We start from the raw sequence: 57671 nt of genomic DNA on the forward strand, positions 1-57671 counted from the left end.
CTCGGCGTCCTGATGTCGCTGCTGATCGTCGGCGTGGTCGTCGCCGGGGCGGTCGGTACGGCCACCCGGCGCATCGGCATCCTCAAGGCCGTCGGTTTCACCCCGGCCCAGGTGGTGCGCTCCTACGTCGGCCAGGCGCTGATCCCGGCGGCGGCCGGCACCGCGCTGGGCGTCGTCGCGGGCAACGCCCTGGCCGTCCCGGTGCTCTCCGCCACCGCACAGGTCTACGGCACCACCGGCACGGTCGTGGCGCCGTGGGTCGATCTCGCCGCCGTGACGGGCGCGCTCGGCCTGGCGGCCCTCACCGCGTGGGCCGTCGCACTGCGGGCCGGCCGGCTGCGCACCGTCGACGCACTCGCCGTCGGCCGGACCACGCACGGCGGACACGGGAGGCGCGTCACCCGGCTGACCGCCCGGCTCCCGCTCCCCCGCCCGCTCGCCCTCGGCCTCGCGCTCCCGTTCGCCCGCCCCGCGCGGGCGGCCGGGATGCTCGCGGCGATCGTGTTCGGCACCGCCGCCACCACCTTCGCCGTCGGCATCACCGCCACGACCACCTGGGTGCAGGCCGCCAAGAACCACGACTCCGCCGACGTCGCCGTACACCTCCTTCCCCGCCCGGGCGCGGCCTCGGCCACCCCCGATCCCGCCACTCTGGCCACCTCGGTCGAACGGGCGGTCAACGGCCGGGCGGAGACGGGTTCGTACTACAGCGTCGGGCAGGCGGAGCTGACCGTCGCGGGCGTGGCCGGCACCACCAGGGTCTTCGCGTTCAACGGTGACGCCTCCAGGGCCGGCTACCGGATGGTCTCCGGACGCTGGTTCCAGGGCCCCGGCGAGGCCGTCGCCCCGTCCACCTTCCTGACCGCGGCCGGCGCGCGGGTCGGGGACACCGTCCGGCTGGAGGACCACGGTCGGACGGTCCCCGTCCGGATCGTCGGCGAGGTCTTCGACCCGCACGCACAGACCAACGAAGTCCTCGCCCACGGCGCGACGTTCACCGACGTGGCACCCCGCAGCTACTACGTCACCGTGCGGCAGGGCAGCAACGTCACCCGCTACCTCGACGGGCTGGGCGCGGAGCTCACACCGCTGGGCGCCACCGTCGAGACCGGCCGGGCCACGGGGTCGAGCGACGTGATCGCCGCCCTCGACACGCTGACCGCCCTGCTCACCCTGATGCTCGTCACGGTGGCGGGCCTGGGAGTGCTCAACACCGTCGTTCTCGACACGCACGAGCGTGCCCGTGAGATCGGCATCGCCAAGGCACTCGGCATGACGCCCGGTCAGACCCTCGCGATGGTCATGGCATCGGTGACCCCCGGCGGACTGGCCGGCGGCGCCATCGGGCTGCTCGCGGGCGTCGCGCTGCACACGGTCACCGCGCCGGCCATGGGACACCACGCCGGGCTGCGCCTCCCCGGCGCGGCCGTTCACGTCTTCCCGGCGGCGGAGCTCGTCGTGCTCGGCGCCGGCGGCCTGGTGATCGCCGCCGTCGGCGCGCTGCTGCCCGCCGTCCGGACCGCGCGCGCCCGTACGGTCACGGCGCTGCGCACCGAGTGACGTCCGAGGTCGGCGAGCGACCGCGATCCGGGCCTGCGTGGTTCACAGCGTGCGAGCGCTCACTCGCTCGCAGGGCCCTCCGGCAGGCCACCAGGCGGTGTCCCCCGTCGTGAGCCGGAACACCTCCGCGGCACCCTGCGCAACGGCTCCCCTCCCGTCCATCGGGCGCCGGCGTACGCGGACGTACCGACGCCCTGTCCGGAGCCGGCCCCGAACAGCACGCTGCCCCGCCCCGGACGGGCATCCCGGCCGCTCGGCGGGCCGCCGTCGCCGCCGCGTCGACACCGCTGGTCCCGTCGGCCGGGCTCCTGCCATCAGGTACCGGTCGAGCCGGGCCCGCCGGGGCCCGATCCCGCCCTCAGCCGGGCTGCTGCGCCCGCGGCTGGGCGTGCTCCGCCCAGTCCACGATCTGCATCGCCGCTCCGGCGGCCTCCCTGCCCAGGCAGCGCGAGTGGTGGCGGAGGGCGATGTCGTCCAGGGCGAGGTGGCGGCCGAAGGCGGGGTGGCCGGCCAGTCGGCGGGCGTAGGCCCACACCCGGGTGTGTTCGGCGATGCGGTGCACGGCGGCGGCGTCGAGGTGCCAGCGGTGCACGGTGTCCAGCTGGACCAGGGTCACCCAGAGCCGTACGTCCGCGAGGGTCGGCTCCTCGCCCAGCAGGTGGTCCCGGTCGTCCAGGCGGCGCTCGATCAGGGCCAGCCCGTCCATCAGGACGTCCAGGGCCGTCGCGCGCGCGGCCGTGTCGGTGTCGGTCCGGCCCGCACGCTGAGCCGGGCCGTTGATGCTCCGCTCGCACAGCAGTCCGACCGTCTCGATCGCGGTCTCGGCGCCACGCGGGGACAGGTCGGGTCCGGCGAACCGCCGGGCCAGGTCGGTGAGGATCCCGGCGGGGTCGGTGCTGACGATCCGTCCGCTCCAGCCGTCGCTGAGCACCGGTGGGGTCGCCGGACCGGGGTGGCGGTGGGAGCTCGCCTCGTACAGCGGTCGCAGCGCGAGGTAGCCGTCGTCACCCGCGTCCGGCAGTGCCGGCAGCAGCGTCACCGGAAGGGTGCCGTCGAGGCCGAGCAGGCTGTGGGTGACGGCGATCCGCAGACCGTCCGGACAGGAGAGCGCGAGGTGGAGGCGGTAGCGGTGGGGCACGGGGTAGTACCCGCTTCGGGCATCGTGACCGATGCGCCCACGGAGGGAGGGCTCGACGGAGGGGAACGAGGAGGACATGGGTCTCCCGGGCGTCGGAGGTACGCGGACGCGCGTACGACTGATCGGACTGATCGGGCGGGGTGAAGGGTGGGCTCAGGAGAGGCGAGGGCCCCGCGGGCTCGGACGGCGGTGGCCGCCGGACGGCGGTGGCCGCCGGACGGGAGTGGTCGCCGGACGGCGGGGAGCAGGCACTCAGGCCATGCTGCTGCACACCCGCTGCAGATCGATGTGGCGACGGTGCGTCAGCACGGGGAGCAGCCGGACGGCGTGGGCCACGCCGTCGGTCACCGGCTCCACTCGCCTCACGGCTCTCCCGCCCACGCTTGAGGATCTGCGTCTCGGAGTCTCTTCCCGCTTCGACGCCCCGTCAAGGGTTCCGGCAGCAGGGAACGGCCGCGTCCCACATCGTGGGACGCCGCGTCCCGCTCACCTGGACGATCAGTCCGGGCCGTACTCACCGATCGGCAGGTACGGCCCGCTGGACCGACTCTTCTCCTACGTCGGTTGCCTCCGGCTCGGGCGGAGATGCCGAGGCGGGGGCGTCGTCGGCCTCAGTCCTCGGTGGGGCCCAGATCGGGAGTGCCCCGCAGTTCCACGGTGCGGGTGGTGGAGCCGTGCAGTTCGAGCACCGTAATCTCGTTCCGGCCGGCCTTCAGGACCGGCGCGGGGACGTAGAGCGTGGTCTGCGGGCCTCGGGACCAGTACCGGCCGAGTGCGAAGCCGTTGATCCACACCTGGCCCTTGGTCCAGCCGTCCAGGGCGATGAAGCCGTCGGCCGGCCGCTCCAGGTCGAGGTGTCCGCGGTGGAAGGCCGGGCCGACCGGCGGAACGGCCGGCCCGGACGCGGCGAAGGAGAGCCCGCGCAGATCGTCGAGGGGCAGCGGTCGGCTGGACCAGCCGTCCGGGGCCTGGCCGTTGACGGTGACCTCACCGCGCAGCCCCTTGCGGTCGTGCATGCCCTGCCCGTAGTTGACCCTGCCCTGGTTCTCCACCAGCACGGCCAGGTGCGCGCCGCCGCGGGGCACGTGGAAGGCGAGGGCGTGCTCGTGGCTCTCGCGTTCCAGGACGCCGACCGGCTGGCCGTCGACGAAGACCTGGGCGCGGTCGCGCACCTCGGCGATGCTCAGGACCGCCGGCCCGGCCGCCGGGAGCACCGTCTCGTACAGGACGAATCCGAAGGACTGGCCCAGCTCCTCCATCAGCTGGGGGCGGTCGGCGTGCACCGCACTGCCGAGACCCTCGCGGTGGTCCAGGAGGCTTGCGCAGGCGGTGAGTTCGACGACGACCGGGGAAAGTTTGGGTGCGGGGGCGGGTACCGGCTGCTCGGGGACGGGCGCGTACCTGGCGATGACCTCACGGAAGGCGGCGTACTTGGGACCGGGGTCGCCGGCCTCGTCCAGCGGCGCGTCGTAGTCGTACGAGGTGACGGTGGGGCGGTACCTGCCCTTGTCGTTGGCGCCGTTGGTGAGGCCGAAGTTGGTGCCGCCGTGGAACATGTAGATGTTGACCGAGGCACCGGCCGCGAGCAGCCGGTCGAGGTCCGCCGCGGCGTCGGCCGCGCTGCGGGTGACATGGGTGCCGCCCCAGCGGTCGAACCAGCCGATCCAGAACTCGCTGCACATCAGCGGCCCGGACGGCTGTTGCGTGCGCAGTTCGGCGAGCCCGGCGTCCACCCGGCTGCCGAGGTTGACGGTGCGCAGGACGCCGTCGAGGCCGCCGCGTGCCAGGTCGAAGGGCTGGTCGCAGGTGAACAGCGGCACGTCCACTCCGTGCCGGTCCAGCATCTGCGCCAGCTCCTCCAGGTAGCCGGAGTCCTCGCCGTACGCGCCGTACTCGTTCTCCAACTGGACGGCGAGGACCGGGCCGCCGCGGGTGGAGAGGTGGGGGAGGACGGACGGCATCAGGGCGCCGAGGTAGTCGTCCACCGCCTTCAGGTAGCGCGGGTCGCGGCTGCGCAGTTCGACGTCCTCGTCGGCGAGCAGCCAGGAGGGCAGGCCCCCGCCCTCCCACTCGGCGCAGATGTACGGGCCCGGGCGCAGCAGCACGTACAGGCCTTCGGCGGCGGCCAGGTCGAGGAACCGGGGCAGGTCGAGACCTGCGTCCAGCCGGAACTCCCCGCGCCGGGGCGCGTGGAGGTTCCACGGGACGTAGGTCTCGACCGTGTTCAGCCCCATCAGGCGTGCCTTGCGGAGCCGGTCGGCCCACTGCTCCGGGTGGACGCGGAAGTAGTGCAGCCCGCCGGAGATGATCCGCAGCGGTCGGTCGTCGAGGCGGAAGCCGTCTGCGGCGATCTCCAGTCGTGGCATTGCCGTGGTGCTCCTTGCGGTCGAGGCGGTCGTCGGGTCAGTTCAGGGGGCGGCAGAGCAGGGCGTCGGGGACTCCGCCGTGGTTCCACTTCCAGGTGTAGGCGACGCCGGCGAGGTACTCGTTGTCGGCGCACTGGCCCTTGTAGTAGCCGGGTGCCCAGTCGCTGGCGGTGGAGCCGCCCGTGGCGGGGCGGTTGTCGCCGTGGTCGAACCAGGCGTTGCGCCCGGTGGTCGGCAGCGGGGCTGCGGCAGGCGCGCAGAGCAGGGCGGACATCGCGTTGCCGTGGACGCTGTAGCCGACGGCGTAGGTGTTGTCGGGGCACTGGAGCTTGTTGTAGCCCGAGGCCCAGTCGCCGTGGGTGACGTAGCGCTCGTCGGTGACGGTCACCCAGGCGCCGGCTCCGGCGGCGGGCCGGCCCGCGTCGGTGCACAGGCCGCGGCTGTCGCTGCGGCCGAGGCCGACCAGGCGCTCGGTGTCGGGGCAGTTGCCCTTGCGGTTGCCGTTGGACCAGTCGCCCTGGGCGAGCATGCGGCCGGAGACGTTCTGGTCGCCGAAGTCGAGGTCGAGCATGTTCCAGCGGTTGACCGGTGCCACCGGGCCGGTGAGGCCGGGCGCGTTGACCAGCTTGTTCCAGTCGGCGGCCCGCCAGTCGCCGGGGTCGCCCAGGCCGAGCCGCTTGCCGGTGGCGTCGTAGGAGAGCAGGGCCCAGTTGTCCTGCGGGTTGCCGTTGGCGTCGCTCCAGCCGACGACCGGCCACTGGGCGAAGTCGGCGTCGTTCTTCACCAGGATGTCGGTGAAGTTGTGGAACCAGGCCTGCTCCTTGGCGTTGGCCGAGCCGCGGCCCGCCGCGCCGAACTCGCTGATCCACACCGGCGCCGTGAAGTGCTGACCGGACTGGGTGACGAACAGCGCCTCGTCGTTGACGACCTGGGCGAGCTGTTCGGGGGTGAAGTCCTGGTAGCGGGGGTCGCCGGTGGAGCCCGGGCCGCTGTCCGCCCCGGTGTTGGCGGGCCCGGTGTAGGCGTAGAAGTGGGCCGCGTAGACGAGCTTGTCCGACCGGACCAGCGTGTTCGAGAGGTTGCGCACCGGGGTGAGCATCGGTCGTTCGTGCCAGGTGATCGCGGTCGGGATCCCGGACCAGTTGATGCCCTCCATGACGACCAGCATGTCGGGGTCGGCCTGGAGGATCCGGTTGCCGGCCTCCTCGAACGCGGCGTACTCGTCGTGGGAGTCGCCCCAGCCCCAGTTGGGGTTGTCCCAGGTGTCGCGGCGGACCTCGTTGCGCAGGTCCGCACCCACGACGCGCTTGTTCGCCTGGTACCGCTGCACCATGAACAGCCAGTCCGCCTCCCACTGCTGGGTGGACTGGCCGCTGTTCCAGCGCTCGTTGCCGTCCAGGCCGCAGCAGAAGCGGTAGGTGGTGGTGTGGTTGTTGAGGATGACCGCGAAGCCCTCGGCGGTCAGTGCGGCGACCACCGCGTCGAAGACCTGCAGCGGGGTCTTGCCCTTCAGCTGCGGGTTGGCGGCCACCGCCGCGTCCGGCACGGTGCCGGTGTCGTGGATCAGCGCGTTGGCGAACGGCAGTCGCACGCTGTTGAGGCCCAGGCCGTGGAAGTCGGCCAGGATCTGCGTCATCGGTGTCCGGTCCAGGCCCAGCGGGATGTTGTGCGACACCTGTCCCGCCTGGTTGTGGGCGGGGTCGTTGGCGTCCCCGCTGCCCTCCCAGGTGCCCTGCGCGCCGGCCCAGTTGCCGGCCTTCAGCTTGAAGCGGTCGCCGTTGGCGTCGACGATGTACCGGCCCCGGGTGCTCAGCGGGCCCGTCCACGACGCCGCGAGCTGCGTCCCCGTCATGGCGGACGCGGTGGTCGGGGCGGTGGTGGGGGGCGCTGCGGCGGCAGCGGGTGTTCCCCCGAGGGCGAGGGCCGCCGCGACGGCCGCGGCGGGCAGGATTCGGGCGAAGGAGCGTCGGGCGGTGGGAGGCGGGCTGTCTGACCTCATGGTTTCCCCTCCAGGGTGGGGTGGGGCCTCGGATCTTCGGATGGTGCGGCCCGGACCGGCGGTCCGGAGTCAGGGGGGCGGACCGGGGGCGGCTCAGCCCTTGAGTCCGCTGGTGGCGATGCCTTCGACGATGTAGCGCTGGGCGACCAGGAACATGGCCACCAGCGGTGTGATGGTCACAACGGCTCCGGCGAACAGTCCGGGCAGGTTGATGCTCTGGGAGGTGAGGAAGGTCGACAGGGCGATCTGGGCCGTCCACGCGGACGGGTCCTGGCCGATGACGAGCGGCCACAGGAAGGAGTTCCAGCTGTCGATGAAGGCGAGCGCGCCGAGCGACGCCAGCATCGCCCCGGACGACGGCAACGCGATCCGGCGGTAGAGGCCGAGCCAGCCGAGCCCGTCCAGGCGTCCGGCCTCCTCGATCTCGGTGGGGAACTGGAGGTAGAAGTTGCGGAAGAGCAGGACGGCGAAGGGGTTGAACAGCCCGGGCGCGATGATTCCCCACAGCGTGTTGACCCCGCCCATGGAGCCCACGAGGACGAAGGTGGGCACGAACGTCACCGAGCCGGGGATCATCAGCGTGGCCACCACCAGGGCGAGCAGAACGCCACGCCCGGGCACCGGTATCCGCGCGAGGGCGTATCCGGCGGCGGAGGCGAGGACCGTCGACACCGGGGCGGTGATCGCGGCGATCAGCAGCGAGTTGCCGAGGGCCTGGCCCATGTGCAGGGCGGGGTCGCTGAAGAGCCCGCTGAAGTTCTCCCAGTGCATGGTCGACGGCCACCAGGTCCAGTCCGGTGACGTCAGGCCCCGCGTGTCCATCAGCGCGTTGCGCAGCATCAGGTAGAAGGGCGTCAGGAACACGGCCGTCAGCAGGCCCGCCAGCGCCCCGCGCGCGCACCGGCGAAGTACCTGCGGCAGCTCTCGCGTGCTTCGCATTCCGCTCACTCCTCCCCCTTGCCGAAGCCGGTGACCCGGCCCTGGAGCAGGGTCACACCGACGATGACGGCGGTGAGCACGAAGGCTCCGGCCGATCCGAGGCCGTAGTTCTGGGCGCCCATCGCGGTGTCGTAGAGATAGACCAGCGGGGTCCGGACCGGGGCCGTCGCCGCTCCGGACAGCCCGCTGTTGAACAGGTTGTAGAACTCGTCGAACGCCTGGAAGGCGGCGATGAACTGCAGCATCAGGACGGCCACCGAGGTGTTGCGCAGCATCGGCAGGGTGATCCTGCGCAGCAGGCGCAGGCCGGTGGCGCCGTCGAGTGCGGCGGCCTCGTGGATCTCCCTGGGGATGCCCTGGAGGCCGGCCAGGAAGAGCACCATGTAGAAGCCGACCTGGAGCCAGAGGCGGAGGGTGACGAGGACGACCCAGTACAGCGGCGGCGAGGTGGTCTGCAGCCACGGGACGGCGGACATGCCGAACCATCCGCCGATGGTGTTGGCGATCCCGGCCGGCAGCCCGTTGAACAGGCACATCTTCCACACCAGGGACGCCGCGACGTAGGAGACGGCGGCCGGGATCAGGAAGGCGGTGCGCAGCAGGGCCCGGCCGCGCCGGATCCGGTGCACCAGCAGCGCGAGTCCCAGCGAGGCGGCGAACGTCACCGGCACGATGAACAGCGTGAACAGCAGGATCTGGACGAGCGATCTGCGGAACACCGCGTCGGAGAGCAGCGCCCGGTAGTTGTCCAGGCCGACCCAGTGGCCCAGGGCGATGGTGCCGCGGGCCTCGCTGAGGCTGAGCAGGAAGCTCCAGCCGATCGCGACGTACTTGAAGACGCCGAGGCCGATCAGCAGCGGTCCGGCGAGGAGTGCGAACGCTCCCCAGGCACGCCGGTCCGCGCGCGGCCGCCGGGTGGCGGCGGTGCCCCGCGGCCCGGCCGCTCGGCTCCCGGCGCGCTCGTCGTGAAGCACGGCCGGGGATGCGGGCCTCGTCATGCGCGCTGCTTGTCGATCTCGTTCTGGGCCTGCCTGGCCGCGTCGGCCAGGAGCGGGGACGCATCGCCCTGCCCGCTGACGATCTTCGCCGCGGCCGCGCTGAACAGGGAGCTCACCGCGCTGTTCCAACTGCCGGGGTTGTGCCGGCCGTACTTGGCGGCCAGTTCGACGGTCTCCTTGGCGGCGCCCTGGGCGACCTTGGCGGCGGTGGCGGCGACGGACTTGCGCGGCGGGATGTGGAAGCCGTAGCTCTCCGACCAGTCCTTCTGCAGGTCGGTCTGCTGGATCCAGAGCCACTGGACGAACTTCTTGGCCGCGTCGACGTTCTTGCCCTTGGCGTTGACGCAGCTGGTCCAGCCGCCGACGCGCACGACGGGCGTGCCGCCGGCCCTGTAGGCGGGCCAGGGCAGGACGCCGAAGTCGTCGCCGAGCGCGGTCTTGACGGCGGGCATCGACCAGAGGCCGCCCCACTGCATCGGGACGACGTTCTGGGTGAGGGCGGCGGGATCCCACCAGTCGGTGGTGAAGCCGAGCAGCAGGGACTGGTCGTCGTGCAGGCGTTTGAGGCCGCCCACGGCCTCGGCGGCCTGCGGGGAGCCGAAGACGGCCTTGCCGTCGGCGACCAGGTCGCCGCCGTTGGACCACACCGCCAGGATGGCACTGTCTCCCAGGCCGTCGTTGCCGAGGAACAGGCCCTTGGTGTTCTTGGTGGTCAGGGCCTTGGCCGCGGCGACCAGCGCGTCGAAGGTGTCGGGCGGGGTGATGCCGGCCTTGGACAGGACGCTCTTGCGGTAGTAGAGCATCATGACGTCGTCGATCATCTTGACGCCGTAGAGCTTGCCGTCGACGGTCGCCGTGTCGAGGTCGCCCTGGTTGAAGTCGGCCTTGGCGCTGCCGTAGAGGTCGTCCAGCCGGGCTATCTGGCCGTGCCAGGCGAGGCTGTCGTTGAAGTCGCCGATCTCGAAGACGTCCGGGGCCGCGTCGGTGAGCAGGGTCGCGTTGAGCTTGCCGGCGTAGTCGCCCGGGGTCCAGGTGACCTTGACCGCGATGTCCGGGTTGGCCTTGGTGAACTCGGCCGCGTAGCGGGTGAGGGCCTGCTGGGTGCCGGCCTCGCCGTAGGCGTGGGACCAGACGTTCAGGGTGGTCTTCGCCCCGCCGGAGGCTCCGCCGGTCGGGTTGCTGGTGCAGCCGACCGCTGCTCCGGCGACGAACAGGATGGATCCACCGAGGAATCCTCTGCGGCCAAGCCGGGATTTCTGTGCGCTCACGTCGCATCCTTCGGGCTGAGGGTGTGGGGCTGCGGGTGGGTCGTCCGGCGTGGCCGGTGTCCGACGTTCACGACTGGCAGGCGGTGGCGGACATCGGTCGTGCCGGAGGCTCGGATCGGGTGGTCGGCGGATCCCGGGCTGCCCGGGGTAGGCGTGGTGACGATTCGCCGGGGGTCTTCAGGGAAGCAGGGCCTGGATGCCCACGACGGCGGCTCCGCGGGCCCACTCCTCCCAGGGGAGTGGACGCAGGGTCAGCGGGCACCTCGCCGCCGCCTTGAAGCAGTGGGCGGCGTAGGCCTCCTTGATGTGCGTTCCGAAGAGGTCGTAGGTGTCGAGTCCTTCGCCGGTGACGACGACGCGCTCGGGGCCGAGCAGGTTGACCAGGGTGGCGATGCCGGTGCCGATCGCGTGGCCGGCCCGGGCGAAGGCGTCGCGGGCGGCGGGTTCGCCGCCGCGGGCGAGCTGGACGGCACCGTCGAAGTCAAGGCCCGGGTCGCCGGTGGCGCGGCGGACGGTGGCGAGGATGGCATCGCTGGAGGCGATGGCCTCGACGCAGCCGACCTGGCCGCAGTGGCACCGCGGCCCGGACGGGTCGATGCTGATGTGCCCCATCTCGCCGGCGACGCCGTACGCGCCGGTGACCAGCTCGCCGTTGACGACGATCCCCGAGCCGATCCCGGCTCCGATGGTGACCAGGGCGAAGTACTCGGTGCCGATGCCCTCCCCGTACCAGTGCTCGGCGGCGGTGAGGGCCTTGACGTCGTTCTCCACGGTGACGATCAGGCCGGTCGCCGCGGCGACGGTCTCGGCCAGCGGCACGTCGCGCCAGCCGGGGAGCACGGAGTAGCGGACGCGCCCCCGGGGGCGGTCCACGTCGCCGGAGACCGCGATGCCCAGGTGCCGGGTGCGGGCCCGGTACTCGGGTCTCGCGTCGAGGAGTTCGGCGACGAGGTCGGTCAGCAGTGCGCACACGGCGGCGGGGTCGCGCTCGCCCAGCGGGCGGACGGCGGTGGTGCGCATCCGTGCCCGCAGGTCGCAGACCGTGCCGAAGAGGGTGTCGGCACTGATCTTCACACCGACGAAGAACTCCCGGTCGGGAGTGACGGCGAGCGGGTTGACGGGACGTCCGGCCCCCGGAGCGGTGCGCTCCGGGGGGAGTTCGTGCAGGTAGCCGTCGTCGATGAGCGGCCGGGCGGCCTTGGTCACGGCAGTCGAGGACAGGCCCGTCCGACGGGCCAGCTCCACCCGGCTGAGCGGGCTCTCGGCCAGCAGCAGGGCGAGGATGGCGGTTTCGGCCGGTGCGGAGACCAGCGGCTGCGAGTGATGTGGAAACACGGCGGCAACCTACCGGTAAATAAATAACTTCGTCCAGTATTGATTTCCCGTCAGGAGGCACTTACGCTCTGGCCCAACTCCGGGCGCTTCCACTGTCGTTCACCATGGCGGCCGGCCACTTCCGGTCCGCGCCTGACCCCAGCGTCGCCCGACACCCCTCAGGACCTCCCGTGCCTCCCACGACCTCATCCGTATCCTTCGACCCCACCCGCGGGCTGGCGGTCCTGCGGACCCCGAACAGCGTCTACGCCGTACGCATCGGCGCCGACGGCAGCCCCCGGCACCTGCACTGGGGGGCGGAGATCGACACCGACGCCCTCGACGGACTGCCCGCGGCCACCTCACCCGCCGCGAGCAGCTTCGAGGCGGACCCCGCGCCGGACGAACTGGCCCCGCAGACCGGTGCGCGCTTCGGGCCCGCCGGCCTCCAGGTGCGGTTCGCCGACGGCACCCGCGGCGCCCAGTGGTCCTTCACCGGGCACACGGTCCGGGGCGGGGAGCTACGGCTGCACCTGGCCGACCGCCACTACCCGCTGGCCGCCGAACTCTGCTACCGCGTCCGCCCCGGCAGCGACGTCATCGAGCGCTGGACGGAACTCACCCACACCGGCGCCGAGGACTCCGGCCCGATCGGCGTCGACCGGCTGGACTCCGCCTCCTGGACGGCGCCGGCACTGCCCGACTACCGGCTCAGCCACCTCGTGGGCGGCTGGAACAGCGAGTTCCAGCTGCACCGCGACCGGCTCCCGGTCGCCGAGACCGTCCTCACCAGCCGGCGCGGCGTCACCAGCCACCACGCCAGCCCCTGGCTCGCCCTCGACGACGGCACCGCCGACGAGGAACAGGGCGAGGTATGGAGCACCGCCCTGGCCTGGAGCGGAAGTTGGCGCGTCACCGTGCACCGCGACCCGGTCGGCCGCACCACCTGGACCGGCGGCTTCGGCCACGAGGGAATCAGCTGGACCCTCCGGCCCGGCCGGAGCCTGCACACCCCGGTCTTCGCCGGCCTCTACACCCCCGGCGGCTTCGGCGCCGCCAGCCGCGCCTGGCACACCCACGTCCGCACCGCCGTCCTGCCCGGCCCCGAGCGCGACCGGCCCGTCGTCTACAACTCGTGGGAGGCCACCGGATTCGACGTCGACCAGGCCGGCCAGCTGCACCTGGCCCGGCTGGCCGCACGCCTGGGCGCCGAACTCTTCGTCCTCGACGACGGATGGTTCGGCGGCCGTACCGGCGACCGCGCCGGCCTCGGCGACTGGACACCCCGGCCGGCGGCGTTCCCCGACGGGCTGCGCCCCCTGGCCGACGAGGTGCACCGCCTGGGCATGGCCTTCGGACTGTGGGTGGAGCCGGAGATGGTCAACCGCGACAGCGACCTCTACCGCGCCCGTCCCGACTGGGTCGTCCACGCGGCGACCCGGGACGCCACCGAGCTGCGCAACCAGCTCATGCTGAACTTCGCCCGCCCCGACGTCGAGGCCTGGGCCCACCGGACCCTGGACCGACTGGTGCGCGAGCACGACGTCGACTGGCTCAAGTGGGACGCCAACCGCGTCGTCACCGAAGCCGGACCGGCCGGCGACCCGGACCCCGACCGGCTCTGGATCGACCACACCCGCGCCGTCCACCGGATCATGGACCGCCTCCGCGCCGACCATCCCGGCCTGCGCATCGAGGCCTGCGCAGGCGGCGGCGGACGGGCCGACCTCGGCATCCTCGCCCGCACCGACCAGGTCTGGACCTCCGACAACACCGACCCGGTCGACCGGCTCGGCATCCAGCACGGCTTCAGCCAGCTCTTCCCCGCCCAGGCCATGGCCGCCTGGGTGACCGACAGCCCCAACGTCACCACCGGCCGCACCACCCCCCTGCGGTTCCGCTTCCACGTCGCCATGGCCGGCGCGCTCGGCCTCGGCGCGGACCTGACCGCCTGGTCGGAGGAGGAACTCGACGAGGCCGCCGCATTCGTCGCCCGCTACAAGGAGATCCGCCCCCTGGTCCAGCACGGCCGCCAACACCGCCTGCACGGCCCCGGCGGAGTGACGGCCGTGCACTACGCGACCCAGGACGGCGGCGAACACGCCGTCCTCGCCTGGCGCCCCGCGACCCGGTTCGGCCACCGGTCCCCCGGCCTCGCCCTGCCGGCCCTGGACCCCGCGGCCCACTACCTCGACGTCGACGAGGGCACCACCCACAGCGGCGCCGTCCTGACCCGGCGGGGCATCGACCTGCGGCTGCCCGCCGGCGACTACGCCAGCCGCCTGATCCGGCTGCACCGGATCACCTGACCGGTCTTCGCGGCCCCGAGCCGGCTCGCCTACACCGCCCCGCGCGAGGACACCCCGCAGGCCTGGGAGGAGTGCGACCGGAGCGTGGCGGCCGAAGCCGCACGGGTCCCCGGTTCCGGCGAGGACCTGGACGCCTCCTTCGTCCACCTCGGCGCGGTCGACGAGACCGCCCACTTCCTCGGCTGCGGCCCCGAGTACCGCCGCGCGACAGAGACCGCCGACGGACTCCTCGGACAGCTCCTCACCGCCGTACGCGGGCGGCCCGGCGCCCGGACCGAGGAGTGGACCGTCATCGCGGTGACCGACCACGGTCATCGCGAAGGTCCCGGCCGACCTCGCCATCCCGATGGCCCACCGCGGCGCAGGCGCAGGCGATCCCGCCGGACCCGCCCGGTGACACCGCGCGCACCCGTCGGGAGGCCGACCTCCGGTTGACAGGACTCTCGACGACGAGGCTACGTTTGGTAGCAGATCTGTCACATCTCGTGACCATCTCTGCCTGACACCCCTCCCACGAGGAGCCCGAGCGTGACCACGACCCCCACCCGTCCCACCGCCGTACCGTCCATCGAGCAGCTGCCCCAGCCGAAGCTGCGCACGAACACCGACATCCAGGGCAACGTCCTGGCGGCGTTCAACAAGGACTTCACGGACTTCCGCTACCTGCACTTCCCGGACGCCGCCAAGGGCCGCGGCTGGCTCTCCGCGATCCTCAACACCGTCGCGACGACGAACGAGACCGAGGACTTCAACGAGCAGTTCTCGCTGTCCCGCAGGGCCTTCGGGCGCGACCCCGCCATGGCGGCCGTCCGCTGCGGGGTCTCGCTCACCTTCGAGGGCCTGGTGACCGTCGCCGGCAAGCCCGATCAGGTCAAGAAGGACCTCAGCGGCTTCCCGGCGTTCTGCGCGGGCGCGGCCGCGCGGGCCAAGGACCTCGGGGACGCCGACGAGAGCGACCCCAAGCACTGGCTGTTCGGCGCCGGGACCGGCGACAAGGTCGTGCACGCCGTCCTCATCGTCGCCGCGGACACCGAGGAACTGCTGAAGGAGAAGCTGAAGAACCTCGACGCGGTCGAGAACGCGCACCAGATCACCCGGGTCCACGTGGACCAGGGCCGTACCCTGACGGGCCCGCTGAAGGGACACGAGCACTTCGGCTACAAGGACGGCATCTCCCAGCCCGGCGTGAAGGACTTCCACCGGGAGGACCCGGAGAACAAGGGCTTCCGCGACAACCACGCCGGGACCGAGCTGATCGAACCCGGCGAGTTCGTCTTCGGCCACAAGAGCGAGGCGGGCGACCGCAAGGCGCCCGCCTGGATGAAGAACGGCTCGCTCCAGGTGGTGCGCCGGCTGCGCCAGGACGTCGCGGGCTGGAACAAGGCCGTGGTGGAGGGCGTCAAGAACTTCACCGGGACGATGGACCCCAACCGGCTCGGCGCCTGCCTGGTCGGCCGCGCGAAGGACGGCACGCCGCTCGCCCCGCCGACCGGCACCCTGACCGGCCTCGGCTCCGACCGCAACGACTTCGACTACAAGAACGACCCGATCGGCCTGCACACCCCCTGGGTCGCGCACATCCGCCGCACCCACCCGCGTGCCTTCGCCGGCGTCGGCGACAACAAGCCGAAGAGCCACCGGCTGATGCGCCGGGGCATCCCGTACGGCCCGCAGTTCCAGGGCCCCGCGGACGACGGCAAGGACCGCGGGCTGATGTTCGTCTGCTATGGCACCTCACTGGAAATGCAGTTCGAGCTGGTCCAGCAGCACTGGGCCAACGACGCGAACTTCCCGCCCGGGGACCCGACCGGCTCCCCGCACGTCCCCAACGGCCTCGACAAGGTCATCGGCCTCGCCGGCAAGGCCGAGATCGGGCTCGCGGACGGCACCTCCGGCACGGTCGACATGAAGCGCTTCGTCCGCACCACGGGCGCGCTCTACGCCTTCACCCCCTCGATCAGCACGCTGCGCCTCCTCGCCGAGGGCAAGGACCTCCCCAACAAGCCGGTCGGCTCCTGACCGCCGATCGCCCCGAGGAGACACCATGGAGAACCCCGTCATCGACGGCACCGCCGGTGACCGCGCCCGCTGGCAGACCTGCCGGCAGCTGGCGCGCGAGCTGCTGCTGGTCGGCCCGGACGACAAGGACCTGAAGCTGCGCTACCTCGACGTCCTGATCAAGGACGGCGTCCCGGAGACGGACGAGCCCAAGGACGTGCTGATCATCGGCGCGGGCATCGCGGGCCTGGTCGCCGGGAAGCTGCTCAAGGACGCCGGACACAACGTCACCATCCTGGAGGCCAACGCCAGCCGGGTGGGCGGGCGGATCAAGACCTTCCGCTCCACCGGCGACGAGCCCGACGCACCGTTCCACGACCCGGAGCAGTACGCGGAGGCCGGGGCCATGCGGCTGCCCAGCTTCCACCCGCTCGCCCTGGCACTGGTCGACAGCCTCGGCCTGAGCCGGCAGCTGTTCTTCAACGTCGACGTCGATCCGGACACCGGCAACCAGAACGCGCCCGTCCCGCCGGTGGTCTACGAGTCCTTCGAGCCGGGCAGGGTCTGGAAGTACGGCGCGGACAGCCCCGACTTCCGCGAACCGGTCAAGCGCTTCAACTCCTGGATCCGCACCAACCGGATCCAGGCCCGCCGCAAGGAGTACGCCGCCGACCCGAGCTGCGTCAACGAGGGCTTCCACCTCACCGGCGACGAGGTGCGGATCACCGCGACCGACATGGTCAACCAGGCCCTGGAGCCGGTCCGCGACTACTACTCGGTGATCAGGGACGGCAAGCGGGTGAACAAGCCGTTCGCCGAGTGGCTGGACGGCTGGGCCCGGGTGATCCGCGACTTCGACGGCTACTCGATGGGCCGCTTCCTCCGCGAGTACGCGGGCTTCAGCGACGAGGCCGTCGAGGCGATCGGCACGATCGAGAACATGACCTCGCGGCTGCACCTGGCCTTCTTCCACACCTTCCTGGGCCGCAGCGACATCAACCCGACCGCCACCTACTGGGAGATCGCGGGTGGCAGCTGGAAGCTGCCCGACGCGCTCGCCGAGGAGCTCCGGGAGGAGCTGCGGATGGGCCGGCGGATGATCCGGATGGAGTACTGGGACCCGCGTCGGGACGGCGGGGGCGCCCGGAACGTCGGCCCGATCGGGCCGCAGGTCGCCGTCGAGACCGTCCCCGAGGACGACCCGGAGGCCGAACCCACCGTCTGGAGGGGCGACTTCGCGATCGTCACGGTTCCGTTCTCCGCCCTGCGGTTCGTCCAGGTGACGCCACCGTTCTCCTACAAGAAGCGCCGGGCGATCATCGAGACCCACTACGACCAGGCCACCAAGGTGCTGCTGGAGTTCTCCCGCCGGTGGTGGGAGTTCACCGAGGCGGACTGGAAGGCCGAACTCGACTCCATCACACCCGGCCTGTACGAGTACTACCAGCGGGCGGGCGAGGACGACGCCGAGGCGGCCGTGGCCGCCGCCCACAACGGCCACCGGCCCCCGCGCAACCTGCCGGACGTGCTCCTCGGCGCACACGCGAGCGTGGACGAGCACCGGATCAGCCAGGCCCAGCGGGACGTCTACCAGCACACCCCGCTGCTGCGGGCGAGCGTGCGCCCCACCACCAACTGCTTCGGCGGGGGCTCGACCACCGACAACCCGAACCGCTTCATGTACTACCCCTCGCACCCGGTGCCCGGCGCCGACGGCGGCGGGGTGGTACTGGCCAGCTACAGCTGGTCCGACGACGCGGTGCGCTGGGACTCCATGGAGGACGACGAGCGGTACGTCTACGCACTGCGCAACCTCCAGTCGGTGCACGGCCGGCGGATCGAGGTGTTCTACACCGGCTACGGGAAGACCCAGAGCTGGCTGCGCGACCCGTACGCCTTCGGTGAGGCGGCGGTCTACACCCCGCACCAGATGACCAGCTTCCACCTCGACGTGGTCAAGCCGGAGGGCCCGGTGCACTTCGCCGGCGAGCACGTCTCGCTCAAGCACGCCTGGATCGAGGGCGCGGTGGAGACCGCCGTCCGGGCGGCCATCGCCGTGCACGAGGCTGCACCGCCGCCGCCCCCGGCGCAGCCGGAGATCCGGCCCGAGGTCCAGGTCCGGCCGGAGAGCCGGCAGGGAGTGATGCGCGGATGAGCGGCAACGAAGAATGGACGGTGGCCCGCTACCTGGCCACCCGGCTGGAGCAGTTGGGCATCCGGTACCTGTTCGGGGTGCCCGGGGACTTCCTCGGCCCGTTCCTGACGATCATGCAGGCCACCACCGGCGTACGCTGGATCGGCACCCCGACCGAGATGGGCGCCGGCTACGCCGCGGACGCCTACGCCCGGGTCCGGGTCGCCGACGCCGACCCGGACGCACGCGAACAGGGCGTCGGAGCGGTCGCGGTGACCTACGGGGTGGGTGCGTTCAGCCTGCTCAACACCATCGGCGGCGCCTACGTCGAGGACGTGCCACTGATCGCGATCAACGCGGCGCCGTCCTACGAGCAGTGGCTCAACCAGCAGGCGGTCGGCCTGCTCACCTCGCACATGAGCCCGCGCCGGGAGAGCAACCTGGACGTCTACCGGCAGGTCACGGTGGACGCACAGGTGCTCTCCAACCCGGGACTCGCCCCCTCACAGATCGACAGCGCGATCACCGCGTGCCTGACCGAACGCAAGCCGGTCTACCTGGAGGTGATGGAGGACCTCTGGCACGCGCCGTGCGCACCTCCACAGGGCGAACTCCGCGCTCACGAGCGTTCGTTCACCAAACGGAACGACGAGATGCTGGAGAAGGCCGTCGCGGCGGCGGTGGAGCTGATCGGGAAGTTCGGCACACCGATCGTCTGGGCCGGAGAGGAACTGGTCCGCCGGCGGCTGGAGAACGAGCTCCTGGAGTTCGTGCAGACCACCCGGATGCAGTTCTGCACCACCGTCGGCGCGAAGTCCGTGGTCTCCGAGCGGCACCCGCTGTTCGCCGGGGTCTACAACGGCAGGGCGAGCCTGCCGGAGATCCGGAAGGTCTTCAAGAACGCCGGGTGCCGGATCGGCCTGGGGACCTGGTCCACGTCCAAGAACCTCGGCGGCGAGCAGTCGATCGGCGACGACTGGATCGTGGCGGCACGCGACGGCGTCAGCGTCGGCGCCGGGTACTTCCCCGATGTCCAACTCGGCCGGTTCATCGTGGCGTTGCGCAACGCCCTGGCGGGACAGACCTTCCCGGCCGACCACTTCGCCCTGGCGCACGCGGCGGGCCTGGACGTCCCGGCCAGCACGGCCGACTTCCTGGACGAGCTGAGCACCGACCGGTACCCGCCGGAACTGACCTACGACAGCTTCTTCCAGCACATCAACTTCTTCCTGGAGCACCAGGCCACCGGCGGGGACCCACAGGCCCCCTCGCCGTTCACGGTGGTCTCGGACGCGGCGTTCGCGCTGCTCGGCTCGATGAACCTGCGGATCACCGAGCGGGCCGGCTTCCTGGCACAGAACAGCTGGCTGTCCATCGGCTACTCCGTCGGCGCGGCCACCGGCGTGGCACTGGGCCGACAGCAACCGATGAAGCGCCCGCTCGTGTTCGTCGGGGACGGCTCGTTCCAGGAGATCTGCCAGGAGCTGTCCACCCAGGTGCGTCACCACCTGCGGCCGGTGGTCTTCGTCCTGGACAACGAGGGCTTCTACGGCATCGAGCAGATGCTGGTCAGCCCCTGCTACTACAAGGAGAAGCCGTCCAACGGGGCCGACTTCTACAACGTGCTGCACCCGTGGCGCTACGAGAAGCTGGCCGAGGTCTTCGGCACGGACAAGGACCGGATGCACGGGTACGAGCTCACCACCCACGCCGAGCTCCGCTCGCTCCTGCAGGACATCGCCGACCCCGGCAACGACCTCAACCACGCCCCGATCCTGGCCCGCGTCCGGCTCAGCCGGCACGACTACCCGAAGGCGCTCCAGTACAAGATCGACGAGAAGTGCACGTAGCCGCCCGACTCCACCGGCCCCCGTCCCCGACGGGGGCCGGTGCGTGCCGGACGGCGAGGCCGCCGAGCCGCGTGTCGGCAGCAGCGACCTTGCGCCGCCCGGGTGGCAGATCGCCGGGAACGCGCCCGCGCGGGGCCTCGCTGCCAGCGCCTGGCTAGTACTGGAAGAGTACTTCCGGATTGTTCGGCGAGGGGCCATCCAGCAGCGGACTGCGGATCCCCTTCAGCGTCTGGTCGAAGAACGCTGTCACGTACTCGCGGGTGATCACCACCCCGCGTTCCGGGGAGAGGGGCGGCGTCGGGAACCCGGCCTGCTCATGAAGCAGGTCCAGGTCGCTGAAGCTGAAGTGGTCGGCGCCGGCGACCGTCAGCCACTTCTTGTAGCCGCCGAGGGCGGCCCAGGGGTGCTCCCAATCGGTGTTGGCGGTCGTACCCAGCATGAGGAACGGCCGGTTGATCTGGCCGGGCGTCGGGTCCGGGTGGAAGGAGCCGTCCATGTTCACTCCGGCCCGTACTCGCGGGTCGGCGATCATCGTGGCGGCGGCCGCCGCTCCGCCGAGTGAGTGTCCGGCCATGCCGATCTCGTGCTTGTCGATGAGGTGTGCCAGGGGCCACGCGGTATTGCCATGCGTCAACTGGTCGATCACGAAGGACACGTCCAGCGCGCGGCTGGCGGCGACGGAGTCGAAGTCGAGCGTTTCCGGGTGATCGCAGATCGCGCACGGCGGCGTCTGGCCGTTCGCCAGCGTCTCGCCGCTGTCCTCGTAGGTGTGGCCGACAAGCGCGACGACGTAGCCGTGACTGGCCAGGTCGGTCGCGAGCGAGGTGAGCGTGATGCGCGGGTCCTCGTACGCGGGCGAGAGGACCACCAGCGGATACTTGCCGCGCTGCGGCCGCGCGCCGTCGAACGCGTGAGTGGTGACGCTGGAAAGGGTCTGTGGGGTGACGCCGGAGCTCGCCGGCAAATTCTGCCGCTGGACGATTCCGGTTGCCTCGGCGAGGGTCATGTAAGGAGCCGGAGTCCCGGTCCCGGGGACGGCCGGGTAGACCATCGTGACGGCCAGTTGGCGGGGGCCGGATGACGGCACCCACGGGTCGGGACGGCTCGCGTCGGTGAGGTGGATGACGTCCTCGCCAGCGGCGTAGGGGCCCGTCGGCGCGGGGAGCGTGCCCTGGAAGGACCGCGGGGGCGCGACGGCAGCTGTGGCGGCGGTCGCGTGCACGGTGGACGGCGGGGTCGTGGCGGCGAGTCCGGTGCCGGTCGCGGCCACTGATGCGGCGAGACCCAGGATTGCGACAGCGCTGATACGGCGCTTGCGGTTCGAGGTGGTGTTCACGAGCACGATCCTGCCCGGCCCCGCCCTGACGCTCGATCATGCGGGCTTCCGTCTTGAGGGTGGTACTGGCTACACCCTGAGATCCCGACACCCCGAGATCCCGGGCCGCGTGTCGCCGGGCGGGAAGTCACAGGGCCGCAGGCTCGTCGCGCCCGGGGCGGCTCCGTGGGTGCGGCAGGTCGTCCGGGGAATGCGGTCAGTCCTCGGCGTCCCGCCTCGGATCGACCTCTGCGTTCCGGCCCGGATCGGCCTCGGCGTCCCGGCGGTCCAGAGCCTCCGCGGTCGCGGGGTACTTGGCGCGGAGCCGGTCCCGGAGGGACTGGGCGGGCCTGTCCGCCACCGATTCCGCGTCGGGTTCCACCTCCGGGCCGGCCGCCATGGCACCGGTTGCCCGCAGCCGCGTCACCTCCGCCTCCAGCTCAGCGACACGGGCATCGAGTCGCTGCACGTCTCGGGCCGCGTCCCGGTATCCCTCCTTGTGGCGCTTGGCGACGTCGGTGAGGGTGTCCACCCGGTCCGCGAAGGCGTCGCGTTCGGCGGCGATCGGCTGAACGACCTGGCCGGCGACGACAGCCGCAATCCAGTCGACCCATTCGTTGATTCGCCCGGTGCCCTGGTCGCCGATCAGGGCGGCGTCCTGCAGGCCGGCGAGCATGGCTGGGCGGATGGCGTCGGCGATGCGCTGCTGCGGGCCGGGCTGCTCGGTCACAGCTGCTCCTCGATCACGATTCGTATGGCCTCGACGGCCGCTCTGGTGCGGATGGTGTTGGAGAGGCGATCCTCCCATGCTCCGGCGCCATGTCGATGCGGGTACCTGGCCGCCCTGGCCGCCGCATCAGGGGGCCAGGGCACGCAGCAGAGCCAGGCCCTCGGCGGACGCAGGGTCGGCAGCGGCCTGGTACACCACCAGCTGTTGCTCCGGGGCACTGTTGACGGTGAACGTCTCGTAGCGCAGATCGAGGTCGCCAACCTGCGGGTGGCGGAACCGCTTCGAACCGCCCGACTTGCCGTGCACCTCGTGCCGGGCCCACAACACCCGGAACTCGTGGCTCTTGAGCGAGAGTTCGCCGACGAGTTCGGTCAGCCCCCGGTCCTCGCGGTCCCGGCCCGCGGCACTGCGCAGGGCGGCGACCGAGGCCCGGGCCGCCTCGTCCCAGTCGCGGTGGAACGAGCGTGCGGCCGGGTCGAGGAACGTCATCCGCAGCAGGTTGTCCGTACGCGCGAACGCCGCGTAGAGGGCACCCGCGGACGGGTTGAGCGCCAGGACGTCCAGCGAGCGGCCGAGGACGAGGCCGGGAGTGGTCAGAGCTCCCAGTAGCTGCAGGAGTGCGGGTGAGACCCGCTCCGGGCCCCGCCGGCGGCGGGGCCCGGGCGAAGCGGTCAGATGGAGCAGATGTGTCACGGCCTCCTCGTCGAGCTGGAGCGCGCGGGCGACGGCGTTCAGCATCTGCCGGGAGGGGTTGCGCTCGCGCCCCTGCTCCAGGCGCGTGTAGTAGTCGGTGCTCACCCCGGCGAGCAGGGCCACCTCCTCCCGGCGGAGCCCGGAGACCCTGCGGTAGCCGGCGGCGGTGATGCCCGCGAGCTCGGGCGGCAGCTGTTCACGGCGGGCGCGCAGGTACTCCCCGAGGGGGTTGCCACGCGACAGGGTCTCGTCAGTGCGCATGCTCCTGAGGCTAAGGCCCGCGTGCCACCGGGCCGAAGCCCTGATCCACGGTGCAGCGCCCCCAGGAACACCGCGGCCTGGAAGCCTCCCCCGGACGGTGCCAGGTTGGGTGGTCATGAGCAACGACCAACTCCACCCGTACATCGGCCTGTGGGTCAGTGCCGACGGCTTCGTCCGACAGGAACTCCGGGCCGACGGCCGCTACGACGAGGCCCGCGGCGAGCGGCCGAGCGCCTACACCGGCAGCTACACCGTCACCGGCTCCCACATCGACTACCTCGACGACACCGGATTCACCGCGACCGGCGACGTCCGCGACGGCGTGCTCCACCACGAGCACCTGGTCCTCCACCGCGCCGACGCCCCGCCACCGGCCCCGTAGCCCCGGCCGGCCACCCACCAACCCCTCCCCCAACGGAAGTCCGCCATGCACGCTGTCCACCGTCCTACCGACACCGCACGCCACCCCCTCCTGGAACGGCTGCGCCGAACCGCCGGCGACCCGGGGCGCCGCATCCTGTTCACCGGTGCCACCGTCCTCACCATGGACCCCGCCCTGGGCACCCTCGACGTCGGCGACCTGCTCGTGGCCGGCAGCACCATCGCCGCCGTCGGCCCCGATCTCCGCGCCCACGGGGCCGCGACGGACGCGATCGTGGTCGACGCTGCCGGAACCATCCTCACCCCCGGCTTCGTGGACACCCACCGCCACGCCTGGCAGGCCCAGTTGCGCCGGACCATGCCCGACGTGAACGACCTGGCCGGCTACGTCTCCACCACGCTCGCCGGGTACGCCCCGGCCTACCGGCCCCACGACATGTACGTCGGCACCAGGCTGGCGGCACTGGCCGCCATCGACGCAGGCATCACCACGATGCTGGACTTCTCCCACAACTCACGCAGCGCCGAGCACTCCGACGCCGCCGTCCGAGCCCTGGTCGACAGCGGCATCCGAGGAATACACGCCGCGATGGGCCCGCACTTCGGCGCCTGGGACCGGCAGTGGCCCGCCGACCTGACCCGCCTGCACGCGCAGTACACCGACCGCCTCACGACCATCCGCCTCGCCGCCCTCGCCACCGACCGGATAGCGGGACCCGCTCTGGCCTACGGCCCGGAACTCGCCCGCACCGCAGAAGAACTGGGCATCGGCGTGAGCGTGGACGCGGTCTTCGGAGAAGCCTCCTCGGAGGCGATTCTCCGCTGGGAACGGCAGGGACTGCTCGGAGAGCACCTGACCCTGATCCACGCCACCGCGCTGAGCCCCGACGCGTGGCGTGCCATCGCGGCCAGCGGCACCACGGTGTCACTCGCGCCCACTTCGGACGCCCAGATCGGGCTGGAGAGCGCCGTGCCCGCCATCGACGAGGCACTGGCGGTCGGCGTGCGGCCGGGTCTGAGCATCGACGTCGAAGTCGCCCTGGCCGGAGACATGTTCACCCAGATGCGCGCCCTGCACACCGTCCAGCGCATGCGGGCCGTTCACGGAGCCCACGGCACCGACCGCGAGCCGACACGCATCGGCACCCACGACGTACTGGACTTCGCCACCCTGCACGGTGCGCGGACCTGCGGCCTGGCCGAGGTCACCGGCTCGCTGACGCCCGGCAAGCAGGCCGACCTGCTGGTGATCACCACCGACGAGATCAACAACCTGCCGCTGAACGACGCCACCGGCGCCGTCGTCCTGGGCAGCGACGCCCGCAACATCGACACCGTCCTCGTCGGCGGGCAGGTTCGCAAATGGGCGGGCCGCGTTCTCGACGTCGACCTGCCCACGCTGCGCGCCGAGGCCGCCGCCTCCCGCGATCGCATCCTCCACGCGGCCCGGCGCCCGGCGACACGCCACCTCCCCGCAGGCTGACGCCGAACGGGCCCGACCCGAAGCCCACCTCGTCTCGTGGGCGCCGGGCACGGCCAGGATCAAACGGAAGGTGCTCCTCGCCCCGACCCGGCCGCGCGGCAAACGCGTCCGGTGCGGCGGCGCGGTCCGGTGCGGCGGCGCGGTCCGGTGCGGCCGACACCCGGTAGACGGCCGAACCAAGGCCGTCTACGCGGTGCTGACCGATCGTCAACACGCGCCTGGTGTCCTGTCGGTGTCCGCAGCCGCAACCGCGCGGTCCACCGACAGTAGGAGAGCCCCGTGTCCCACCCCTCAACCCGAGACCTCCGCCCCCGCGCCCGGCTGGCGGGGCTGGCACTCGCCGTGTCCGCGATATCGGTGTGCAGCCTCCCGCTGCTCGCCGCGCCGGCGAGCGCCGCGCAGGCGGACGTGGTCGAGCAGATGATCACGATCCAGGACCACCAGAACCACCACTCGCTGGCCAGCGCCGACGGGGAGGCCTCCCGGATCATCGCCCGCAACTACCAGAACGCCTCCACCTCGTTCTGGATCTCCAACAAGCCGGGCGGCCGGGTGGACTTCGCCCGCAACGTCAACGGCACCGAGCGCGTGCTGGAGATGGACCTCAACGACGGCCGGTCCACCCAGTTCATCCACTGGTGGGCGGGCGACAACCAGCAGTGGACCCTGGAGTCCGCCGCCGAGGGCGGCACCTACATCCACAACGCCCGCGACAACCGCTGCCTGACCTACCACGGCCTCGACCGGGAGGTCACGGTCGAGAACTGTGACGGCAGCATGTCCCAGCGGTTCGACCTGAGCGGGCCGGGCACGGGCACCTCCGTCGAGCAGCGCTTCCTCGACCGGCTCAACGCCGTGCGCGCCCAGAACGGCAAGCCGGCGGTACGGCTCAACCAGACGCTCGCCCAGGCCGCCAAGTGCAACGCCGACCAGATGGACCAGCGCCACGTCTCGGGCCACTTCTGCGACTCGGCGAACATCGCGCGGGGCCTCGGCTACACGTGGAGGGGGTTCGGTGAGATCGCGTTCTACGGGCCCACCGACGTCGACGCCGCCGTCGACGGCTGGATCAGGTCTCCCGGCCACCTGGCGATCATGCTCGGCGACTACACCGAGGTCGGGCTGGCCCGGACGGGCACGGCCTCCTGGAACGCCGACTTCGGCTCCCGCTGACCACCGGGACCGCCCCGCCGGCCCGGTGGGGCGGTCCGACGTCTCCCCGCCTCTCCGTTGTGACCCGGTCGGGGGACGTTCCAGCGACAGCAGCAGCCCACTCCCCCGCGCGCCCGGCCCACGGTCGTGCAGGGCAGCGACCACTGTCCAGGCCAGGCCCACCACTGCTGCCAGGAGTTCCTCAGACCTGGCCCGGCTCGCGTCCGGACGCCAGGGCCTCCTGTTCGTCGGCGGCAGTCTCGGCCTGCACGCCCGGACGCAGACCGATCACCGCCACCACGGCGGCCGCGACCATGATGGCCGCCATCCAGTAGAGGACCGTCTGGGTGGCGTGGGCGAAGTCGTCCCGGAAGAACTGCGGGATGGTCGCGGTGCTCCCGCTCCCGCCGCTCTGCGCCTGGACCTGGGAGAGGTGGGTGGCCTCGGCGACCGCCTGCGCGTGTGGCAGGCCCTGGGCGACCAGGGAGTCGGTCAGCTGGGTCCGCAGGTCGGTGACCAGGACGGTGCCCAGCACGGCCAGTCCCAGGCTGGCGGCGTAGTTGCGGACCGTCTGGGTGATGCCGGTCGCCTCGCCGTAGGACAGCCGCGAGGCGCGGTTGACCGCGTCCGTGCTGGAGGGGGTGAGCATGAAGCCCATGCCCGCGCCGGCCAGCACGATGTCCCACTGCTGCGTGCTGAAGCTCAACGTGGTCGCGTCGCCCGCCCACAGGTAGAACCCGACCGCGGCCAGGACGCACCCGAGCACCACCGGCCGCTTCGCGCCGCCCCGGTCGAGCATCCGGCCGCCGATCTGCGAGGCGATCACGAACCCGATGAAGAAGTAGAGCAGGAAGACACCGGCATTCGAGGAGGAGTCACCCAGCGCGATCTGCGCGTACTCGCTGGAGAAGAAGAAGACCGGGACGAAGACCAGCATCGAGATGCCGAGCACCAGGTTCTGCACGGAGAACGCGCGGATCCGGAAGATGTCCACCTGGATCAGCGGCGAGACGGTGCGCTTCTCGACGATCGCGAAGCCGACCAGCAGCAGGAGACCGGCCGCGATGCAGAGCCAGATCGCCGGGTTCGACCAGCCCCAGACCTGCGACTGCTGGAAACCGAAGACGCTCAGCCCGACACCGCCGGCGATCAGGGCCAGGCCCCGGTAGTCCATGGGCGCGGGCCGGCTCTCCGTCGCCGGCTTGGAGATCGCGATCAGCACCAGCGCGATCGCCGCCACCGGCAGGTTCACCCAGAAGATGGCCCGCCAGGTCCATTCGGTCAGGTAGCCGCCGAGGACCGGTCCGATCGCGGTCAGACCGCCCGCGATGCCGAAGAACAGGGCCAGCGCCCGCCCGCGCTCGCGCAGCGCGAAGTTCTGCACCACGATCGCCAGCGCCGCCGGGAACATGATGGCGCCACCGAAGCCCTGGACGGCGCGGAAGGTGACCAGCCACGCCTCGGCCGGACTCCCGGTGGGTGTGAAGCCGCAGCAGGCCGAGGCGCCCGCGAAGATCAGCACCCCGAGCACCACCATCCTGCGGTGACCGACGGTGTCGGCGAGCCGACCGCCGAAGGCGAAGAACGCCGCCAGGGTGAGCAGGTAGGCGTTGATCACCCACTGCACCCCCGTGCTGGTCAGCTTCAACTCCTGCTGGATGTTCGGTACGGCGATCGAGACGATGGTCTGGTCGATGAAGGTCATCGCCACGGCGAAGATCATCGCTGCCAGCACCAGGTAGCGCGAGGATCCGCCGGCGGGAGCAGTGCTCACGGTTCGCTCTTCCCTCCGGGGTGCGTCCGCGCGTCGACTGCTGGCGGATCTCACCTGTGGGGCGGGCCCGTTCCTGGAGGGAGGGGGCCCGGTTCCTGCCGTTCGTTCGGCAGGCTCCCCATGCTAGCTACCGGCCCGGGACGACGCCTGACGGAGCACCCGGCCATCACCCCATCGGGCGTTCGCAGCGGCGGGCCGACCGTCAGGACCCACCGACCCACGGAAAGCCGCTGTCGTCCGCTGTCCTTCCACCTCACGGCTTCCGGGTCGTGCGCATCAGCCGAGGAACCGCACGGTGATCGACACGAACCTGTCGGCGTCGCCCAGCCACGGGTAGTGGCCCGCGCCCGGTTGGACGACGAACTCGAACGGGCTGTCATCCTGCCTGAGGCGTCATGCGACAGGCGGTCGGACCCGTCTTCAGCCGGCCTCCGCCGGGGCCGACGGCTGATCGTCGGCCCCGGCGGCGGTGTGGATCGGGCCGTCGGTCCGGGTGAGCGGCCGACCGGTGCCGCCCCAGCGGGCGGCGATGATCTCGGCGGCGACGGAGACGGCCGTCTCCTGCGGCGTGCGGGCGCCGAGGTCGAGCCCGGCGGGGGCCGACATCCGGGCCAACTCCCTTTCTCGCAAGCCGGCTTCGCGCAGACGGCCCAGCCGCTCGCGGTGGGTTCGGCGCGACCCGAGCGCACCGATGTACGCCAGTTTCGGCAACCGCAGCGCGGTGGCCAGCAACGGCACGTCGAACTTGTGGTCATGGGTGAGGACGGCCACCACCGTACGGCCGTCGATCCGGCCCTCCTCAGCCTCCTCGGCCAGGTACTCGTGCGGCCATCGCACCACGACCTCGTCCGCGTGCGGGAAGCGGGAGGCGGTGGCGAACACTGCCCGCGCGTCACACACCGTGACGCGGTAGCCGAGGAAGGACCCCAACTCGGCGACCGCGGCGGCGAAGTCGATCGCACCGAACACCAGCATCCGCGGGGGTGTGACGAACGACCCCACGAACAGGGTCAGTTCGCCGACCTCGGCGAACTCCTCACCGTCCAGGCAGCGGCCCGCGGTGTCATAGTGGCGCAGCCCTGTTGTGCCGTGTTCGAGCATGCCGCGGACGTCGAGGCCCACCGCGCGGTCCAGCGCGGCCGAACCGAGGGTGCCGCAGGCGCGGTCCGGCCAGACGACCAGGCGGCTCCCGAGCGCGCCCGGGCCGTTGTCCGGGCCGGTCACCACGGTGGCCACCGCGACAGGCTCGCCGGCACCCAACGACGTCACCACGTCCGGAAGTTCGGGGAAGGTTCGGCTGGACACGGGTTCGACGAAGATCTGGATCGTGCCGCCGCAGGTCAACCCCACCTCGAAGGCGTCGCCGTCGCTCACCCCGTACGACCGCAACACCGGGCGTCCCGAGATCCGGGCCTCCTCGGCCTCCTCGTACACCGCGCCCTCGACGCAGCCGCCCGAGACACTGCCGACCACGGTGCCGGAGGCCGAGACCGCCATCGCCGCACCCGGCCGGCGGGGCGCGCTCCGGAAGGTGCTGACCACGGTGGCGAGCCCGAAGACCTCGCCCGCGCGGTACCACGGGTACACCTCGCCCAGGACGTCACGCACGGTGTCCCCCTCGCGGACGCCGGCAGGCCCGGCGCAACCGACGCGCGACCCCCAGCAGGATCAACCCGGCGAGGAGGATCGACGCCAGGCGCTTGGCCACCGGTCCGCGGGCCACGGCGAGCAGGTCCAGCGGCTCCCCCTCCGCCGAGGTGGCCCGCGGCTCCCCCACGGGTGCGGACCGCCCGGCGGCGGACGCGGCCGCTGCGGGTTCGGCGGCCGCCGGCTGCGTGGCCGGCGCGGCTCCGCCCCCGCGCTCGTGTTCGGCGGCCAGCCGCTCCTCCAGACAGGCCGTGAACTGGTCCAGCAGCTTCCGGCTGATGTCGGTCATGACGCCCTTGCCGAACTGGGCCACCTTCCCGGTGATGCTGAGCCGGGTCTCGACGGTCACCCGGGTGCCGTCGCCGTCCGGGGCCAGCCGTGCGGTGACGTGCGCGTCGGCGTTGCCCTGGCCGTGCGTGTCGCGTCCGGAGGCGGTGAGCCGCACGGTGTGGTTCGCCTCGTCCCGCTCGTCGAACGCGGCGGTGCCCCGGTACTGCACGGTCACCGCTCCGACCCGCACCTTGACCGTGCCGTGGAACCGCTCGCCGTCGACCCCGGTGAGCTGCGCCCCCGGCATGCACGGGGCAATCCGCTCGACGTCGGTGAAGAGGTCCCAGGCCGCTTCCACCGGCAGGCTCACGTGGAACTCGTTGGTGAACTCCATGTGGACGAGCCTCCTTGCCCAGATCTGCCCGGTGCCCCGGAATTCCCCCGTCGACGTACGTTCCAACGATGACCGGCCACCCGGCGATTCCCCTCCCGGAGCCGTCCCCGGTCAGCTCCACAGGCTCACCCGGACGGTCGGCCGGTAGTGGTCCACCGGTACACCGGTGGCCCGGGTCATCAGGCTCTTCACGGCGGTGGGCGTGGTCACGAACCGGCACAGCGCGGATGCGGTCGGCGAGCGCCGGTCGCCGCGCAGGGCGGAGGCCCGCAGCACGCCGTTGACCGGGGTGCCGGGCACGGCGACCACGGTGAGGGTGCCGCGACGCAGCTCGTCGCGGACGAGGTGGAGCACGGCGAGCGACAGCCCGTCGCCGGCGACGGCCGCACCCAGGGCCGCACTGGTGCTGGGGAAGATCGACGCGTCGGCGTCGCCGACGCCGTGCCGCGTCAGGAAGGCGCCGCCGGGCGTTCCGGGGTCGAGCCCGCCCGGGCCGAGCAGCCAGTGTTCCCGGGACAGCCGGCCGACCGGTAGGTGCAGCCGGCCGCCGTCGCCCTGGTCCGGCCGGACGCCGGCGTGGCGCGGTGAGGCGACCACCACCAGCTGGATGCGCAGGAACAGGATGTGTTCGAGGGTGTCCGGGGCGGGACCGACGGCGACGGTGCCGGGCTCGGCGGCGACCGGGCTGATCGCGACGTCCGCTCGCCGGTCCAGCAGCAGCTCGCCGAGCGCGGTGGACGCCACCGCGAGGGTCGTGGTCTCCACGTCCGGGTGCCGCCGGACGAAGGCCTCCAGCAGTGGCGGGGTGATCTGCTCGGCGGTCGTCTCGGTCGCGGCGACCCGCAGGTAGGAGCTGTCCGCGCCGGCCTGCCGGACCTGCCGGCGGGTCTCCTCGGCCAGGCCCACGATCTCGGCCGCGCCCGCGGCCAGCCGCCGCCCGCCGGGCGTCAGGGCGATCCCGCCCGCCGCCCGGACGAAGAGCCGGTCGCCGAGCTCGCGGCGCAGCACGGCGACCGCGCCCGACACCGCGGGCTCGCTCACCCCCAGGGAGATCGCGGCGGCCTTGACCGAGCCGAGCCGGGCCACCGCGACGAACGCCCTGAGCTGTGTGAGGGTCATCGCCGCCTCCAGCGATCGCACGCCCCCCACGTGTCAGCCGTGGACGGCTCTTAACCATTCCCTTCAGTCGCCGTTGACCCGGGCGGTCGCCGGGGTGACAGTGCGCTCGTGCGGTGCGTGGTCCTTGCCGCGGGCGCGCCATCACCGGAGGCCGGGCCCGCCATCACCGGAGGCACTGCACCAGGAGGCCGTCGTGCAGGTTCCCGCGTCATTCGAGTACCGGCGGGCGCAGAGCGTGGACGACGCTCTCGCACTGCTGGAGCGATTCGGTGAGGAGGCCAGGATCATCGCCGGCGGGCACAGTCTGCTGCCGATGATGAAGCTGCGCCTGGCCCGTCCGGGGCTCCTGGTCGACATCAACGACCTCGACGAACTGGACTACGTGCGGCAGGAGGGCGCGGAACTGTGCATCGGCGCGCTCACCCGCCACCGCGGCCTGCTGGAGTCCGAGCTCGTCGGCCGGCTCTTCCCGATCTTCCACGACGCCGAACGGGTGATCGCCGACCCGCCGGTCCGCAACCGGGGCACCATCGGCGGCTCGCTCTGCCAGGCCGACCCGGCGGAGGACCTGTCCGCGGTGTGCGCGGCCGTCCGGGCGGTGGCGGTGGTGCTCGGCCACGGCGGGCGGCGCTCGGTGCCGATGGCGGACTTCTACCAAGGGCCGTACGAGACGGACGTGGGGCTCGGCGAGATGCTGGTCGAGATCCGCGTGCCGATCCTGCCGAACGCCGGCAGCGCCTACGAGAAGGTGGAGCGCAAGACCGGGGACTGGGCCATCGCGGCAGCCGGCGCCGCCCTGTCGCTGGCGGAGGGGCGGATCGGGACGGCCGGCGTCGGGCTCGCGGCGGTCGGCGTGTCGGCCGTCGGCTACCGGCGCGCCGAGGAGAGCCTGGTCGGCCGCGAGCCGTCCGAGGAGGCGTTCGCCGAGGCCGGCCGGATCGCCGCCGAGGACTGCGATCCGGTCACCGACACCCGCGGGACCGCCGCCTACAAGCGGCACCTGGCCGGCGAGCTCACCGAACGCGCGCTTCGCCGCGCCGCCGAACGGGCCCGGCAGGCCGCGACCACGGCCTGAACGGACGGAAAGGACGCTCGCGATGCAGGTCACCATCAATGTGAACGGCGAGGACCGCACGGCCGAGGTAGAGGCCCGGCACCTGCTGGTCCGCTTCCTTCGCGACGACCTGGGCCTCACCGGCACCCACTGGGGCTGCGACACCAGTAACTGCGGTACCTGCGTCGTACTGTTCGACGGCGAGCCGGTCAAGAGCTGCACGATGCTGGCGGCCATGGCGGCCGGACACCGGGTGCGCACCGTGGAGAGCCTGGAGACCGCGGACGGCCTCGACCCGGTCCAGCAGGGGTTCATCGAGCAGCACGGGTTGCAGTGCGGATTCTGCACGCCGGGCATGATGATGACCGCCCGCGCGCTCCTGGACCGCAATCCGGACCCCACCGACCAGGAGATCCGCGAGGCGATCTCCGGCCAACTGTGCCGCTGCACCGGCTACTTGAACATCGTCCGCGCGGTCCGGTGGGCCGCGCACCACCCGACGGAGGCCGCCGTCGCCGCCGATGCGATCGCGGGGAGCACGCCATGACCGCCGTTCAGGAGACCGGGTCGGCACCCGCAGAGGAGCGCCCGATCGGCTACGGGCGGCTGAAGCGCAAGGAGGACCCGCGGTTCGTCCGCGGCAAGGGACACTACGTGGACGACGTGCAGCTGCCCGGCATGCTGCACGGCGCCGTGCTGCGCAGCCCGCTGGCGCACGCCCGGATCGTGTCCGTCGACACCTCGGCGGCCGAGTCGCACCCCAAGGTCCGGGCGGTGATCACCGGTGCCACCCTGGAGGGGCTGGGCCTGGCCTGGATGCCCACCCTGTCGATGGACACCCAGGCGGTGCTGGCCACCGACAAGGTGCGCTTCCAGGGTCAGGAGGTGGCGTTCGTCGTCGCCGACGACCACTACGCGGCACGCGACGCCATCGAGCTGATCGACGTCGAGTACGAGCCGCTGCCCCCGGTGGTCGACGCGCGGCACGCGCTGGACGCCGACACGCCGGTGATCCGGGACGACCAGGAGGGCCGTACCGACAACCGCATCTTCGACTGGGAGGCGGGCGACAAGGCGGCCACCGACGAGGTGTTCGCGCGCGCCGAGCTGGTCGTCGCCCAGAACATGCTCTACCCGCGCGTGCACCCGGCCCCGCTGGAGACCTGCGGCTGCGTGGCCGACATGGACCCGGTCGACGGCAAACTCACCCTCTGGTCCACCACCCAGGCGCCGCACGCCCACCGCACCCTGTACGCGATGGTCGCCGGGCTGCCCGAGCACAAGATCCGGGTGATCTCCCCGGACATCGGCGGCGGCTTCGGCAACAAGGTCCCCATCTACCCCGGCTACGTGTGCGCGGTCGTGGGCTCGATCCTCACCAAGAAGCCGGTCAAGTGGGTCGAGGACCGCTCCGAGAACCTGATGAGCACCGGCTTCGCCCGCGACTACCACATGCACGGCGAGATCGCGGCGACCCACGAGGGCCGGATCCTCGCCGTCCGGGTCAAGGTGATCGCCGACCACGGCGCGTTCAACGGGACGGCCCAGCCCAGCAAGTTCCCGGCCGGCTTCTTCCACGTCTTCACCGGCTCGTACGACATCGAGGCCGCCCACTGCGCCGTCACCGGCGTCTACACCAACAAGGCGCCCGGCGGCGTCGCCTACGCCTGCTCGTTCCGGGTCACCGAGGCGGCGTTCCTGATCGAGCGGCTGGTGGACTGCCTGGCGGACGAACTGCACACCGACCCGGCCCAGTTGCGGATGAAGAACCTGATCCGGCCCGAGCAGTTCCCGTACCCGAGCAAGACCGGCTGGGAGTACGACTCGGGCGACTACCCGGCCACCCTGCGCAAAACGCTGGATCTGGCCGGCTACGACGCGCTGCGCCGCGAGCAGGCCGAGCGCCGGGCGCGCGGCGAGCTGATGGGCATCGGGCTGTCGTTCTTCACCGAGACGGTCGGCGCCGGGCCCCGCAGGCACATGGACATCCTCGGCCTCGGGATGGCCGACGGCTGCGAGCTGCGGGTGCACCCGACCGGCAAGGCGGTGGTGCGGCTCAGCGTCCAGAGCCAGGGCCAGGGGCACGAGACGACGTTCGCCCAGATCGTCGCCGAGGAGCTCGGCATCCCGCCGGAGGACATCGAGGTGGTGCACGGCGACACCGACCAGACGCCGTTCGGACTCGGCACCTACGGCAGCCGCTCGACTCCGGTCTCGGGCGCCGCGGCGGCGGTGGTGGCCCGCAAGGTCCGCGACAAGGCACGGATCATCGCCGGCGCCATGATGGAGGTCTCCCCCGAAGACCTGGAGTGGGAGAAGGGCCGCTGGTTCGTCAGGGGCGACCCGACGGCCGCGAAGACGATCCAGGAGATCGCGCTTGCCGCGCACGGCGTGCTGGAACTGCCCGAGGGCGTGGAGGGCCATCTGGAGGCCACCACGGTCTACAACCCGCCCAACCTCACCTTCCCGTACGGCGCTTACCTCTGCGTGGTGGACGTCGACCCGGGCACCGGCGTGGTGAAGGTGCGCCGCTTCGTCGCGGTCGACGACTGCGGCACCCGGATCAACCCGATGATCATCGAAGGGCAGGTGCACGGCGGCCTCGCCGACGGCGTCGGCATGGCGCTGAGCGAGATCATCAGCTTCGACGAGGACGGCAACTGCCTGTCCGGCTCCTTCATGGACTACCTCGTGCCGACCGCACTGGAAGTGCCGGCCTGGGAGCTCGGCTACACCGTCACACCGTCCCCGCACCACCCGATCGGAGCCAAGGGCGTCGGCGAGTCCGCGACGGTCGGCTCGCCCGCAGCGGTCGTCAACGCGGTGATGGACGCCATCGGCGTCCGGCACGCGGACATGCCGCTGACCCCCGGGCGGGTGTGGCTGGCGATGCACGGAGGTGTGGAGGCGCCGCAGTGAGCGAGCGAAGCGAGGTCGCTGATCACAAGGCGCGTGTGCGCGAAGCGCCTGCCGAGTTCCACGAGGCGGCCGCATGAGTGCCGGCCTGGCTGTCGAGCAGCGAATGGCCGAGCTGGCGCGCAGTCAGGTGCCGTTCGTCAAGGCCACTGTGGTGCGCGCGCTGCACCCGACCAGCGCGCAGCCGGGAGACACCGCGCTGGTCCTGGAGGACGGCCGGATCGAGGGTTTCGTCGGCGGGGTCTGCGCTGAGGCGACCGTCCGCGTGCAGGCGCTGCGGCTGCTGCGCACCGGCGAGTCACTGCTGCTGCGGATCTCGCCCGGCGCTCCCGCGCAGCCGCAGGAGGAAGGCGAGGCGGGCACCCTGCTGGTCGCCAACCCGTGCCTGTCCGGCGGCGAGTTGGAGATCTTCCTGGAGCCGCTGCGGCCCGACCCGGTGGTGCTCGTGCTCGGCGACACCCCCATCGGCCGGAGCCTGGTCGCACTCGGCGCCGGGCTCGAGTACGACATCCGGACCGCCGCCGAGGAGGTCACCGCGGAGGAACTCGCCGACGTGGCGGCCGTGGTGATCGCCTCCCACGGACGGCAGGAGGAGGGGTTGCTGACCCGTGCCGCGCGGGCCGGGGTGCCGTACGTCGCGCTGGTCGCGAGCCGCCGTCGCGGCGCCACCGTGCTCGGCGGTCTCGACCTCACCTCCGAGCAGCGGGACCGGATCCACACGCCGGCCGGGCTGTGGATCGGCGCCCGCACGCCCGGCGAGATCGCCGTATCGATCCTGGCCGAGCTGGTGGCCTCGCGGCACGCCCTGTCGGTACACACCGAGGAGGCGGCCGCCGAGACCGCGCCGCCGTCCGCCGAACCGCAGACCGCGCTCGACCCGGTCTGCGGCATGACCGTCGCCGTCGTCGCCGACACCCCGTACTCGGACGCCCGCGGGCACCGGCACTGGTTCTGCTCGACCGGCTGCCGCGACCGCTTCGAGGCCGGGACCGCCCAGCCCGCGGAGGCGCTGTGACCGAGGCCGCCACACCCGCGACGGCCGAGTCGGCCCGGGCGGCAGTCGCGCGGGCCGTACCGGACCCACCGACCCTGCACGCCTCGCTGGACTCCCTCGGCTACCTCGCCGACCCGGGCCTGACCACCGCGCTCTACCTCGCGTTGCGCCTGCCCCAGCCGTTGCTGCTGGAGGGCGAACCCGGTGTCGGCAAGACCGAGGCCGCCCGTGCCCTGGCCGGCGTCCTCGGCAGCCCGCTGATCCGGCTGCAGTGCTACGACGGACTCGACGCCGCCGAGGCGCTGTACGAGTGGAACTATCCGCGCCAGCTGCTGAGCATCCGGCTCGCCGAGAGCCAGGGCGTGACACTGGACGAGGCCGACCTCTTCACCGACGCCTTCCTGCTGCGCCGCCCGGTACTCGCCGCGCTGACCCACCCGGGCCCCACGCCCGCGGTGCTGCTGATCGACGAGATCGACCGCGCCGACGACGACTTCGAGGCCTTCCTCCTGGAGGTGCTGGCCGAGGCCAGTGTCACCATCCCGGAACTGGGCACCGTGCGTGCCATCGTCACACCGGTCGTCGTACTCACCTCCAACCGCACCCGCGACCTGCACGACGCCCTCAAAAGGCGTTGCCTCTACCACTGGATCGACTACCCCGACACCGAACGGGTCGTCGAGATCGTGCGCCGCCGCGTCCCCGGGACCACGCCCTCGCTCGCGGCCGACGTGGCAGCGTCGGTACACCGGATGCGGACCCTGGAGGTCCAGAAACCGCCCGGCATCGCCGAGAGCATCGACTGGGTCGGCGCGCTCACCCTGCTCGGCGTGGAGCGGCTCGACGACGCCGCCGCCGACCGGACCCTCGGGGTCCTCCTCAAGTACCGGGAGGACGTCGACCTGGTACGCGACCGCGGGCTCGCCTGGCTGGTCGGCAGACCCGAGAACTGATCCCCATGGCCGCACCGCCCGCCGGACTCCCGCCCTTCGACCGGCCCGCCTTCGCTGCCCGCTTCGGCGCCGCGCTGCACCGGGCGGGTGTCCCGGTCACGCCCGAGCGTTCGGGCCGCTTCCTGGACGTACTGCACCTGCTACCGCCCGTGGACCGGCCGACGCTGTACTGGGCGGCCCGGCTGGCCTTCGTCACGGCCCATGAACAGATCGAGCCGTTCAACCGCGTCTTCGCCGCACTCTTCGGCGGACAGGCGGACCCCGCCGACAACAGGGGGTCCCCCGACAACCCGCCGCTCCCGGGCCTCGAACCCGGACCCGGCGCACCCCCGGCCGCCTTCCCGACACCGCCACGCCCCGCGGCCGGGCCCCTGCCGAGTGGGGCGCTCCACCGGGACGCCGCCGGCGGAGCGCGCGACCGGCCCACCCGCACCGGCGCGGAGCGGTTGGTCGGCAGCACCGCCGAAGCACTCGCGCAGCAGGACTTCGGCACCTTCGGACCTGGCGAACTGGCCCAGCTGGACCGCCTGTTGGAGAACCTCGCGATCAGCCTCCCGCTGCGCCGCACCCGCCGCCGGGAGGCCGACCCGCAGGGGCGCCACATCGACCTCCGCCGGAGCCTGCGGCGCAGCCTGCGAACCGGCGGGGAGACCGTCCGGTTGGCACGGTCGCACGGCCGGCTGCGCCGCCGACCGCTGGTGCTGCTGTGCGACATCTCCGGCTCCATGGAGCCGTACACCCGCGTCTACGTGCGGTTCTTCTCGCGGCTGTGCGCACGGGCGGGGTCCGGGGTGGCCGCAGAGATCTTCGTCTTCGCCACCCGGCTGACCCGCCTGACGCCGGTGCTGCGGCACACGGCTCCGGATGCCGCGCTGCGCCGGGCGAGCCGGGCCGCCCCCGACTGGTCCGGCGGCACGCTGATCGGGCGGGCGCTCGCGGAGTTCAACGACCGCTTCGGACGGCGCGGCATGGCCCGGGGAGCGGTGGTAGTGATCTTCTCCGACGGCTGGGAGGGCGAGGACCCGTCAGCCGTCGGCCGGGAGACGGCCCGGCTCCGCCGACTCGCCCATCGCGTCGTCTGGGTCAACCCCCGTAAGGCTGCGCCCGGTTACGCCCCGCTCGCCGCCGGGATCGCGGCAGCGCTCCCGCACTGCGACGCCTTCGTGAGCGGGCACAGCCTCGCGGCGATGGCGGACGTTTTCGACGCCATCGCCGACCGCGAGCCATCAACGGCGAACAGAACGGCGCGAACCCCGTAGGGGCGTTCCTGGTGCGCGCTTCCTCAACCGCCGATGAACAACCCTGACAACCACGCCGACCATCGGCCGACGGCGATCTCAGCGCCTGTCGCAAGGCCGTCGTTCGTGACGGTCGACCCGTGCGACCACGGCGGCGGACGGCCGAAGCCCCGCCGACTGTTCCCGCTCAGCTGGGACACCGACCGCATCAACCACGTCGGCGGAGGTCCGGCCCTCCGCCTCACCGGCGACAGCGGCAAAGCCCTTGTCCACGCCGGCAGGATCTACGGCAGTCGCCCACTACGGCTGGAGGGCAGGACGGTGGAGCGCTGCACCAACAGGATCCGGTCGGGGCAAGGCCAGGCCACGCGCCGAGACGAGATGCCCGACAGCACATGGCGGGGCTCACCTACCCGGATCGATCACCTGGATGCGCAGCCTCCATCCCTTCAGGTGATCACGGCGCCGAACAGGCGATTCGGCGTGGCCGCGAAGGCCCGCCGCCGCACGCGTACGGTGGATGTACGGCCGGACGGGCAGCCGGTGGCAGGCACTGCCGGCTGCCGCCGCGGGTGACCGCGCGTCGCCATGCGGTGTTCTGCTCCCCTACAGGAGGGAAAGGCCATGCCCGAGCACAGGATCGGCACGCAGGAGGAGTTCGAGGCGGCCCGAGAGGAGCTGCTTGCGGAGGAGAAGAAGCTCACCCGCCGAAGTGACGAGCTCGCGCGGAAGCGGCGGGAGCTTCCCTGGGTGCCGGTCGGGAAGGACTACGGCTTCGAGACCGAGGGCGGCACCAAGTCGCTCGCGGACCTCTTCGGCGGGCGCTCGCAGCTGCTTGTCTACCACTTCATGTTCGGCCCGCCGTACGAGGCCGGATGCCCGGTCTGCTCCTCGATCGCGGACACCCTCAACCCCAACGCGGTCCACCTGAAAGCCCGCGACGTGACGCTGATCTGCTCCTCGCGGGCGCCGATCGACAAGCTCCTCGCCTACCGGGAACGGATGGGCTGGACCTTCGACTGGATCTCCACCGCCGGCAGCGACTTCCACCGCGACCTCGGCTTCCAGTACACCGAAGAGGAGCTGGAGCCGTTCCTCCAGGGTGACATCCCTCCGACCGTCCGGCAGATGGCGGAGGCCTGCGGCACCGACGTGCCCGGCTACGTCACCGAGGGGCCCGGGCTGAGCGCCTACGCGCTCTCGGACGGCACCGTCTACCGGACGTACGTCACCACTGCGCGCGGCCTTGAGCCTGCCATGGCCTACTACGGCCTCCTCGACCGGACGCCGATGGGCCGGCACGAGGAGGGCGAGGAGACCCACTGGCTGCGCCGCCACGACGAGTACGGCAAGAGCTGAGGATTCGACCGACTCGGGCCGATCCCGCGTTGTGATGGTCCGCCCCTGCACCAGGCGACGCCGACAGCGCGCCAAGGATCGGACCAGTGACCGGTCTCAACGGCACCGGCCGCTACATCCGGATGTACGGCACCGCCCGCGGCACCGGCTTCGGCTACTCCCTCTGGTCCTTCGAGGTCTACAGCTTCTGACCGACTGAACGCACGGCTCCACGGCAGACGCTCCGCCTCGCCGCAGCACCGGGCACAGCATCCCGGATTCGAGGCACTCGCGCAGGCTCCCCGATCCCGCGCCGTCACGAACCGGACGTCCAACGACTCCGCCCGGGCTCCGCGCCCGTCACACCCTGACGGGCGCGGAGCCGTACGGGAATCCGGTCCACAGTGTGGCCGCGCTCTCCAGCGGGAAGTCCGAACCGACCTGCCGGGTGGTCGTTCGGTGCGGCCGAAATCTCCGTCTACTCTCCTGCCGCGACGGCAGATTCCGACCCGAACACGTGCGTTGTTCGTGCCCCGCCCCCGATCGGAGGGCGGGCACGAACAACGCACGGGATACGCTTGCGGTTATCCGAGGCCGCGGGCGTCCTGCTTCAGTGCGGTGTCCACGGTCAGCGCGGTCGCCACGACGAGGCTGAGCAGCGGGTCGGCGAGCACTTTCGGCGGCGATCGCGCTTCTCCGGGATCGTGCAGTCGCAAGGCCGACCGCCCCCTCCCGCCCGGCCCACAGCTGAACCACTGGCAGTGGGCTGCGGACTCGTCGAACACCCTGCCTCGTGCTCACCATCCGGGGCGACGCAATCGCTGCGGGCCGCCGCGTCAGGACGCCAACTACACATCTCCGCAGCTTCGGTGTTCGGCGATCAGGTCCCGATACCAGTCGTACGAGGCCTTCGGGGTGCGCTTCTGCGTCTCGAAGTCGACGTGGACGAGGCCGAAGCGCTGGTGGTAGCCCTCGGCCCGTCGAACAGGCTGTCATCTATCCGTGGCGGTGGTTTGCCAGGTCGTCGAGGAGGAGGTCGGCGACCACCTCCTCGACGACTGCGGTGCGCAGTTCGGCCATGGAGTCGACGAGCGCCTGGTCCCAAGGGGCGGCCGTGAGGCGGCCGGGATCGGGGCCCGAGGGAACCCGGGGCGCGGCGGTGCGATAGTCGTCGGATGCCATGCGCCAGGGGACGGCTCCGGTCTTGGCGAGGACGTGGGCCGCGATGCGGATGCCCTCGCCGTCGAAGTCGCCGTGGTAGTGCAAAGAAGCTCCGTTGTCGGCGAGTCGACGCAGCAGGTGGATCACGGCGGTGTTGGGCCAGCCGGAGGTGCAGACGAGCGGCGGGCAGTGGTGACCGAAGCGGCGTAGGGCCAGTGCGAGCACGCTGGGGTTCTCGGTGATGTGCACCGGCCCTGCGGGGCCGGTGAAGTCGCCGGGTGTGCGGAGTTGGGCGAGGGTGAGGCTGACGGGGTGACCGGCTTCGGCGCAGATGCGGGAGACCCTGGCGACCGGGCCGTCGCCGTCGAGGCGCAGACCGGCGGCGAGCACGGTGGAGGAGAGCTGGTCGTCGGCCACGCCGGCCCGGCTCCAGAGTGCGCGTCGCCCCTCGGCGACGTCAGGCAGGTCGGTGCCGTAGAGCACCGCCAGGGCGCGCAGGACGAGGGAGGACAGTCTGGTCCCGTCGTCGAGGGCGTGGGAGTCACCGTCGAGGAGGCGGGCGGCGAGGACCGGGAGTGGCTCGCCGCCGGCCGGGAGTGCGGCGAGGACGGTCAGCGCGGCGGTCAGCAGGCTCCGGGTCCGGTCGGGTGAGCCGTCGACGAGGCCGTTGGTCCGTAGGTGGCCGACCCACTCCAGGAGGACGGGCTGGGCGGTGACCACGTCGTGGCCGGCCAGCCACCCCCAGAGCGCTTCGCGTCGGCCGGCCGCGAGTTCACGCTCGGCGGCCCGGTCGCGGATCGGGCCGAGGATCGCGGTGACCACATCCCGGACGGGCCGGCCGCAGGCGTCCAGTACGGCGCCGTCGAGTCCGGCGAGGGGGATCGTCGGTTCGGCGCCGGGGAGCCGGTCGAGTCCGAGGAGGTCCGCCAACGCCTCCCGGCCGGCGTCGTCGAGCGGACCGGACCGCACCCGGGTGACGGGGCGGCCGCTCGACAGCCGGTCGTGGACGGCTGACCAGAGGGGCCGGAGTTCGGGAAGGTCAAGAGGGTGGCGGTCCGTCATGCCGTCTCGTCAGGGTCGGCTTCGTCGGGCAGCAGGTCGGTGCCCGTCCAGGTGAAGCGGGCGCTGGTGACGGCATCGTCGCCGTCACCGCCGGTGATCAGCTGGTGAACGGCGATGCCGGAGAGCTCCCGGTAGGTGCACCACTCGTGGTCGGAGGTGAGCACCAGGTCGAGGTCGAGCGCCGCGAGGAGGCCGAAGACCTGCCCGCGGTTGACGGTGTCGACGCCGACGAAGACCTCGTCGAGCAGGATCAGTCGCGGCGACTCCGGCACCGCCTCGTAGTGGGCCGCCACCGCAGCGAAGAGCGGCAGGTGGAGGGCAATGGCCTTCTCGCCGCCCGAGAGCGCGCCGTGGAGCTTCTTGGTGAGCAGTTGCCATCCGGAGCCGTTGGCGCGGTCCAGCTTGACGACGAACTGGTGCCAGGCCGTGTAGTCGAGGACGTCGGCGAGCTGCTCCTCCCATGTGGACGCGGTGTTACGGGACTTGGCCTCCTCGATGCGGCCCCGGAAGAAGGCGTGCAGGGCCTCGCGGTCGGCTTCGGTGATCCGGGCCGGGTCCTTGAGCAGCAGTTCACGGGCCGTCCGGGTGCCGGCGGGCAGGTCGGGGTGGATCTGCCACACCAGACGGACGGCCACCCGTGAGGCGGTGCGGACCCGTTCGAGGTGGCCGTTCATCCGCTCGACGAGTTCCCCGGCCTGACGGATGCGGGAGGCCAGGTGGCGGCGGGTGTCGCCGGTGAGGGTCCGATCGAAGAGGCTGCGTTCGGCGGCGGTGATGTCGTCCTGGCTTCGGTCACGGTCGCCGGTGAGGAGAGCGAGGAGGCTGGTCGCGCCGACGCGGATGCCGTCGATGGTGGCGGTGAGGACGTGGATGTCCTCTTCGGCTTCGAGTTCGAGGTCGGCACGACTGCTGAGGCTCTGGCGGGCGCGGTGGACGGCCTCGGAGAGGCGGTTCAGGGAGTCGCCGAGGTTCCTGGCGCCGTGCGGCAGGTTGGGCCACGTGGCAGCGGTCTCGCGCGCCGCTTCGAGGGTGGCCCGCGTGCCGTCCAGGGAGGTGAGGATGAGGCCGAGGCCCGCGTCGTCGGGAAATCCGAGGACGCAGAGGCGGCGGAAGCCGTGGGCGGCCTCGTTGCGGGCCGCCACGGCGTCGTCGCGTCGGGCCGCGTCCTGGGCCATGGTCGCGCTCAGCGAGCCGATCCGGCCTTCCAGAGTGAGAAGTGCCTGGGTACCGGTGTCGATCTCACGGCGGATCCGGTCGAGCGAGTTCCGGAAGTCGCTGATGCGGACGGCCACTTGGCGGTAGTCCTCGCCGACGGTGCTCTCGACGGCCTGGAGCGCGGACCGGAGCCCGCGCGCTGCGGCCTCGGCATCCTCGGCCTCGTTCAGGCTCTCGGCTGCCGCGCCTCGGGACACCTCGGCATGGCTGCGGGCGGTGTCCCAGGCGTGCTGGGCGCCCGTCCAGGCGAGGTGGGCGTCGAGCCAGACGTCGGCCTGTTCGCGCAGTGCGTCGGCCGCCCCGGCAGCCGTGTCCAGGGCAGCGCGCTCCGTCGGCAGGGCGTGCTCGGCCGAGGCGACGGCGAGCGCACGCAGCGCGTCCGCGACCGCGTCCTCCTGCCGCGCCAGGCGTTCGACGGCCTCGCGGACGGCGTCCTCGCGGGCACCCACCTCGGACTCGGCCCGCTCCCAGTCGCGCTTGGCCTGTGCCACCTCCCGGTGGTGCGGCCGGGAGCGGAGGTCGGCACCGAGGCGCGTCCGGCGGTCGGCGAGAGCGCGCAGCCGCCCCTCGAAACCATTGACGGTGGTGTCGGCCCCGGCCAGTTCGGCGGTGAGCTCCGCGATCCGCCGCTGCCTCGCACGTTCCCGGGCTGCGGCGCCGATGTGGCTGGACTCCTCCTTGCTCCAAGAGCCGACCGCCGTCGCCAGCCGCCAGCTTCCGTCGGCCGCCACGGCGGCCGGGTGGCCTGCGGGGAGTGTGGCACCGTAGGCGATGCCGGCCAGCAGCCGCTGTACCTGGCCGGGCGGCACCGGGCCGTCAGGTTCCGGAGCGAGAACGTCGAGCAGCGAGGGGCCCGGTGCGGCCACCACCGATGCCGGGTCGGCGAGGGTGTCGTGGCCGGCAACGACGAGGCTGCCGTCGGGGGTCATCCAGGCGTCCAGCAGGCCGCCGGCTTCCAGGGCGGCTTCGACGCCCGCCTGGTCGGCAGGCGGTACGTCCGGCCGGAATGCCAGCAGGCGCCACAGCGGCGCTCCCGGCAGGACCGAACGGTCGGCCGTACGGGTGCGTGGTGGGACCGGCGGGAGATCGGCCGCGGCCGCGGTGCGTTCCAGTTCCCCGACGACCCGGTCGCGCCGGGCACGGGCGTCGTCCCGGCCGGCGCGGGCGATCGTCTCGTCCGCGGTGATGGAGCTCTCCGCCACCCGGGCAGAGGCCTCGACCAGCGCGAGCACGTCGGTCTCGACGGCGGCACGGGACGCGAGTTCCTCGGCATCGTCGATGGACAGCTCGGTGCAGTCGGCAGTAGCCCACCGGCGCAGCAGCTCGGCGTGGGCCCCGACGGCGGTCTCGTAGGCGTGGGCGTTCCCCTCGCGCCGCGCGGTCGCGTCGGCCAACCGTTCGCGCGCCGAGTCGAGGTGCTGCTCCGCCGTCGCCCGGTCCGCGACGGAACGCTCATGACGCTCGACGGCGGCGCGGACCTCGGCGATCCGGCCGTGCCGCGAGACGACCGCACCGCGCAACAGGCGACGGGCCTTGCGCCCCTGCTCCTCAGTGTCCCCGGACCGACCCGGTGCGGTGCCGAGCAGCGACTGCACCTCGGTGCAGACGGACTCCATGGCGGCTCGCCGTGCCGCGGCCAGCGTCTCCTCCCGGGCGGCTCGGGTGCGTTCGGCCCGCTGCTCGGAGCGCAGCCGCGCATCGTCGGCGCGCTCGGCGTCCTCGGTGGCTGCGTGGACCTTCCTGCCGGCGGCGGCGCGGACACGGGCGGCGGTCAGGGCGGCCTGGTCGGCCCTGCTGCGGAGCTGGTCGAGTTCCTGCCCCTGCCGGTAGACCTCGGAGCCGAGCAGTCCCTCGATGGCGCCGTCGATCTCCTGACGCCGGTGTTCCAGCTCCTCCTGTGCTCCCCTGCTCTCCTCGCGCCGGCGCAGGGCCTCGGTGTGCGCCTCCTCGCTCTCCCTGGCGATGCGGGCGAGGTTGTCCATCTCGGTCGTCGCGGAGATGAGCGCCGCCGCCCCGGCGCGCAGGACACGCTGCGCGTAGCCGCGTTGCTGGTTCGCCACGGCGGTGGCCGCGGCCACCTCCTCGTCCAGGGTCTTCAGGTGCTCGCGCTGGCGGTCGAGGCGTTCGAAGCCCTCGGCCAGTTCGGTGATCTCACCCTGGCCGAGCGGGGGCAGGGCCCGTGACAGCAGGGAGGACAGCAGCGAGGGATCCAGGCGCTCGGACAGCTTGGGGGTGCGGAGCTGGAGCAGTGCGGTGATCAGGGCGTCGTAGCGTTGCTCGCTCAGCCCGGGGAAGAGCGTGCTCCGGACCGTGGTGCGGTAGTCGGCCGGTGATCCGTGCAGCTCGCCCCGGCCTTGCAGGGCTTCGGCCAGGGCGGCGCGGGTGAGCGGCTGACCCGCGTCGTTGACCAGGGCGAGACCGCCGGGGCGGTCGATCCGTGCGCCGGTGGTGAAGTAGTCGACCGTGACGTTGGTGGTGTGCACGCTGGCCTGGAGCCTGGCGCCGCAGGTGAACCGGACGGGACCGCCGTCGTCGCGGACGAACTCCAGCCACACGTACCCGACACGGGTCTTGCCCGAGGTGCCCTCGCCCATCAGGTTCCAGTGCATGGTGCGCTCGGAGCCGCCGAAGGTGGACAGCCGGTTGGGGCGCAGGCTGGCGTCGAGCAGGAACGGCAGCAGCACCTCCAGCGCCTTGGACTTGCCGGTGCCGTTCTGCCCCCGCAGGAGCAGTCGGCCCTCGTGGAAGGTGAAGGTCTCGTCGTAGTAGCGCCAGACGTTCAGGATGCCGGCCCTGGAGGGCCGCCATCGCACTGCTGCGGCCACCGTCGGGAACGCGGAGCGCTGCGGGAGCTGTGTCACGGTCATCGGAAGTCTTCCCTGGTCAGGTTGCGGGACCGTCGGTCACGGTGGTCCGGTACCGGAACGCCGCAGGCCGGGGAACGGTGCGGTCGCCTGTCCGGCGGGCCAGGCCGAAGTCGTCGAGGACGCGAACGGCATCGGCCGTGAGGCGCTGGGCGCCGTCCTCCGATTGGTAGCTCTTCGCCCACTGCGGGAAGCGTCGCAGGAGTTCGTTCGCCTCGACGGTGAGCTGTTCCGGTGTCAGCCCGTCCGGAGCTGCCGTCAGCGGATCCAGCAGGAGCAGGGCGGCGACGCGGGCCGTCGCGGAGTCGTCCGGGAAGCGGCTGTCGGTGGCGATCCCGTCCGGGTCGACCAGCAGCAGGCCGTCGGCCCGCTCTTCCAGGACGAAGCCGCCCTGCTCGGCGGCGCGTCGGACGATCTGGCGCCCGGTCGGCGAGCTGAGGTAGGCGAGTTCGTCTGCGCCGAGCTCGTCGTGGTGGAGGACGGGATCGTCGAAGAGCCGGCGCAGCACCGAGTGCCGCAGCCCGAGGTTGCGCTGTGCATCGGAGGCGTCGGCACCGCCGTACCGGCTCTCGCGCACCGCACCCCGCAGCAGTTCCTCGAAGCGCAGCGGCACGTCCTCCGCCGGCACGGCCAGCCGGGACGGCCCGACCGGCGCGGCGAGCAGGCGCATCAGTACGGTCGCGTCCACCCGGTAGAGGACCTTGGCCTTCGCCGAGTCGACGAAGCTCTCAGTGACGCCGTCCACGGTGAGGAGCGCGCCGTAGGACTCCAACAGCTTGAGGACGTCCACGAAGGCCATGCGCTCGGACCTGGTCGCCGTGTCGAAGGGCGGCAGCGCCTCGTCGGTGGCACAGGCCTGGACGACCCGGTCGGCGAGCAGGCCGACCGTCGTCACCGGGACCGGGAGCAGCTCGGCCACGACGACGCACAGCAGGGTGTAGCGGCGGCGGTCGAACGGCGCCCTGCCGGACCGCAGTCGGCGGGCGGGGCGCGAGGCGTCGGGGGCGGTCCGGATCTTGAGCAGACGCGCGTATCCCAGGCGAGGCTCCACCACCAGCTGCCAGCCACAGTGGTAGTCGAACCACTTCGTCAACGGGTCCTGCCGGCGACGGATCAGCTCGAAGGCGGGCGGGTCACCACGCTCGGTGATCAGGGGTCGGCCGAGGAGGAGCCTGATGCCCCGGGCGACGTCTTGCCGCTCGGCCAGGACCAGTTGGTTCGCGAGGGTGCTCATCCCGTCACCCGTCCGGCGGGCCGCGCGCTGCCTGGGCTGCGGATCTCCACCAGGTAGTCAGGCCCCTCCAGCCTCCCCCGAGGCGTCCGCAGGACGGCTCGTCCGCCGCCGGGCAACGGCCGGAGGACGACCTCGACGCGGCCGTCCGAGGTGACCGCCCGACGCGCTCCGCTGCCGTCCGGCCGGACGGCCAGCGCCCGGCCGAGGAGGTCGAGCAGTCGCTCGAAGACGGCGTGGTCCAGTGTGCCGAAGCCGGAGAGCCGTACCGGGCCGTCAGTGCCCAGGACGTCCCAGGCCGCTTCAAGTTCGGCCCGCTCCTTCCGGGCCCGCTCGGCCCGGGCCGCCTTTACGCCGCCGACGTCGCGCACCTTGCCGGTGCGCGTGAACCGCTCGGTGCGACCGCTGGTGCGCAGCAGGGCCGAAACCTCCACCGGCGGGGCCTCCGCCCACGTCCCCGATGACGGCACCAACTCCGGGTCTGGGTGGGCGAGATGGGCATGGCGGGCCGGCCCCAGCCCGAAGGCGGCCGACCACAGGCGGTGCAGGTCGTCCTCGCCGGGCGCCGCGGCGAACCAGCGGGCCAGTTCCCGGAAGTCCTGCACCGCGCTGGACGAGCGGCGCCGTGACTCGGTGATCCGGTCGAGGACCTGGAGGAGCGTCACGATAGCGCGACGCGCGACGTCGTGCAGCTGTTCCACCCGGGGTCGCGACCCGTCCGCCGGCCGAAACCAGGCCCGAAGGCCCTCCCAACGCGCCCGGCGCCGCTCCAGCCAGGCCGGCGCGGGATCGCCGTCGGCGACCGGTGGCAGCTCGGCACCCCGCAGTGCCCGCTCGTGCAGCAGGCTCACCCCGCGATGCTCGACCCGCTCCACGGCAGTGGCCACCGCCTGGCCCCGCTGGTCGAGGTTGACGAGGAACTCCTGGAGATAGGCCACCGTCGCGGCCTTCACCTCACGGAAGGTCGCCAGGTCCGCGCCCTCGGCGCGCAACAGGCGCTGCAACTCACCGTTGAACGCTTTGGTGTTGGCCAGCAGAGCCTCCAGGTGGCCCTCCAGCTCCTGCAGCGTGGTGAAGACCCGACGGTCCGAGGAGACGGGGTCCCCCAGCAGCACGTACAGCTCGTCGAGCCGGTCCGTGATCGCCTCCAGCACCGCCGTCTGGAGCGCACCCGTCGATGCGAGCACGGACAGGGCGTGCTCGACCCCGGCGAACGCGGCCTCACCGCGCCGGGTCAGCGAGTACTGGAGGTTGCGGCGCTCGTACTCCTCAGCGGTGCGGTAGTTCTCCGCGTGGTTCTGGACGACATCCAGCAGCTGCCACTCCCTGAGCTTCCGCAGCGCTTCCTGGAGATCGTCGTCGTGCACCGCATCGAGCCAGCCGACCGTCCGCAGCCGGGTGCGGACCTCGTCCAGCCCGAGAGCTGTCTCCAACCGCTCGTTGGCCGCACCGAAGGCCTGCAGGATCGCACCGTAGAGCTCGGCCTTCTCCCCCGTCGTGAACCGGAACATCTCCGGCGGCACTCTGCGCAACGACTCCCCTCCCCTCCGTTGGGCACCACAGTACGCGGACGCACCGACGGAGCGGACCGGATCGGGGGACCGGAAGGGAAATCAGCCCGAAGCGCCGGCCCCACCTTGTACACGGCGTCCTCGACAGCCTCGTACTCCCACACCCTCGGAGGGAGCCGACCCAGCCGGAGGAGGCTCGCATCGGTATCCCTGTCGCGACGCGTGTTGTCGTCGAGCCGAATCCTTCTGCCACGCGTCACGCCACCTGGTGCTTCCCCGCGCCCCGGGGCCACCCGGTAGCTGCGGAGACACGCTGCCACCAGGGCGCGACTAGTCCGGTGACGGGCGATCAACGCCTGATGTGATCGCCCCTGGTGGGCGAGCCCGAGCTCAGCCCGGGGCCGCTGTCATCGGGACCTTGCCTTCTCGGCGATCCCAGCGAGGTCGAGGTCGTCGCCGCTGATGTCGGCGAGCCAGTCGTCATGGACGTATTCGAACGCATATGTCCGGGTGTCGAGTACACCGATGCTGCCGGCCGTGACCCGCTGGTGTGGATTGACCGGCTCCGGCTGCCACCGATCTCTCTTGGGGTCGACCAGCTGGGCAAGCGCGTGGGACACGGTCCGGCCGTAGCGGCGGGGTCCGTTCTCGTGGTGGTAGTGGCCGCCGACATGCAGTCGCGGCTGGAGATGCTCGATGAGCCTGGAGAGCCTCTCCGAGCCCTGGACGTCTCCTCGCCTGCTGCGGGACAGGCCGTAGGGGCCGTCGTGGGTGACGAGCACGTCGACGGTGCCCGGTTCGGTGGCGAGCAGCCGCGAGTACGCCGCCTCGTCGAAGTCCATTTTCCCCGGCGCCTCGATCAGACCGAGGAACGCCACGTGCTCCCCGGCGACCTCCATGGCGTGACCACAGACGACATGGTGGAACGCGCCGAAGGGATCCACGGGCACGACATCAGCGCGGCCCTCGTCGTGCAGGGAGCCGAGCCACTCGTGGTCCTCGTGGTTTCCACTCAGGAACAGGATCCGGGGCAGTTGCTGGAGGGCGGCGACCACACCCGTAGCCACCTGCGCCGTTGAATCGAGCAGTCGGAAGAAGTCACCCTGTGCCGGATTGTCCGCATGGAACCGACGACTTGCTTCATCGAACCGTCCGGCAGACGGGTAGGCCCCCAGATCCCCGACCTGGATGACGGCATCGAGCCGCACCCCTCGCCGCGCCTGCAACATCGTCAGAGCGCCCAGCGCGTGCAGCACACGCCCGTGCACATCACCGACGAAGGCAATCTTCATCGCTCACAATCCCATACTAGAGACAACTGTTCGTATCCCAGTAGGTCGAGCGACGCAACGGTGAGATGTCGACCACCGGTTCCATGCCCGGTTGCCCACGACCCAGCGCTCCGTCGTCCTACCGACCAACCGAGCCGACGCAAGTATCGGAACCGGGACGAACAACCGTCAAGCCCGAATCCGAGCACAGGCCGACGATCGCATGTGGAAAGCCTCTCTACTTCGGCAGCTACTTCGGCGACTACCTGCAGACCGGCGCCGAAACCCCGCGGACCTCGCAGGCCGGGTTGCGGAGTACATCGACCACGCAGTCCTGCACAAGGTCCTGGCTCGACAATGCCGAGCGCATCGTGCGCGTCCACGCACATGGCCACGTGGCCGAGTTGCCGCCGTACTTCCGGAGAGTCGATGGGGAGCTCGCGGCACTGCATTCCTTCTCCGGGACGGCTGCGACGTACTGGCCGCTGCGCCGCGAGGCGGTCGATGTGACCGACCCCGATGTAGTGGATGCCCTGAAGAAGCCGAACCTCCACCGCGGCGACCGCCTGCTCGACGACTTCGCGCAGGACATCGAGCGAGACCTCAAGGGCTTCTCCGAGCGCGACTCGATCCACATCCTGGTATCGCTACCCGGGCCAATCGCGGCGCGCTGGGATCGACGCAACTCCGACGGCCAACTACCGCTAATGGTGGACCCGATGAGCTGCGATCAGGTCTCGGCACCAGGCGTACGACACCTTCGGCGTGCGGCGCTGCGTCTCGAAGTCGACGTGGACGAGGCCGAAGCGCTGGGGTAGCCCTCGGCCCGACGAACAGGCTGTCATTGTGACGAGACCACAACTGCAGGACGTCACCCCTATTCAAGGCGACAGTTCCACCGCAGAGTTGAGAGGGCCGATCAACCCGGCTACTTCGTGCGCCCGCTTTCCGATGGGCCGCCGTGTTCGGCGGTCGATGGCGCGATATCGACCGGCCCCCTTGCCGGCGCGTACCGCCGCCGTAGCATGACCGGATGTCGGATTCGGTCGCGCAGGGAGGATCCCGCTGGAGCTGCACTTCAGCACGCTCGGATCGCTCAGGGCCCGGCACGGCGATCGGGAGCTGCGGCTGAACCGGGCTCGGGACCGCGCGGTGCTCGCCGTCCTGCTCGCGAACGCCGGGCGGCCGGTGCCCGTGGCGGAGATCATCGACGGGGTCTGGGGCGAGGAGGTGGACGAGGCGCCGAACCGGGCGAGGGGGCTGCCGGCCACCATGTACCGGCTGCGCAACGCCCTGGCCGGCGCGGACGGCACCGTCGAGGGCGGCTCCGTCGAGGGCGGCAATGTCCTGCGGCACGTCGGCAAGGCGTACCGGCTGGAGGCGGACCCGGCGAACATCGACCGCGCGGTGTTCCTCGCGGAGCTCGCCGCCGCCACCGCCGCCCGTCGCAACCGGCAGCCCGAGCGGGCCCACGCTCTGCTCACAGCCGCGCTCGGCCGGTGGTCCGCGCCGGTGGCCCTGGACGGCGTGCCGGGCCCGTTCGCCGAGCACGACCGCCGGATGCTGGCCGGGCGCCGGGAGGAGGCCCGGCTGGCCCAGCTCGAACTCGACGTCGAACTCGGGCTGCCGCTCACGGCGGAACCCGCCCCGGAGCCGGCCACCGTCGTCCCCCACGCGCTCGCGCTGGCCCGGGCCGGCCGCACCGAGCAGGCCCTCGCCCTGCTCGCCGACTCCGCCCCCGGCGGCGAGGCGGCGGCTCTGGCGGCACGCCTCCGCGGCCGGGCCACGGACCTGGCGGACTGGACGCCCTGGGCCTCCCGCACCGCCCCCCGGCAGGTTCGCCGGCCGTTCCAACTCCCGCCTGACATTGCCGACTTCACCGGCCGAGCGACCTTGCTGACGGAGCTCGCCGCCGCCCTGGCCGCGCCGGGACCACGGTGGGTCACCGTCACCGGGCCGCCCGGCTACGGCAAGAGCGCGCTCGCCATCCACGCCGCACACCGACTCGCCCCCGGCCATCCCGACGGCCAGCTCCACGCCGACCTGGGCGGGCAGGCCCCCGGCGCGGATCCGGCCGCCGTCCTGGCCGCCTTCGTCCGGGCCCTGGGCGTCGAGGAGCGCGCCGTCCCGCCGGGCCTCACCGACCTGCGCACGCTCTACCTTCGGCTGCTCGCCGGGCGGCGCGTCCTGGTGTTGCTCGACGGCGCCGTCGATGCCGAGCAGGTCCGCCCGCTGCTGCCGGCCGAGCCGGGAAGCGCGGCTCTCGTCACCGCCGGCCGACCGCTGCCCGGTGGACACACCGTCACCGTCGGCCGGATGACGCCCGACGAAGGGATCGAGCTGTTGTCCCGCGCCCTGGGCCCCGGGCGCCTGGCCCGGGAACCGGACGCGGCGCGGGCCCTGGCCGCTGCGTGCGACCATCAGCCCCGCGCCCTACGGTGGGCCGCGAGCCGCTTGGTGGGCCGTCCCGCCTGGCCGATTTCCGCCCTCCTTTCACACCCGCACACATAAGATCCGTCTGCGAATAAACGCGAGCGTTCATCCCTCGTCAACCGGCCCATCACAAAATCCCGAAGGCGGCGGCGATCACCATCTGATCAGGTAAGCCGCCCGGAATCACCGGCGATGGGAAGAGGACGAACTGATGAGTGGGACCGTCACATGTATCAACCGCGCGCCGGCCGGCACCGCCGCCGAGCACGGTGCGGCGCGCCTGATCAGGCAGGGCGACGGCTACCCGGTCGCCCACTACGCGCCGGACGGCAACCGGTCCGCCCGGTACGCGACCCGGGCGTCCAGCACGGCCGGCTGCGGCACCAAGGCGGTCAGGCGCGCCGCCGGCCGGCTCCACGGCGGGATCGCCGACCCGAGCTCCACCGAGAGCCCCCACGCCGTTCGGCCGGTACCGGAGAGCCGCTGAGCCCCGCGCGCCGCCCTTACCGCCCCGCCCCCGGCCCTCGGCCCCAGCCCCCAGCCCCCAGCCCGCAGCGAATCCCCCACGCGCCACGCCATCCACCAGCCCCGGCGCGCCGTCCACCCGGGGCCCGACGAGCCGCCGGGAGAGCCGTCATCGCCACCGACCCCGTACCCGCCACCGAACGCACCGCCTCCAGCGCGTCCGACCTGCGTTTCCACCTGCTCGGCCCGCTGACCGCCCGGGTCGACGACCGCCGCCTCGACCTGGGCCGCCGCCAACAGCAGGCCTTTCTCGCCATGCTGCTCGCCCACCCGGGCCGGCCGCTGACCGCCGCCCGCCTCGCCGAGGGCATCTTCGACGAGGACAACCCGCCCACCCGGCCCAAGTCCGTCCTGGCCACCCACGCCTACCGGCTGCGTCGCGCGCTGCGCGACCACCACGCCGCACACCTCCTGGTCACCGTCGACGGCGGCTACCGCCTCGACGTCCCCGCCGAGTCGCTGGACTCCGTAGCCTTCGACCGCCTCGTCGCGCAGGCGGAGAACGCCGCCGCCGACCGGCCGCGGGCCCGCGACCTGTTGACCCGGGCGCTGGCCCTGCACAAGGGCGAGCCGCTGGCCGGACTGCCCGGCGGCCATGCCGTCGATCTCCGCCGCCACCTGACCGAACGCCGGGTGGCGGCACTGGAGGCGAAGCTCGCCCTCGACGTCGATCTGGGGGACAACCCGTCCTGCCTGGTCGAGCTCGACCAAGCCGTGTTCGCCCACCCGTTCCGCGAGCGGTTTCGCGCCTTGCTGATGCTGGAGTACCACCTGGCGGACCGCCCGGCCGAGGCGCGGGCCGTGTACGCCGATGCCCGGCGCGACTACCACACCGAGGGGCTGGACTGCCCGGAGCTCGACGCGCTGCACACGCGGATTCGGCACGCCGACCCCACCCTCGGCACGGCCACCCGCCCCGTGGGCCGCTCGGCCGCAGCTCACGGCCGGCCTGCTCCCGACCGGGGGACGGACTCCCGAAGCTCGCCAGTACCGGAACAACTTCCCACTCCCCTGGTCGACTTCACCGGCCGGCAGAGCGCTGCTGCAGAGCTGACCACCGTGCTCACCCGGCCCGACCCGGGCGCCGTGGTCATCTCGGCGGTCAACGGAATCGGCGGTTCCGGAAAGACCAGTCTGGCCGTGCACGTCGCCCACGCCCTGCGCGAGCGGTTCCCCGACGGCCGACTGCACCTGGACCTGCGTGGCGCCCAGGCCGACCCGCTCGACCCGGCCGAGGCACTCGGCCAGCTGCTGGCCTCGCTCGGCGTCGCGGACCGGGAGATCCCGGCAGACCCGGCCGAGCGCGCCGCGCTCTACCGCACCACCGTGGCCGGCCGCCGCCTGCTGGTGCTGCTCGACAACGCGGCCTCCGCCGAGCAGACCGCCCCGCTGCTGCCCGGCGCTCGGACCTGCGCCGTCCTGGTCACCAGCAGGGTCTGGCTGACCGGTCTCCCGGGCGCCCACCACCTCCACCTCGACGCGATGGAGCCGGCCGAAGCGCTGGACCTGCTCGCCACCGTCGCCGGCCGCGCCCGGACGGAGGCCGAGCCCGAGGCCGCCACCGCGATCGTCACGGCCTGCGGCCTGCTGCCGTTGGCCGTACGGGTTGCCGGCTCCAGGCTCGCAGCCGACCCCGCGCAGTCCCTGGCCGGCCTGGCCTCCGCCCTGGCCGACGAGCGGACCCGACTCGCCGAACTCGCCCACCACCACACTTCGGTCGAGCCCGTCCTGGCGCTCTCCTACGCCCGGCTCGACAGCGAACAGGCCCGCGCCCTCCGGCTGCTCGCCCTCCCGGACACGCCCGTGCTCGGCCTGGACCCGGCCGCAACGCTGCTCGACCGCTCCCCTGAGCGCACCCGCGAGCTCCTGGAATCCCTGGTCGACCTGAACCTGCTGAACTCCCCCGCCGCCGACCGGTACGGGCTCCACGACCTGCTGCGGGTCTTCGCCCGCCGGCGCTGCGCCGGCGAGGACGCCCCGGCAGAGGTCTCGGCCGCGTACGCCCGGCTGCTCGCCTTCTGCCTGGCCACCGCCCGTAACGCCGAGGCGACCGCCCACCACGTCGAGCACACCCGCCGCAGCCTGATCACGGCGGAGACCACCGTGCCCGGCAGGTCATTCGACACGGTGGAGGACGCCACCGCCTGGCTGCGCGACCAGACCGACCTCCACCAGGCGGTGATCCGCCGGGCCTGCCAGGACCCGGCCCTGCCGCTCGCCCAGGCCGCCGACCTGACGGACAAGATGGGCTCGATCCTGTTCGGCCGCGACTACGTGACCACGGTCGGCGACCTGGCGGCCCGGGTCGCCGAGGCGGCGCCTGCCCGCGACGAACGGGACGCCGAGGCGCTCGCCCGCTCGGTCCGCGGCAGCATGCTCTGGCACGCCGGCTCCTACGCGGCGGCGGGCGAGGAGCTCCGCCGCTGCCTGCCACTGTGCGCCGGGGCGGCGCTGCGCCGACTGCGCGCCAACGTCCTCCAGCTGCTCGGGGCGAACGCGCGGGTGCTGAGCGACTTCGAGGCGGCGATCGGTCCGCTCGAAGAGGCGTCGTCGCTGTTCCACCAGCTCGACGACGAGACCGCCGAGGGCCTCGCACTCGGCGAGCTCGGCTACAACCACGCCAGGAGCGGCCACCTCGCCCGGGCCCGCGCGGCCGGTGAGCGGTGTGCCGAGCTGACCGGCAGTGAGGTGTCCATCTCCTCGTCCGTCGGAAGCTACTACCTGGCCCGGATCCTCCACCTCTGCGGCGACCTCGCACGGGCCCTGGAGCGGGCGGAAGGCGCCCTGGCCCGGTTCCGTTCCTTCGGCATGCCCGCCTTCCAGGCCGCGACCGGCGGCCTGATCGCCGGGATCCACCTCACGGCCGGGCGGCCGACGGCCGCCGTCCGGGCCGCGGAGGAGGCAGTTCCACCGGCCCACTGCGTCGGCGGGATGCTGGAGGGCACCGTGCTGCGCGTCCTCGGCCAGGCCCTCGCCGACCTGGGCCACCGCAGCCGGGCCAGGGCCTGCCTCGAACAGGCGCTTGAGCACTTCAGGCGGCTGGACCTCGACGCCGACGCGGCCGAGACCGAGCAGCTGCTCGGCGTGCTCATCGAATGTCCATCGCCATGACCGAGCCTTATGTCGTGCCCCGGTCAACCGGACCGGGTCAATAGGGAGGCAACGCACATGTCCGTCAAGGGAATCCGTCGGGTCGTCCTGGGCCTGGCCACCACCGCGCTCGCCGGCGGGATCGCACTGACCGGCGCCGGTACGGCTTCGGCATCGAGCGGCGGCGGCTGCGGCGGCCCGGGTTGGAAGCAGACCTGCATCAGCGCCGGCGGCGGCCAGGTGTCGGCGCAGGTGAACACCAACTTCGCGAGCAACAACTGCACCGAGCAGATCATCATCTGGGACTACACCACCGGCAGCCAGGCGATCTCCACCTCGTTCCCCTGCCACTCCGGCCAGTACTCCTACACCTACACCCTCAACAACCCGACCCCGGGCCACGACTACAAGGCCGAGGCCCGCTTCTACTGGCAGCCCGGCAGCGGCTACGACTACCAGCTCAGCCCCGACCTCTGGTACTGAGCCACCGGGGGGTGAGGTGACACCGCCCTCCGCCCCTGTGGGTCCTGAGCCCGCACCGCGTCCCGCCCCCGACACTCACGGGGGCGGGACGCCCTGGCACCCGGTGGCCCCGCGCCAGGCCCCGCTGGACAGTGGCGCCGGCCGGACGTCGACGGGAAGGCACGAGTCGGCACGAGCCCGGCGAACAGGCGGGACCTCACGGGAGCACGGCGGCCCACCCGGCCACGGGAGCCGCGGGGCGGCTCCGTTCGGGTGGCGGCGGTACGGCCGGAGACGAGGCCGACGGTGCTCACTGAGGCGGGCAGGGCCACGTGCCGCGAGCGAGTTCCGGCCCTCGCGCAGCGGAACCTGCGCCTCCGGACCGGGGACGGAATGCCCGGTCAGGTGACCAGGCCGTGGCGGTAGGCGTAGATGACGGCCTGGACCCGGTCGCGAAGTTGAAGTTTGGTGAGGATGCGGGAGACGAAGGTCTTGACGGTCTCATGGCTGATGACGAGGGTTGCGGCGATCTCACTGTTGGAGAGGCCGTCGGCGACGAGGCGGAGAACTTCCAGTTCGCGAGGAGTGAGCGGGATGTCCCGGTGGGTCTTCTCGGCGGGGCGGATGCGGGCGGCGTAGCGCCCGACGAGGCGGCGTGTCACGTCAGGGTCGAGGAGGGCCGCGCCGGTGGCCACGGTCCGGATGCCGTGGAGCAGTCGGTCCGGAGGGGCGTCCTTGAGGAGGAAGCCGCAGGCGCCGACGCGCAGTGCCTCGTAGACGTATTCGTCCAGGTTGAACGTGGTCACCACGAGGACTTTGACGGGGTGGGGCACTCCGACGCCGGCCAGCAGGCGGGTGGCTTCGAGGCCGTCGAGGACCGGCATGCGGATGTCCATCACGACGACGTCGGGTCGTACCTTGCGGGCGAGGTCGACCCCGGTCCGTCCGTCTCCGCACTCGCCCGCCACCTCCATGTCGGGCTGGGCACCGATGATGGTGACCAGGCCGGTGCGGACCAGCATCTGGTCGTCGCAGACCAGGACCCGGATCGGTGCGCTCACGAGGTGCCGTCGGCGGGGATTCGTGCCCGGACGGTGAAGCCGCCGTCCGGGCCGCAGCCGGCGCTGAAGTCGCCGCCCAGAACGTCGACGCGCTCGCGCAGGCCCGCCAGGCCCCGTCCGCTGCCGGCGGCGACGGCGGTGGCGCGTGAGCCGGTTCCGTCCGTGCTGACCTCCACGGTGATCTCCCTCTCGCCGCGCTG

The 57671-nt window shown here is 72.3% G+C and carries 41 protein-coding genes and 3 pseudogenes (2 of these 44 only partly in view); 20 read left to right on the forward strand and 24 right to left on the reverse strand.

The window, feature by feature from the left end; translation table 11 throughout:
* On the forward strand, positions 1 to 1560 hold the 3' portion of the coding sequence (locus tag C2142_RS04040) for an ABC transporter permease (protein WP_148641116.1). Its footprint begins 786 nt before the window's first position; only the last 1560 of its 2346 coding nucleotides appear in the window; its start codon lies off the left edge, out of view; its stop codon occupies positions 1558 to 1560.
* A 358-nt stretch (positions 1561 to 1918) separates the two neighbouring features.
* On the opposite strand, the gene C2142_RS04045 is transcribed toward C2142_RS04040, so the two are convergent.
* The 7 genes from C2142_RS04045 to C2142_RS04075 form a co-directional block, all read right to left on the reverse strand.
* The gene (locus C2142_RS04045) at positions 1919 to 2776 is read right to left on the reverse strand and encodes a glutathione S-transferase C-terminal domain-containing protein (protein WP_148641117.1); all 858 of its coding nucleotides are present in this window, start codon (positions 2774 to 2776) and stop codon (positions 1919 to 1921) included.
* A 533-nt stretch (positions 2777 to 3309) separates the two neighbouring features.
* On the reverse strand, positions 3310 to 5064 hold the full coding sequence (locus C2142_RS04050; RefSeq protein WP_148641118.1) for a beta-galactosidase: 1755 nt from the start codon (positions 5062 to 5064) through the stop codon (positions 3310 to 3312).
* A 37-nt stretch (positions 5065 to 5101) separates the two neighbouring features.
* Positions 5102 to 7063, reverse strand: coding sequence for a cellulase family glycosylhydrolase (locus C2142_RS04055; protein ID WP_277347222.1), 1962 nt, complete (start codon positions 7061 to 7063; stop codon positions 5102 to 5104).
* 93 nt (positions 7064 to 7156) lie between these two features.
* Positions 7157 to 8002, reverse strand: coding sequence for a carbohydrate ABC transporter permease (locus tag C2142_RS04060; RefSeq protein ID WP_148641119.1), 846 nt, complete (start codon positions 8000 to 8002; stop codon positions 7157 to 7159).
* A 5-nt stretch (positions 8003 to 8007) separates the two neighbouring features.
* The gene (locus C2142_RS04065) at positions 8008 to 9000 is read right to left on the reverse strand and encodes a sugar ABC transporter permease (RefSeq protein ID WP_148641120.1); all 993 of its coding nucleotides are present in this window, start codon (positions 8998 to 9000) and stop codon (positions 8008 to 8010) included.
* The gene (locus C2142_RS04070; RefSeq protein ID WP_148641121.1) at positions 8997 to 10268 is read right to left on the reverse strand and encodes a sugar ABC transporter substrate-binding protein; all 1272 of its coding nucleotides are present in this window, start codon (positions 10266 to 10268) and stop codon (positions 8997 to 8999) included. The genes C2142_RS04065 and C2142_RS04070 overlap by 4 nt, the downstream gene beginning before the upstream one ends.
* Positions 10269 to 10445: 177 nt before the next feature.
* Positions 10446 to 11603, reverse strand: coding sequence for an ROK family transcriptional regulator (locus C2142_RS04075; protein ID WP_241002365.1), 1158 nt, complete (start codon positions 11601 to 11603; stop codon positions 10446 to 10448).
* A 170-nt stretch (positions 11604 to 11773) separates the two neighbouring features.
* On the opposite strand from C2142_RS04075, the gene C2142_RS04080 reads away from it, so the two are divergent.
* The 5 genes from C2142_RS04080 (at position 11774) to C2142_RS04100 (ending at position 19873) form a co-directional block, all read left to right on the forward strand.
* A complete protein-coding gene (locus tag C2142_RS04080; protein WP_241002366.1) occupies positions 11774 to 13891 on the forward strand; it encodes an alpha-galactosidase in 2118 nt (705 codons plus the stop codon).
* Between the two features lie 84 nt (positions 13892 to 13975).
* Positions 13976 to 14326, forward strand: coding sequence for an alkaline phosphatase family protein (locus C2142_RS04085; protein ID WP_148641123.1), 351 nt, complete (start codon positions 13976 to 13978; stop codon positions 14324 to 14326).
* 93 nt (positions 14327 to 14419) lie between these two features.
* Positions 14420 to 15910 (forward strand): Dyp-type peroxidase, encoded by a 1491-nt coding sequence (locus C2142_RS04090; protein WP_148641124.1) that lies wholly within the window; start codon positions 14420 to 14422, stop codon positions 15908 to 15910.
* A 25-nt stretch (positions 15911 to 15935) separates the two neighbouring features.
* On the forward strand, positions 15936 to 18044 hold the full coding sequence (locus C2142_RS04095; protein ID WP_148641125.1) for an FAD-dependent oxidoreductase: 2109 nt from the start codon (positions 15936 to 15938) through the stop codon (positions 18042 to 18044).
* Complete coding sequence (locus tag C2142_RS04100; protein WP_148641126.1) at positions 18041 to 19873, forward strand: thiamine pyrophosphate-binding protein; 1833 nt, start codon at positions 18041 to 18043, stop codon at positions 19871 to 19873. The genes C2142_RS04095 and C2142_RS04100 overlap by 4 nt, the downstream gene beginning before the upstream one ends.
* A 154-nt stretch (positions 19874 to 20027) precedes the next feature.
* On the opposite strand, the gene C2142_RS04105 is transcribed toward C2142_RS04100, so the two are convergent.
* From C2142_RS04105 to C2142_RS04115, 3 genes are all read right to left on the reverse strand, one after another.
* Entirely contained in the window at positions 20028 to 21209 is a 1182-nt protein-coding gene (locus C2142_RS04105) for an alpha/beta hydrolase (protein WP_241002367.1), read from the reverse strand.
* Positions 21210 to 21405: 196 nt separating this feature from the next.
* Positions 21406 to 21918, reverse strand: coding sequence for a hypothetical protein (locus C2142_RS04110; protein WP_153882751.1), 513 nt, complete (start codon positions 21916 to 21918; stop codon positions 21406 to 21408).
* 126 nt (positions 21919 to 22044) lie between these two features.
* Positions 22045 to 22872: a helix-turn-helix transcriptional regulator gene (locus tag C2142_RS04115; protein WP_148641128.1), complete on the reverse strand. Its 828-nt coding sequence runs from the start codon at positions 22870 to 22872 to the stop codon at positions 22045 to 22047.
* A gap of 115 nt (positions 22873 to 22987) precedes the next feature.
* Between C2142_RS04115 and C2142_RS04120 the strand changes: the two genes are divergently transcribed.
* The 3 genes from C2142_RS04120 to C2142_RS04130 all read left to right on the forward strand — a co-directional run bounded on the left by C2142_RS04120 (position 22988) and on the right by C2142_RS04130 (position 25909).
* On the forward strand, positions 22988 to 23254 hold the full coding sequence (locus C2142_RS04120) for an Atu4866 domain-containing protein (protein WP_148641129.1): 267 nt from the start codon (positions 22988 to 22990) through the stop codon (positions 23252 to 23254).
* Positions 23255 to 23299: 45 nt separating this feature from the next.
* Positions 23300 to 24736, forward strand: coding sequence for an amidohydrolase family protein (locus C2142_RS04125; RefSeq protein WP_148641130.1), 1437 nt, complete (start codon positions 23300 to 23302; stop codon positions 24734 to 24736).
* A 279-nt stretch (positions 24737 to 25015) separates the two neighbouring features.
* The gene (locus C2142_RS04130; protein WP_148641131.1) at positions 25016 to 25909 is read left to right on the forward strand and encodes a CAP domain-containing protein; all 894 of its coding nucleotides are present in this window, start codon (positions 25016 to 25018) and stop codon (positions 25907 to 25909) included.
* A 181-nt stretch (positions 25910 to 26090) separates the two neighbouring features.
* On the opposite strand, the gene C2142_RS04135 is transcribed toward C2142_RS04130, so the two are convergent.
* From C2142_RS04135 to C2142_RS04150, 4 genes are all read right to left on the reverse strand, one after another.
* Positions 26091 to 27662, reverse strand: coding sequence for an MFS transporter (locus C2142_RS04135; protein WP_241002368.1), 1572 nt, complete (start codon positions 27660 to 27662; stop codon positions 26091 to 26093).
* 420 nt (positions 27663 to 28082) lie between these two features.
* The gene (locus tag C2142_RS04140; protein WP_148641133.1) at positions 28083 to 29270 is read right to left on the reverse strand and encodes an XdhC/CoxI family protein; all 1188 of its coding nucleotides are present in this window, start codon (positions 29268 to 29270) and stop codon (positions 28083 to 28085) included.
* Complete coding sequence (locus C2142_RS04145; RefSeq protein WP_148641134.1) at positions 29263 to 29973, reverse strand: SRPBCC family protein; 711 nt, start codon at positions 29971 to 29973, stop codon at positions 29263 to 29265. Before C2142_RS04145 ends, C2142_RS04140 begins: the two co-directional genes overlap by 8 nt.
* Positions 29974 to 30084: 111 nt before the next feature.
* Entirely contained in the window at positions 30085 to 31092 is a 1008-nt protein-coding gene (locus C2142_RS04150) for a LysR family transcriptional regulator (RefSeq protein WP_148641135.1), read from the reverse strand.
* Positions 31093 to 31285: 193 nt separating this feature from the next.
* On the opposite strand from C2142_RS04150, the gene C2142_RS04155 reads away from it, so the two are divergent.
* From C2142_RS04155 to C2142_RS04185, 7 genes are all read left to right on the forward strand, one after another.
* Entirely contained in the window at positions 31286 to 32167 is an 882-nt protein-coding gene (locus C2142_RS04155; protein WP_148641136.1) for a xanthine dehydrogenase family protein subunit M, read from the forward strand.
* Positions 32168 to 32189: 22 nt separating this feature from the next.
* Positions 32190 to 32693 (forward strand): (2Fe-2S)-binding protein, encoded by a 504-nt coding sequence (locus C2142_RS04160; RefSeq protein WP_148641137.1) that lies wholly within the window; start codon positions 32190 to 32192, stop codon positions 32691 to 32693.
* Positions 32690 to 35065, forward strand: coding sequence for an aerobic carbon-monoxide dehydrogenase large subunit (locus C2142_RS04165; protein WP_148641138.1), 2376 nt, complete (start codon positions 32690 to 32692; stop codon positions 35063 to 35065). Before C2142_RS04160 ends, C2142_RS04165 begins: the two co-directional genes overlap by 4 nt.
* A gap of 73 nt (positions 35066 to 35138) precedes the next feature.
* Positions 35139 to 36077, forward strand: coding sequence for an XdhC family protein (locus C2142_RS04170; RefSeq protein WP_148641139.1), 939 nt, complete (start codon positions 35139 to 35141; stop codon positions 36075 to 36077).
* Positions 36078 to 36151: 74 nt separating this feature from the next.
* The gene (locus C2142_RS04175) at positions 36152 to 37009 is read left to right on the forward strand and encodes a MoxR family ATPase (RefSeq protein ID WP_148642172.1); all 858 of its coding nucleotides are present in this window, start codon (positions 36152 to 36154) and stop codon (positions 37007 to 37009) included.
* Positions 37010 to 37014: 5 nt separating this feature from the next.
* A complete protein-coding gene (locus C2142_RS04180; RefSeq protein ID WP_148641140.1) occupies positions 37015 to 38268 on the forward strand; it encodes a VWA domain-containing protein in 1254 nt (417 codons plus the stop codon).
* Positions 38269 to 38871: 603 nt separating this feature from the next.
* A complete protein-coding gene (locus C2142_RS04185; protein ID WP_148641141.1) occupies positions 38872 to 39606 on the forward strand; it encodes a DUF899 domain-containing protein in 735 nt (244 codons plus the stop codon).
* 563 nt (positions 39607 to 40169) lie between these two features.
* Here C2142_RS04185 and C2142_RS04190 read toward each other — a convergent pair.
* The 8 genes and pseudogenes from C2142_RS04190 to C2142_RS04225 form a co-directional block, all read right to left on the reverse strand.
* Positions 40170 to 40256 (reverse strand): annotated as a pseudogene (locus tag C2142_RS04190) (scramblase); the annotation flags it as partial.
* A 177-nt stretch (positions 40257 to 40433) separates the two neighbouring features.
* A pseudogene (locus tag C2142_RS39270) lies at positions 40434 to 40512 on the reverse strand (hypothetical protein); the annotation flags it as partial.
* Between the two features lie 69 nt (positions 40513 to 40581).
* Positions 40582 to 41808, reverse strand: coding sequence for a TIGR02679 family protein (locus C2142_RS04200; RefSeq protein ID WP_148641142.1), 1227 nt, complete (start codon positions 41806 to 41808; stop codon positions 40582 to 40584).
* Positions 41805 to 45890, reverse strand: coding sequence for a TIGR02680 family protein (locus C2142_RS04205; RefSeq protein ID WP_148641143.1), 4086 nt, complete (start codon positions 45888 to 45890; stop codon positions 41805 to 41807). Before C2142_RS04205 ends, C2142_RS04200 begins: the two co-directional genes overlap by 4 nt.
* A gap of 16 nt (positions 45891 to 45906) precedes the next feature.
* A complete protein-coding gene (locus tag C2142_RS04210; protein ID WP_148641144.1) occupies positions 45907 to 47121 on the reverse strand; it encodes a TIGR02678 family protein in 1215 nt (404 codons plus the stop codon).
* Entirely contained in the window at positions 47118 to 48629 is a 1512-nt protein-coding gene (locus tag C2142_RS04215; protein ID WP_174315579.1) for a TIGR02677 family protein, read from the reverse strand. The genes C2142_RS04210 and C2142_RS04215 overlap by 4 nt, the downstream gene beginning before the upstream one ends.
* A 407-nt stretch (positions 48630 to 49036) precedes the next feature.
* Complete coding sequence (locus tag C2142_RS04220) at positions 49037 to 49921, reverse strand: metallophosphoesterase (RefSeq protein ID WP_148641146.1); 885 nt, start codon at positions 49919 to 49921, stop codon at positions 49037 to 49039.
* Between the two features lie 683 nt (positions 49922 to 50604).
* Positions 50605 to 50712: pseudogene (locus C2142_RS04225) on the reverse strand (family 1 glycosylhydrolase); the annotation flags it as partial.
* 340 nt (positions 50713 to 51052) lie between these two features.
* Here C2142_RS04225 and C2142_RS04230 point away from each other — a divergent pair.
* From C2142_RS04230 to C2142_RS04245, 4 genes are all read left to right on the forward strand, one after another.
* Positions 51053 to 52411, forward strand: coding sequence for a BTAD domain-containing putative transcriptional regulator (locus C2142_RS04230; protein WP_148641147.1), 1359 nt, complete (start codon positions 51053 to 51055; stop codon positions 52409 to 52411).
* A gap of 133 nt (positions 52412 to 52544) precedes the next feature.
* Positions 52545 to 52820, forward strand: coding sequence for a hypothetical protein (locus C2142_RS04235; RefSeq protein WP_148641148.1), 276 nt, complete (start codon positions 52545 to 52547; stop codon positions 52818 to 52820).
* Between the two features lie 260 nt (positions 52821 to 53080).
* The gene (locus tag C2142_RS04240) at positions 53081 to 55969 is read left to right on the forward strand and encodes a BTAD domain-containing putative transcriptional regulator (RefSeq protein WP_277347320.1); all 2889 of its coding nucleotides are present in this window, start codon (positions 53081 to 53083) and stop codon (positions 55967 to 55969) included.
* A 57-nt stretch (positions 55970 to 56026) separates the two neighbouring features.
* Entirely contained in the window at positions 56027 to 56431 is a 405-nt protein-coding gene (locus C2142_RS04245) for a hypothetical protein (RefSeq protein ID WP_148641150.1), read from the forward strand.
* A gap of 380 nt (positions 56432 to 56811) precedes the next feature.
* On the opposite strand, the gene C2142_RS04250 is transcribed toward C2142_RS04245, so the two are convergent.
* Positions 56812 to 57471, reverse strand: coding sequence for a response regulator transcription factor (locus tag C2142_RS04250; RefSeq protein ID WP_148641151.1), 660 nt, complete (start codon positions 57469 to 57471; stop codon positions 56812 to 56814).
* On the reverse strand, positions 57468 to 57671 hold the 3' end of the coding sequence (locus C2142_RS04255) for a histidine kinase (RefSeq protein ID WP_148642173.1). The gene runs 1008 nt beyond the window's last position; 204 of the gene's 1212 nt are visible here — the last part of the coding sequence; its start codon lies off the right edge, out of view; its stop codon occupies positions 57468 to 57470. Before C2142_RS04255 ends, C2142_RS04250 begins: the two co-directional genes overlap by 4 nt.

The organism is Streptomyces sp. CB01881 (assembly GCF_002953255.1).
Lineage (GTDB): Bacteria > Actinomycetota > Actinomycetes > Streptomycetales > Streptomycetaceae > Kitasatospora.

Bases quoted from the DNA above. Each gene is read 5' to 3' on its own strand.
- C2142_RS04045 (WP_148641117.1), bottom strand. From the start codon at position 2,776: ATGTCCTCCTCGTTCCCCTCCGTCGAGCCCTCCCTCCGTGGGCGCATC.
- C2142_RS04050 (WP_148641118.1), bottom strand. From the start codon at position 5,064: ATGCCACGACTGGAGATCGCCGCAGACGGCTTCCGCCTCGACGACCGA.
- C2142_RS04055 (WP_277347222.1), bottom strand. From the start codon at position 7,063: ATGAGGTCAGACAGCCCGCCTCCCACCGCCCGACGCTCCTTCGCCCGA.
- C2142_RS04060 (WP_148641119.1), bottom strand. From the start codon at position 8,002: ATGCGAAGCACGCGAGAGCTGCCGCAGGTACTTCGCCGGTGCGCGCGC.
- C2142_RS04065 (WP_148641120.1), bottom strand. From the start codon at position 9,000: ATGACGAGGCCCGCATCCCCGGCCGTGCTTCACGACGAGCGCGCCGGG.
- C2142_RS04095 (WP_148641125.1), top strand. From the start codon at position 15,936: ATGGAGAACCCCGTCATCGACGGCACCGCCGGTGACCGCGCCCGCTGG.
- C2142_RS04100 (WP_148641126.1), top strand. From the start codon at position 18,041: ATGAGCGGCAACGAAGAATGGACGGTGGCCCGCTACCTGGCCACCCGG.
- C2142_RS04115 (WP_148641128.1), bottom strand. From the start codon at position 22,872: ATGCGCACTGACGAGACCCTGTCGCGTGGCAACCCCCTCGGGGAGTAC.
- C2142_RS04120 (WP_148641129.1), top strand. From the start codon at position 22,988: ATGAGCAACGACCAACTCCACCCGTACATCGGCCTGTGGGTCAGTGCC.
- C2142_RS04125 (WP_148641130.1), top strand. From the start codon at position 23,300: ATGCACGCTGTCCACCGTCCTACCGACACCGCACGCCACCCCCTCCTG.
- C2142_RS04145 (WP_148641134.1), bottom strand. From the start codon at position 29,973: ATGGAGTTCACCAACGAGTTCCACGTGAGCCTGCCGGTGGAAGCGGCC.
- C2142_RS04150 (WP_148641135.1), bottom strand. From the start codon at position 31,092: ATGACCCTCACACAGCTCAGGGCGTTCGTCGCGGTGGCCCGGCTCGGC.
- C2142_RS04160 (WP_148641137.1), top strand. From the start codon at position 32,190: ATGCAGGTCACCATCAATGTGAACGGCGAGGACCGCACGGCCGAGGTA.
- C2142_RS04165 (WP_148641138.1), top strand. From the start codon at position 32,690: ATGACCGCCGTTCAGGAGACCGGGTCGGCACCCGCAGAGGAGCGCCCG.
- C2142_RS04170 (WP_148641139.1), top strand. From the start codon at position 35,139: ATGAGTGCCGGCCTGGCTGTCGAGCAGCGAATGGCCGAGCTGGCGCGC.
- C2142_RS04180 (WP_148641140.1), top strand. From the start codon at position 37,015: ATGGCCGCACCGCCCGCCGGACTCCCGCCCTTCGACCGGCCCGCCTTC.
- C2142_RS04185 (WP_148641141.1), top strand. From the start codon at position 38,872: ATGCCCGAGCACAGGATCGGCACGCAGGAGGAGTTCGAGGCGGCCCGA.
- C2142_RS04200 (WP_148641142.1), bottom strand. From the start codon at position 41,808: ATGACGGACCGCCACCCTCTTGACCTTCCCGAACTCCGGCCCCTCTGG.
- C2142_RS04205 (WP_148641143.1), bottom strand. From the start codon at position 45,890: ATGACCGTGACACAGCTCCCGCAGCGCTCCGCGTTCCCGACGGTGGCC.
- C2142_RS04210 (WP_148641144.1), bottom strand. From the start codon at position 47,121: ATGAGCACCCTCGCGAACCAACTGGTCCTGGCCGAGCGGCAAGACGTC.
- C2142_RS04215 (WP_174315579.1), bottom strand. From the start codon at position 48,629: ATGTTCCGGTTCACGACGGGGGAGAAGGCCGAGCTCTACGGTGCGATC.
- C2142_RS04220 (WP_148641146.1), bottom strand. From the start codon at position 49,921: ATGAAGATTGCCTTCGTCGGTGATGTGCACGGGCGTGTGCTGCACGCG.
- C2142_RS04235 (WP_148641148.1), top strand. From the start codon at position 52,545: ATGAGTGGGACCGTCACATGTATCAACCGCGCGCCGGCCGGCACCGCC.
- C2142_RS04245 (WP_148641150.1), top strand. From the start codon at position 56,027: ATGTCCGTCAAGGGAATCCGTCGGGTCGTCCTGGGCCTGGCCACCACC.